This is a genomic window from Clostridium estertheticum, from assembly GCF_018861295.1.
GTDB lineage: Bacteria > Bacillota > Clostridia > Clostridiales > Clostridiaceae > Clostridium_AD > Clostridium_AD estertheticum_D.
Window position 1 is genome coordinate 115,343 of sequence record NZ_JAHLDM010000008.1, and the last position, 57,325, is coordinate 172,667.

General features: G+C 31.6%; 51 protein-coding genes, 1 tRNA gene and 2 pseudogenes (1 of these 54 only partly in view). 23 read left to right on the plus strand and 31 right to left on the minus strand.

Annotated elements, in window-relative coordinates:
• The 3 genes from KPL54_RS10260 to KPL54_RS10270 form a co-directional block, all read right to left on the minus strand.
• Positions 1-1,305 carry the 5' portion of a glycoside hydrolase family 32 protein gene (locus KPL54_RS10260; protein ID WP_216106486.1) on the minus strand. It extends 234 nt beyond the left edge of the window, so the window shows 1,305 of its 1,539 coding nt (coding positions 1-1,305); its start codon is at positions 1,303-1,305; its stop codon lies beyond the left edge, outside the window.
• A gap of 177 nt (positions 1,306-1,482) precedes the next feature.
• Complete coding sequence (locus KPL54_RS10265) at positions 1,483-2,949, minus strand: glycoside hydrolase family 68 protein (RefSeq protein ID WP_216106487.1); 1,467 nt, start codon at positions 2,947-2,949, stop codon at positions 1,483-1,485.
• 595 nt (positions 2,950-3,544) lie between these two features.
• Entirely contained in the window at positions 3,545-3,994 is a 450-nt protein-coding gene (locus KPL54_RS10270; protein ID WP_216106488.1) for a hypothetical protein, read from the minus strand.
• Positions 3,995-4,548: 554 nt separating this feature from the next.
• Between KPL54_RS10270 and KPL54_RS10275 the strand changes: the two genes are divergently transcribed.
• Positions 4,549-4,911, plus strand: a complete 363-nt coding sequence (locus KPL54_RS10275; RefSeq protein ID WP_216106489.1) for a hypothetical protein — start codon at positions 4,549-4,551, stop codon at positions 4,909-4,911.
• 263 nt (positions 4,912-5,174) lie between these two features.
• On the opposite strand, the gene KPL54_RS10280 is transcribed toward KPL54_RS10275, so the two are convergent.
• On the minus strand, positions 5,175-7,235 hold the full coding sequence (locus KPL54_RS10280; protein WP_216106490.1) for a methyl-accepting chemotaxis protein: 2,061 nt from the start codon (positions 7,233-7,235) through the stop codon (positions 5,175-5,177).
• 331 nt (positions 7,236-7,566) lie between these two features.
• On the opposite strand from KPL54_RS10280, the gene KPL54_RS10285 reads away from it, so the two are divergent.
• From KPL54_RS10285 to KPL54_RS10305, 5 genes are all read left to right on the plus strand, one after another.
• Positions 7,567-8,268, plus strand: coding sequence for a response regulator transcription factor (locus KPL54_RS10285; protein ID WP_216106491.1), 702 nt, complete (start codon positions 7,567-7,569; stop codon positions 8,266-8,268).
• Position 8,269: 1 nt separating this feature from the next.
• Positions 8,270-9,250, plus strand: coding sequence for a sensor histidine kinase (locus KPL54_RS10290; RefSeq protein ID WP_216106492.1), 981 nt, complete (start codon positions 8,270-8,272; stop codon positions 9,248-9,250).
• Between the two features lie 167 nt (positions 9,251-9,417).
• A complete protein-coding gene (locus KPL54_RS10295; protein ID WP_216106533.1) occupies positions 9,418-10,266 on the plus strand; it encodes an undecaprenyl-diphosphate phosphatase in 849 nt (282 codons plus the stop codon).
• A 17-nt stretch (positions 10,267-10,283) separates the two neighbouring features.
• Positions 10,284-11,030 (plus strand): ABC transporter ATP-binding protein, encoded by a 747-nt coding sequence (locus tag KPL54_RS10300; protein ID WP_216106493.1) that lies wholly within the window; start codon positions 10,284-10,286, stop codon positions 11,028-11,030.
• Positions 11,030-12,895, plus strand: a complete 1,866-nt coding sequence (locus KPL54_RS10305) for an FtsX-like permease family protein (protein ID WP_216106494.1) — start codon at positions 11,030-11,032, stop codon at positions 12,893-12,895. Before KPL54_RS10300 ends, KPL54_RS10305 begins: the two co-directional genes overlap by 1 nt.
• Before the next feature lie 273 nt (positions 12,896-13,168).
• On the opposite strand, the gene KPL54_RS10310 is transcribed toward KPL54_RS10305, so the two are convergent.
• Positions 13,169-13,260, minus strand: a tRNA-Ser gene (locus KPL54_RS10310).
• 328 nt (positions 13,261-13,588) lie between these two features.
• On the opposite strand from KPL54_RS10310, the gene KPL54_RS10315 reads away from it, so the two are divergent.
• From KPL54_RS10315 to KPL54_RS10330, 4 genes are read left to right on the plus strand one after another with little or no spacing between them, the layout of a single operon-like run.
• A complete protein-coding gene (locus tag KPL54_RS10315; RefSeq protein ID WP_216106495.1) occupies positions 13,589-14,527 on the plus strand; it encodes an ABC transporter substrate-binding protein in 939 nt (312 codons plus the stop codon).
• A 21-nt stretch (positions 14,528-14,548) separates the two neighbouring features.
• On the plus strand, positions 14,549-15,580 hold the full coding sequence (locus tag KPL54_RS10320; protein WP_253203423.1) for a FecCD family ABC transporter permease: 1,032 nt from the start codon (positions 14,549-14,551) through the stop codon (positions 15,578-15,580).
• Between the two features lie 32 nt (positions 15,581-15,612).
• Positions 15,613-16,596: a FecCD family ABC transporter permease gene (locus tag KPL54_RS10325; RefSeq protein ID WP_253203424.1), complete on the plus strand. Its 984-nt coding sequence runs from the start codon at positions 15,613-15,615 to the stop codon at positions 16,594-16,596.
• A gap of 29 nt (positions 16,597-16,625) precedes the next feature.
• Positions 16,626-17,408, plus strand: coding sequence for an ABC transporter ATP-binding protein (locus KPL54_RS10330; RefSeq protein ID WP_216106496.1), 783 nt, complete (start codon positions 16,626-16,628; stop codon positions 17,406-17,408).
• Positions 17,409-17,463: 55 nt separating this feature from the next.
• Here KPL54_RS10330 and KPL54_RS10335 read toward each other — a convergent pair whose 3' ends face one another.
• The 5 genes from KPL54_RS10335 to KPL54_RS10355 all read right to left on the minus strand — a co-directional run bounded on the left by KPL54_RS10335 (position 17,464) and on the right by KPL54_RS10355 (position 22,339).
• Positions 17,464-17,667: a hypothetical protein gene (locus KPL54_RS10335; RefSeq protein ID WP_071611932.1), complete on the minus strand. Its 204-nt coding sequence runs from the start codon at positions 17,665-17,667 to the stop codon at positions 17,464-17,466.
• A 76-nt stretch (positions 17,668-17,743) separates the two neighbouring features.
• Positions 17,744-18,514: a dimethylarginine dimethylaminohydrolase family protein gene (locus KPL54_RS10340; RefSeq protein ID WP_216106497.1), complete on the minus strand. Its 771-nt coding sequence runs from the start codon at positions 18,512-18,514 to the stop codon at positions 17,744-17,746.
• A 169-nt stretch (positions 18,515-18,683) separates the two neighbouring features.
• Positions 18,684-20,045 carry a sigma-54 interaction domain-containing protein gene (locus KPL54_RS10345; RefSeq protein WP_216106498.1) on the minus strand — a complete coding sequence of 454 codons (1,362 nt, stop codon included), beginning with the start codon at positions 20,043-20,045 and terminating at the stop codon, positions 18,684-18,686.
• A 33-nt stretch (positions 20,046-20,078) separates the two neighbouring features.
• Positions 20,079-21,641 carry a putative ABC exporter domain-containing protein gene (locus KPL54_RS10350; protein WP_216106499.1) on the minus strand — a complete coding sequence of 521 codons (1,563 nt, stop codon included), beginning with the start codon at positions 21,639-21,641 and terminating at the stop codon, positions 20,079-20,081.
• Positions 21,638-22,339 (minus strand): ABC transporter ATP-binding protein, encoded by a 702-nt coding sequence (locus tag KPL54_RS10355; protein WP_216106500.1) that lies wholly within the window; start codon positions 22,337-22,339, stop codon positions 21,638-21,640. The genes KPL54_RS10350 and KPL54_RS10355 overlap by 4 nt, the downstream gene beginning before the upstream one ends.
• 163 nt (positions 22,340-22,502) lie before the next feature.
• Between KPL54_RS10355 and KPL54_RS10360 the strand changes: the two genes are divergently transcribed.
• The gene (locus tag KPL54_RS10360; RefSeq protein ID WP_216106501.1) at positions 22,503-24,218 is read left to right on the plus strand and encodes a methyl-accepting chemotaxis protein; all 1,716 of its coding nucleotides are present in this window, start codon (positions 22,503-22,505) and stop codon (positions 24,216-24,218) included.
• Positions 24,219-24,329: 111 nt separating this feature from the next.
• Here KPL54_RS10360 and KPL54_RS10365 read toward each other — a convergent pair whose 3' ends face one another.
• From KPL54_RS10365 to KPL54_RS10380, 4 genes are read right to left on the minus strand one after another with little or no spacing between them, the layout of a single operon-like run.
• Positions 24,330-24,764 carry an MOSC domain-containing protein gene (locus KPL54_RS10365; protein WP_216106502.1) on the minus strand — a complete coding sequence of 145 codons (435 nt, stop codon included), beginning with the start codon at positions 24,762-24,764 and terminating at the stop codon, positions 24,330-24,332.
• The gene (gene moaC / locus KPL54_RS10370) at positions 24,764-25,243 is read right to left on the minus strand and encodes a cyclic pyranopterin monophosphate synthase MoaC (RefSeq protein ID WP_216106503.1); all 480 of its coding nucleotides are present in this window, start codon (positions 25,241-25,243) and stop codon (positions 24,764-24,766) included. The genes KPL54_RS10365 and moaC overlap by 1 nt, the downstream gene beginning before the upstream one ends.
• Positions 25,244-25,247: 4 nt before the next feature.
• The gene (moaA, locus tag KPL54_RS10375; protein WP_216106504.1) at positions 25,248-26,207 is read right to left on the minus strand and encodes a GTP 3',8-cyclase MoaA; all 960 of its coding nucleotides are present in this window, start codon (positions 26,205-26,207) and stop codon (positions 25,248-25,250) included.
• 31 nt (positions 26,208-26,238) lie between these two features.
• Positions 26,239-26,730 carry a MogA/MoaB family molybdenum cofactor biosynthesis protein gene (locus KPL54_RS10380; protein WP_071614883.1) on the minus strand — a complete coding sequence of 164 codons (492 nt, stop codon included), beginning with the start codon at positions 26,728-26,730 and terminating at the stop codon, positions 26,239-26,241.
• A gap of 340 nt (positions 26,731-27,070) precedes the next feature.
• Between KPL54_RS10380 and KPL54_RS10385 the strand changes: the two genes are divergently transcribed.
• Complete coding sequence (locus tag KPL54_RS10385) at positions 27,071-28,150, plus strand: XdhC/CoxI family protein (protein WP_216106505.1); 1,080 nt, start codon at positions 27,071-27,073, stop codon at positions 28,148-28,150.
• 43 nt (positions 28,151-28,193) lie between these two features.
• On the opposite strand, the gene KPL54_RS10390 is transcribed toward KPL54_RS10385, so the two are convergent.
• The 17 genes and pseudogenes from KPL54_RS10390 to KPL54_RS10470 all read right to left on the minus strand — a co-directional run.
• Positions 28,194-29,519: a DVU_1553 family AMP-dependent CoA ligase gene (locus KPL54_RS10390; protein ID WP_216106506.1), complete on the minus strand. Its 1,326-nt coding sequence runs from the start codon at positions 29,517-29,519 to the stop codon at positions 28,194-28,196.
• 23 nt (positions 29,520-29,542) lie between these two features.
• Positions 29,543-30,169, minus strand: coding sequence for a histidine phosphatase family protein (locus KPL54_RS10395; protein ID WP_216106507.1), 627 nt, complete (start codon positions 30,167-30,169; stop codon positions 29,543-29,545).
• Positions 30,166-31,290, minus strand: coding sequence for a DVU_1551 family NTP transferase (locus tag KPL54_RS10400; RefSeq protein WP_216106508.1), 1,125 nt, complete (start codon positions 31,288-31,290; stop codon positions 30,166-30,168). Before KPL54_RS10400 ends, KPL54_RS10395 begins: the two co-directional genes overlap by 4 nt.
• 16 nt (positions 31,291-31,306) lie before the next feature.
• Positions 31,307-32,587, minus strand: coding sequence for a radical SAM (seleno)protein TrsS (gene trsS, locus KPL54_RS10405; protein ID WP_216106509.1), 1,281 nt, complete (start codon positions 32,585-32,587; stop codon positions 31,307-31,309).
• Positions 32,588-32,600: 13 nt separating this feature from the next.
• Positions 32,601-33,041 (minus strand): DVU_1555 family C-GCAxxG-C-C protein, encoded by a 441-nt coding sequence (locus tag KPL54_RS10410; RefSeq protein ID WP_216106510.1) that lies wholly within the window; start codon positions 33,039-33,041, stop codon positions 32,601-32,603.
• A 13-nt stretch (positions 33,042-33,054) separates the two neighbouring features.
• Positions 33,055-33,768 carry a DVU_1556 family methyltransferase gene (trsM, locus tag KPL54_RS10415; protein ID WP_216106511.1) on the minus strand — a complete coding sequence of 238 codons (714 nt, stop codon included), beginning with the start codon at positions 33,766-33,768 and terminating at the stop codon, positions 33,055-33,057.
• On the minus strand, positions 33,765-33,974 hold the full coding sequence (locus KPL54_RS10420; protein ID WP_071611916.1) for a DVU_1557 family redox protein: 210 nt from the start codon (positions 33,972-33,974) through the stop codon (positions 33,765-33,767). Before KPL54_RS10420 ends, trsM begins: the two co-directional genes overlap by 4 nt.
• 2 nt (positions 33,975-33,976) lie before the next feature.
• Positions 33,977-36,250, minus strand: coding sequence for a pyridine nucleotide-disulfide oxidoreductase/dicluster-binding protein (locus tag KPL54_RS10425; RefSeq protein WP_216106512.1), 2,274 nt, complete (start codon positions 36,248-36,250; stop codon positions 33,977-33,979).
• An 82-nt stretch (positions 36,251-36,332) separates the two neighbouring features.
• Entirely contained in the window at positions 36,333-39,062 is a 2,730-nt protein-coding gene (locus KPL54_RS10430; protein WP_216106513.1) for a molybdopterin-dependent aldehyde oxidoreductase, read from the minus strand.
• Between the two features lie 68 nt (positions 39,063-39,130).
• A complete protein-coding gene (locus tag KPL54_RS10435; RefSeq protein ID WP_216106514.1) occupies positions 39,131-40,153 on the minus strand; it encodes a molybdopterin-binding protein in 1,023 nt (340 codons plus the stop codon).
• A 288-nt stretch (positions 40,154-40,441) separates the two neighbouring features.
• A complete protein-coding gene (larA, locus tag KPL54_RS10440) occupies positions 40,442-41,716 on the minus strand; it encodes a nickel-dependent lactate racemase (RefSeq protein WP_216106515.1) in 1,275 nt (424 codons plus the stop codon).
• A 12-nt stretch (positions 41,717-41,728) separates the two neighbouring features.
• Positions 41,729-43,252, minus strand: coding sequence for an L-lactate permease (locus KPL54_RS10445; protein ID WP_216106516.1), 1,524 nt, complete (start codon positions 43,250-43,252; stop codon positions 41,729-41,731).
• A 160-nt stretch (positions 43,253-43,412) separates the two neighbouring features.
• Entirely contained in the window at positions 43,413-44,555 is a 1,143-nt protein-coding gene (locus tag KPL54_RS10450; RefSeq protein WP_216106517.1) for an acyl-CoA dehydrogenase, read from the minus strand.
• 51 nt (positions 44,556-44,606) lie between these two features.
• Positions 44,607-46,040 carry an FAD-binding oxidoreductase gene (locus KPL54_RS10455; protein ID WP_216106518.1) on the minus strand — a complete coding sequence of 478 codons (1,434 nt, stop codon included), beginning with the start codon at positions 46,038-46,040 and terminating at the stop codon, positions 44,607-44,609.
• Positions 46,041-46,270: 230 nt separating this feature from the next.
• A complete protein-coding gene (locus KPL54_RS10460) occupies positions 46,271-47,209 on the minus strand; it encodes an electron transfer flavoprotein subunit alpha/FixB family protein (protein ID WP_216106519.1) in 939 nt (312 codons plus the stop codon).
• 20 nt (positions 47,210-47,229) lie between these two features.
• A complete protein-coding gene (locus KPL54_RS10465; RefSeq protein ID WP_216106520.1) occupies positions 47,230-48,015 on the minus strand; it encodes an electron transfer flavoprotein subunit beta/FixA family protein in 786 nt (261 codons plus the stop codon).
• A 365-nt stretch (positions 48,016-48,380) separates the two neighbouring features.
• Positions 48,381-48,575: pseudogene (locus KPL54_RS10470) on the minus strand (FAD-linked oxidase C-terminal domain-containing protein); the annotation flags it as partial.
• Positions 48,576-49,265: 690 nt separating this feature from the next.
• Here KPL54_RS10470 and KPL54_RS10475 point away from each other — a divergent pair.
• The 11 genes and pseudogenes from KPL54_RS10475 (at position 49,266) to KPL54_RS10515 (ending at position 57,036) form a co-directional block, all read left to right on the plus strand.
• Positions 49,266-49,910, plus strand: a complete 645-nt coding sequence (locus KPL54_RS10475; protein WP_375372986.1) for a transposase — start codon at positions 49,266-49,268, stop codon at positions 49,908-49,910.
• Positions 49,911-50,492: 582 nt separating this feature from the next.
• Positions 50,493-50,924: a hypothetical protein gene (locus KPL54_RS10480; protein ID WP_216106521.1), complete on the plus strand. Its 432-nt coding sequence runs from the start codon at positions 50,493-50,495 to the stop codon at positions 50,922-50,924.
• A 526-nt stretch (positions 50,925-51,450) separates the two neighbouring features.
• Positions 51,451-51,534, plus strand: coding sequence for a hypothetical protein (locus KPL54_RS26485; RefSeq protein ID WP_441294309.1), 84 nt, complete (start codon positions 51,451-51,453; stop codon positions 51,532-51,534).
• Positions 51,506-52,114 (plus strand): annotated as a pseudogene (locus KPL54_RS10485) (class I SAM-dependent methyltransferase); the annotation flags it as partial. The gene KPL54_RS26485 and the pseudogene KPL54_RS10485, both read left to right, overlap by 29 nt.
• A 27-nt stretch (positions 52,115-52,141) precedes the next feature.
• The gene (locus tag KPL54_RS10490) at positions 52,142-52,486 is read left to right on the plus strand and encodes a CidA/LrgA family protein (RefSeq protein ID WP_216106522.1); all 345 of its coding nucleotides are present in this window, start codon (positions 52,142-52,144) and stop codon (positions 52,484-52,486) included.
• A gap of 1 nt (position 52,487) precedes the next feature.
• Complete coding sequence (locus KPL54_RS10495; RefSeq protein ID WP_216106523.1) at positions 52,488-53,192, plus strand: LrgB family protein; 705 nt, start codon at positions 52,488-52,490, stop codon at positions 53,190-53,192.
• A gap of 83 nt (positions 53,193-53,275) precedes the next feature.
• Entirely contained in the window at positions 53,276-53,845 is a 570-nt protein-coding gene (locus tag KPL54_RS10500; RefSeq protein ID WP_216106524.1) for a hypothetical protein, read from the plus strand.
• Between the two features lie 566 nt (positions 53,846-54,411).
• Positions 54,412-55,053: a transposase gene (locus tag KPL54_RS26060; protein WP_309245380.1), complete on the plus strand. Its 642-nt coding sequence runs from the start codon at positions 54,412-54,414 to the stop codon at positions 55,051-55,053.
• A 280-nt stretch (positions 55,054-55,333) separates the two neighbouring features.
• On the plus strand, positions 55,334-55,465 hold the full coding sequence (locus KPL54_RS26490; RefSeq protein ID WP_268038148.1) for a hypothetical protein: 132 nt from the start codon (positions 55,334-55,336) through the stop codon (positions 55,463-55,465).
• 23 nt (positions 55,466-55,488) lie between these two features.
• Positions 55,489-55,833, plus strand: coding sequence for a transposase (locus KPL54_RS10510; RefSeq protein ID WP_268038706.1), 345 nt, complete (start codon positions 55,489-55,491; stop codon positions 55,831-55,833).
• 63 nt (positions 55,834-55,896) lie between these two features.
• Positions 55,897-57,036: a sugar diacid recognition domain-containing protein gene (locus tag KPL54_RS10515; protein WP_216106525.1), complete on the plus strand. Its 1,140-nt coding sequence runs from the start codon at positions 55,897-55,899 to the stop codon at positions 57,034-57,036.
• Positions 57,037-57,325 lie beyond the last annotated feature (289 nt).

The window sequence follows — 57,325 nt, forward strand, 5'->3', positions numbered from 1 at the left end:
TTTATCGGGCTGTTCTGTAAAAGTTCTATTGACATAAGAGTATTGGCCTTCAATGAAAACCCCTATGTCAATATGACGCTTTTTATCCGCTGATTCTCGAAGCTTAAATCCTACATTTTTGGCATCCGACCAGCTTATATCCGCATCAAGTTGATACGCTTCGCCTTGGACCTTCAGTGTTTTTGATCCACTCACTTGGATTTGATCAAAATGGTCGGTTGACGTTATCAGACGATCCAATGTTTCAACTGGCTGTGAGATCAGGCTATACGTATTATCCACTTGTTTCTTCAAGCTTATCTGGCGCACAATCGAATCCGTTCCATTGAAGCCATCCTTCATTGTTGGAGTATTGTCTGGATAATCCCAGTTATTCATCCAGGCTAAAGCATAACGTTTCGTGAATTTATAACTGCTGTTGCCATTTTCAAACGTCACGCCTGCATACCAATCAAAACCATAATCAAGCCAATACGGCTCACTTTTATCTGGGACAAATTCTTTCCCATTGTAATTGCCGATCCAATATGCATAAGTATTGGGTTTGCCTATAGATTTGCCATTGGCACTGGCACCTAGAACCCACTTGTACGTCCCGTCATTTGCCCGCATCATAAAGAGATCCGGACATTCTAGAATACCTATATTTTGTGTAGAGAAGCCACTTGCATAGTGCCAATTTTTCAGATTATCAGACTCATAAAAACCAATTTTTGTACCTTCTGCCAAGAGCATTATCCATTTGTCAGTCTGAGAGTTCCAGATGATCTTCGGATCTCTAAAATCTTTTGAACCTAAATTCGGTATAATGGGTTGGTCACTATAAGCTTTAAATGTTTTTCCTTTGTCCGTACTATACCAAAGAAATTGTTCCTGATGACCACCATTTGCGGAGGACTGTGTTACTATGGCCACAATGGCTTTTGTTCCAAAACCTGCCGTATTCCCGCTGTCAATAACGACAGATCCCGACCATATATCTCCATTTTTATTTGTATATTTAGGAATAGCTACACCCTCATCTTTCCATTGAACCAAATTCTCTGATGTCGCCTGCCGCCATTCCGTACCATTGCCATTTGGGTAATCGCCATTATACAGATAATAGTAGTGGTACTTTCCATCAAAAAATATAGGTTTTTGTGGATCATTCATCCATTTGTCAGGCGTTGTGAAATGGTATATTGCACGATAAGTTGACTTTTGATGATTGGAAAGTAAGAAAATAATTAATAATATCCCCAAACAGATTATTAAAGTAGCTAATATTTTATATACTTTTTTATTGATTTCTATTTTTTTCAAATAACTACCTCCACTTTGTTCGTTGATGTTCTGACTGCTGTGGTAATTATACTTTTTTGTTTTTAAAATACTCTTAATCCATAAGAAAGTAAAAATTTACCTGTAAAAAAAGTGCCGATATTTAATCGGCACTCTTAAAAAAATTTTTTGATGTTATTTTAATCCAAGTGTTTAATATTATTTTTTACTTTTTGAGGAATCAATCGTCATCTGTCCTTGTGAGAGGATGCTATTTGGTACAACTGATGTTTTTGATCCTTTTATGTTCAGTAAGAAGCTAGGCGCAAAGGTAGCGTGTTGATCTGCAAACAAACCTCTATTTGTTATGTAACTTGTTATTACCACGTTATTATCTTTAGGTTGTGGTATCGCAAAGTGAGAGTATGAAAATGTGAGGTCAGAAGGGTCAAGATTCATGTTTAATACAAGTCCACTTCCGTTTAATGGTTTGTATGAGCCGGTTAATGAATTTGACACATATCCTAACATGTATACATCTTTATCGCCTAATCCATCAATAGTCATTTTAGATCCTCTTGAATCTGTAAATAAATACCAGTTATCTTTTATTTTAAATATATTAGCACGTTCGATCTCATCTGTTATGGTATTAGATGTAATCAATGGTTTCATTACTTTTTTCAAAGTATAATCATTGTTCAATTCAATAATACCTAGTGCACCATTTGCTAAAGACGCAAGTTGTTTTTTAGGGCTTTGTAATAGTTTATCTTTTTCTGTTTGGAAGAAAGTTTCATTTCCGCCATAGTAAACTTTATTTAATAGAGATTCATCGCCTTGATAACCATATTTTGTTCCTGTATTGGCTTCAAAGACAAGATATTTATGACCTTTGTCTTCAACATAATGAGGATCTCTTAATGTATGATTATCATTCTGCGTTATACCTTGTAGAACATTTTGATAGATTGTACCGTCTCCACCATCAAAAATAGATTTTAAATCTTCTACGCCATCAATCTTAAGCGTGTTAACATCTGGCTCAGATAAATTGACTTGAGCCGTTGTTAAGGTTTGTTTACCATAATGACCAGAATCTGATGCCCAGCTATCTCTATCTGTATAAAACAAGCGAACTTTTCCATCCGGTGTTAATGTCGCAGAACCTGACCACTCTTCTGCTTGATTTTTTAGGAAAGGATCGTTTGGAACGAATTTATCACTATCATTAAATACTCTCCCCGCACTTTTCCAGCTATCAAGAGATGTATCGCCTATTTTTTGATAAAACAAGTGAACAAACGTGTCACTTCCATTTTTAGGGTCTCCAGCCAAAGCAAAAAGTATATGGTATCCATGATAATTTGCTACTGTTCCGTCCCCATTTTGAAGTGGCCAGCTATCCCATACATCTAAATCTACTAAATTACCATTCTTATCGTAACCTTTTGCCGAAGGAACATTTTTTATTGTAGATGCATCGAATTGAGGCACCTTAAATTTTGTACCGCTTTGTTGCTTTGGTATTTCCAGCATGTCAGAACGAGTCATATGGGAAACGTCATAAGTTTCCTTGTAATCCAGGCTAACGTTCTTCGCAAAAGTCACCGTTTCACTTCCTAAAAGTAATGCTCCAATAAGAGAAGCACTCAAAACAAATTTTCTAATTTTTAACATTTCCATTGCTTAAACCCCCTAAATAAGTTTTCACCTATATTTGTCGAGTAAGTCGGGAACCTCTCGGCTCCTTTCTCCTCTAAGAACCGTACTTGTGTGTTTCCACACATACGACTCAAGCCCCCATTTACATCAAACACCTGGCTATTTAATTCCAACTTGTCTGGCACGAAAAATCCATTGGTGAAATTTCTTCACATATTTTCACATTAGCAGATAAGCAGCCGACTGATATCAATACCAGTTTTCATAACTGAACTTCTCTTTTACGAAGAAATTGCTTTCCGTTTTCTTTCATGTTAGGGATCATGTGGAAGTCTGCCTTCTTTCGAGCGAGGATACGTTTAGTAACTAACGCAGCTTCTCGCGAAACACTACTAATTAGCAACTTCTTGTCGCACCAACATTATTTTACAATGCTGTTTAAGATTATCATATATAATAAATACTAGTCAACTAGTACAAATCACATTAATTACCTTTACATTGACAAAAACTAACTATTAATACCGATTTCTCATAATTACATAACTATTACCAAAGTTTCATTTTTGTTCTTTAAAATATAAATAAATACATTAAATTTTTACAAAAAATCCTTTTATAAACATTCATTGGTTTTATTGACAAACATATAGTGTGTTCTATAATATGTACTATAAAATAGTATCAGTGTATCCTTGAATCTTAAATTACTTCTTTTATAATCATTAAACTTAATGCATTTCAAAGTGGTATTGAAAATTTCCGTATATTTCGCATTAAGCAGTGCTGCAATTTTTTTGCACTCTACTGTGGTATTTACTCTTTGACATGATCGTATTAAAATATCTTCACACTCTAATAAATTTCCGGAATCGTCTATGAAATTAAAAACATTTTCACCTCTCCCTACATTAGTACTGATAAACTCAATTAAGTCTGTAGAAATTTTATTATATTTTATAATAAATGCTGGAAACACACTTATGTATATCTTTTGACCGGAGGCTGTTTCCCATAACAATGTTTGTATCTTAATTATTGCATAGTTTAAATCACTTCCTGCCATATAATATAGTCCTCGTTTGAAGGTACCATTTTTCTTGAGTTTATCTGATTCTGGTATGTTTAATTCCTTTCGGATTGAACCCTTCGGAAAACCTTTAAAATACTTTTTTCATAATTTTCACATAAACTATTAAAATTAATATTTAATTGTATTATGATGTTCTTAGGTTTGTTCTTCGTAGTTAAAACCTAAACAAAAAGCACAAGTTGTATTCAATACATCTTGTGCTTTGTTTTTTTATATAAAACTACAGTTGCTGATATTCCTGTCTAAAAGAGAAGCTTTACTGCAAATTAAAGTGTCCTCTAACAGTACTTAATATAAAAGATACATTTTATGAAATCCTTTTTTCACCTTCATATTCTACTGACAACATAATATATGCAACATCACCTAAAGGATTAATTGCAACAAACAATAATGGAAATACGTTGCGAACCATTTTCGCAACTAACTCTTATATTTTTAATATACGCATTAATAAGCAGAAGATTTCAGTAGCTGCTGAGGACGGATTATATATATCAATAAATAAAGGAGTTACATGAAGCAAGTTGAATCCTTCATCGAAAGTTATACTTGCCAATTTTGATTTTGTTGGGAATGTATACATTTATTCTAATAATAAGATTTTAAAAGAATCTAATAAGCTATGGACAGATATAAAGATTCCGTTATCAACTGATATTATAGGATTTAAATTATATAAGCAGCATTTAATTGCTTACTCACCTAATAGCGTAAAAATACTAGATATGAAAACTTATACGTGGAAAGAACTTGGAAAATTCAGTTCTATAAAAAATTTATTTATTACTTCAAATAATCAGATATATTGTTTACTAGAAGATAGGTCCTTAGTAAAATTGATAGAAAACGAACAACTTAATACATGGCACACACAAGGTAGATATTAATAAAGAAGGTAATCTTGTAGATTTAAAAACAGATACTTATGGGAAATTATACTTTTGTATGAGCTCAGAAGTAGTATAGGAATCAATATAAATGAAAAAATATAATTAAAATGTTATTATTTCTTAAATATATACATCATAAACCAACAAGAGGGTTCCACAGAATATCTGTGGAACCCTTATTTTTGGCAGAGAAATGTGGATTTGATTGCTGCTACTCAGCCATTACGTCGGCGCCCCCGTGGGTTCAAATCTCCTTATAATTAAATTTTGAATTCTGAAACAATAGTCTTTAATTCTTCAGATACTTTCTTAGTATCACTTGTTACCTTTGATACATCATTTGATTTTTGTAAACTAATAGATGCTTTATTAGCAATATTTCCAGTTCCTATAGCCATTTCATTATTTGCAGTTGATATTTCATTTATGACATTAATCATAATTTGAAGAGAAGAGCTTACCTCCTGAGCTTTACTACTAAAATCATTTACAAGATTTCCAACATAGTTTGCATCTTTATAATACTGTTCTCCAATTTCAACCATAGCAATATAATCTTTTATTACTGTTGAATCTATGAAATCTAATACATTCTCCGAATTGTATTTTAAACTTTCTACTGAAGATACTACTATTTTAGTTACTTGTTGGATTTCATTAGTAATATTTTTTGAATCCTCAGCCAGCTTTCTAACCTCTTCAGCTACTACTGCAAAACCTTTCCCTGCTTCTCCTGCCCGTGCAGCTTCTATTGCAGCATTTAAAGCTAATAAATTTGTTTGAGATGAAATCTGCAAAATAGACTCCGTTAATTCATTAATTTGAGTGACTGCTTTTGACTGCTCTATTGATTGCTTTAAACTATTATATATGTTATTCCTAATATCTTCAGCTACCTTTTTAGAAACAACTGCACTTTCTTTCAATTCCTGTGCCCTTTTTCTTATCTCACCTGAATTTTCAGCACCCTCTTGAGCTTTTTCGGATATAGTAGTCACCGCTTTTCCTAATTCATCGGAAGAAGCACTCAATTCTTCTGATGAAGCTGCTGTTTCCTCCATGCTAGCGGACAACTCTTCAGTTGTTGATGATATTTCCTCAATCTGATACTCTAAATCATACATGTTCTTATTAGTTACAATAACTGAACTCTCTATTTTTTCAGATTGTTTAACTACAGTTTTAAGCATAGTCCTAATAGATTTTTGCATTGTATTTAAAGAAATCATTAGATCACCAGTTTCATCACTTACCCTCATTGCTTTATCTGGTACCTCCTTTGAAAAATCTCCTAAAGCAAATGTTCTTATATATTCCACAGCTAATTTTAATGGTTTAGTAATACTTCGTGAAAATAATAGTATTAACAAGCTAGATATAATAAGACTTATAATAATTACAATAATTATTCCGTTTCTAACACTATTGATTTTTGACATATACTGTTCCACAGGTATAAAGGATACAATATATAACTTTGTAATATCACTTTTGGTATATGAAGCTATGTTTTTTACACCATTAATAGTAAAATAACCTATACCAGAATTGTTAGCCTTCATTGTACTATAGAAATTTGGCATATCTCCTTTTTCTTTGCTTAAGTTAAGTTTTAATATTTGCGAAGAATTTTCCGATGAAACTACAAGACCTGTTGGATCTATTAAAAAAGTTTTAATAGATTCATTAGCGTTTGATTTAACAATATTTTGAGTTAATGTATTTAAATCTATTGAATTTAAGAATGATGCTGTTAGCAGTTTGGTATCAGTATCTAAAATCGGTGCGTTTATTGTAATAACAGGCCTCCCTGTTATAGGAGAAGCCATAATACTCCCAATCTTAGCTTTGCCTTCTTTCTCCAAGGCTTTTAATGAATCTTGGGTAGTTGGTCTTTTATCCCCAACAGACTTTCCACCAATACCATCAGCTACTGTTACTTTATTTAAATCAGAAGAAATTACTTGCAAAATCATATTCTCATATAACCCATTTGAATTTTTGAATTTAGTCTCCAAATTACTTGACATATGGGTTAATACTGCTTGGTTAGGTTTGTTAGTTTTTTTAAATTCTTTAAAGTAGTTTACAACTTCACTTTCGTTTGAAATAGATGTTGCTAAATCCATTTGATCCTTAAAAGCTACGTCTATATAATTTTTATTTGAAATAGCTGCACTGCTCAATGATTTTTTTGCTTCACTTTCCAAAGAATTTGAAAATGAGTTAACTGAATAATAACCACTAATGAGTAAAGGTATACTAATGCATATCATGGCTACTACTAAAAATTTTACGAACAAACTAGATTTTCTTTTCATGAAAACATCTCCTTATATGATATTTAAAATAAACAAGGCTATTTAAAGTGTTAAGTAAGAAATAATCTCTTAATGCCTTTTTTTATTTATCGATTATATATAAGATTACTTTAATAATTTTCGACCTTTTGTGACCTTTTCTTCTAGGTTACGATTTACATAATAAATTTTATAAAATCAATGGTCTAATTGTATATTTAAACCATTAAAGGTATAAAGATGTTAATATGAATTACGATAATAATATTAAAGACTAATGCATTTTAGTATATAATTACTAAATTTAATTAACAAATGTGTTTACAATATACTAAATTAGGGAGAAATAAATATGAAATACAAAATATATATTGTAGAAGATGATTTATCAATAAGTAATTTATTACAAGACTACATAGCTAAGTATGGATTTGAGGTGACGATAGTTGAAAACTTTGAAGAAATAATGTTAGGCTTCAATAAGTTCAGTCCAGACTTAGTATTGTTAGATGTTAATTTACCTGAATTTGATGGATTTTATTGGTGTAGGAAAATAAGACAACAATCAAAGATTCCTATAATATTCCTATCTGCAAGAGATAGCGGAATGGACCAAGTTATGGCTTTAGAGAGTGGGGCAGATGATTATATAACTAAACCATTTTATTTTGATGTTGTTATTGCAAAGATTAAAAGTCATATAAGAAGAGCTTTTGGGGATTATGCACATACTGTAGAAGAACGAATAGTAGAAGTTGATAGTCTTAAGTTCTACCCAGAAAGGTCAGAAATACAGTTTTATGATAAAAAATTAGTTATTACTAAAAGGGAAGGCATACTCCTCGAATGTCTTATGGAAAAGTATCCCAAGGTAGTTAGTAGAGATTTTCTTTTAGAAAAAATATGGGATGATATTGAGTTTGTTGAGGAAAACACCTTAAGTGTTAATATTAGTCGGATAAGAAAAAGGTTGCAGGGACTAGGAATAAGTATGGGCATAGATACTATAAGAGGAACAGGTTATAGATTAAACAAGCCTGATAGGTTGGAATAATATGAATTTATTTTTAAAGTATAATAGAGGTTATATTATTATATATTTATTAAGTTTAACCATTACAATTATATATTGTAACATCATGGACTTTATAGGATTTGGTGAAGTTATATATATATTGATTTTTAATACATTTATTCTTGTGTGTTTTCTAGCTTTTAGATATTATAAAAATAGACAACTATATAAATTGCTGAAAAATGGATTGATTTGTTTAAATGATGTTTTTTTGGAACTTGGTAGTTCGGATCTTAGTGAAAATATTTCTGAGTTGTTAAAGGAGCAACATAATTTGTATGAAGCAGAAATACAAAAATGTAACAAAGTTCATAATGAACATTTAATTTTTATCAATCAGTGGGTACATCAAATGAAGACACCTCTTTCTGTAATACAACTACAACTTCAAGAATACGCAGGAGAAGAAAAGGCACGAAGTATAGAAGAAGAAGTTAATAAATTAAATAAAGGTCTAAATATGGCAATGCATTTTGCAAGAATAGATTCTTTTCAAAATGATTTTATAGTAGAACGAATTTTTTTAAAGAAGTTAGTTATAGGTACAGTAAATGAAGAAAAGAAGCTTTTCATAAAAAATAAAATAATTCCTAGAGTAGAAATAGATGATGGTATAGAAGTATATAGTGATGTAAAGTGGATAAAGTTTGTGCTAGATCAACTTATTATTAATGGTGTAAAGTACTCAAAAGGCACGGGAAAGGAATTAATTATAAAAGCCTGCGAAAAAGAAAAAGAAATCTTACTAAGCGTTATTGATGAGGGAATTGGAATCCCAAGGAAAGATATTAAAAGGGTATTCGATCTATTCTTTACTGGAGATAATGGGCGCAAATATGGAGAATCTACAGGCATGGGTTTATATATTTCTAAAGAGGTCTGTGTAAATTTAGGTCATAAAATAGAGATAACATCTACTGCTGATAAAGGAACGATGGTTACAATAAGATTTAAAATATAAGCTTAATTTATAGCGAATGGATAGTTTAACTATTTATTTGCTATTTTTATTTTAAATCGCAAAGCTTACATCCATGTCACATTCCTGTAAGCTTTGCAGATAGTAATTTATACCTTATTATTATAAGCTATATATAGTAATAATTAGTCTGTAAGGGGTGATAAATCATCAATATAATATTTATATTAAAATCAATCATAATCGCAATAGTAGAAGGGATAACTGAATTTATACCTGTATCTTCTACAGGACACATGATATTAATTGGGTGGGCAATTAGCTTTCAAGGCGAATTTGCAAAAATGTTTGAAGTTGTAATTCAACTTGGAGCAATAATGGCCGTTGTTGTTTTGTATTGGCATAAGATTAAAGAAAGCGTAATAGAATTTTTTAAGTTTATATTCACTAGAGGAAAAGAAGGAAAGAAAGGTTTCAAATTTGGTGTAAATGTTATTACAGCATCTATTCCAATGGGAATTGTAGGTGTAGTATTATATAAAAATATAAAAACATTATTTACTCCAGAGGCTGTTATAGTAGGATTTATAGTTGGTGGACTATTGTTACTAATAGTTGAAAAAAAATTCGACGCTAGAAACCATAAGGTAGATAGTTTAGATAACATAACCACTATGCAATCATTCAAAGTTGGATTATTGCAACTTCTTTGTGTGTGGCCAGGAATGTCAAGAAGTGCGTCTACAATTATGGGTGGATGGATTGCTGGATTATCAACCCCAATAGCAGCAGAGTTTTCCTTTTTTATAGCGATTCCAGCTATGATAGGAGCAACAGGCAAGGACTTATTTGAATATGATTATTCTACAATGACGTTATCATTATGGATTGCATTAATAGTTGGATTTGTTGTGGCTTTCATAGTAGCTTTAATAGTTATGAGGAAATTTGTTGAATATCTTAAAAAGAAACCTATGAAAGTATTCGCAGTATATAGAATCGTAGTAGGAATTTTACTTGGTGTTCTAGTATTAACTAAGATTATCACTTTAACATAATAGGAGGAATAAGTAATATGGAAATTATGAAAGTAAAGAATTTAAGCAAGATATATGGTCAAAAAGTAACATTCAGTGCAGTGGATAATATAAGTTTCACAATTGACGAAGGTGAATTTGTAGGAGTAATGGGGCCATCAGGAAGTGGTAAGACAACCCTGTTAAATATGATTTCAACAGTAGATAAGCCTACATCTGGAGAAATTAGAATAAAAGATATAGATCCTTTAAAGCTTAAGGGTGATGATCTGGCCTTATTTAGAAGGAGAGAATTAGGATTTGTATTTCAAGATTTCAACCTGTTAGATACTTTAACTGTTGGTGAAAATATAGTACTTCCACTTACATTAGATGGAGTGCCAGTTAAAAAACAGGATGATGAACTTAATAGAATATTAAAGATACTTAGAATAGGGAAACTAATTAATAAGAGAACTTTTGAAATATCAGGAGGAGAAGCCCAAAGGACAGCTATTGCAAGAGCTTTAATACATAACCCTACGTTGCTGCTGGCTGATGAGCCAACAGGTAATTTGGATTCAAGAGCTGCTAAAAATGTAATGGAATTATTTGAAAAAATAAATAAAGATGAAAAAGTAACTATGATGATGGTTACTCACGATGCATTTTCAGCAAGTTATTGTAATAGAATTCTCTTTATAAAAGATGGAACTATATATAATGAAATTTATAAGGGAGATAGTAGAAAACAATTTTACCAGGAAATTATTGATGTGCTTGCGTTAATGGGAGGAGAGAACTAATGAATTTTAGAGAGTTTGCCACTAAAAATGTGTATAGAAATATAAAAGGGTATTTCGCTTATTTTTTAAGCAGCAGCATATCTGCAACACTATTATTTTCTTTTACTATGATTATATTCCATCCTGACTTCGTAGTGCTTAAATTACCTACTAGTATAAGAAATACACTTTATGTTACGACTGTAATTGCATACTTATTTTTATGTTTCTTTGTATTTTATTCAGTAAGTGTTTTTCTCAAAAGTAGATATAAAGAATTTGGAATACTTTATATAATAGGTTCATCAAAAAAACAAATACAGAAAATGATAAATATTGAAAATATAATAATTAGTTCAGTATCGGGAGTAGTAGGGATTATAGTAGGAATAGTATTTTCAAAAATACTTTTAGCAGCTAGCGGAAAGTTATTAGGCCTTAATGCACTAGGATTTTATATTCCAGTAAAAGCTATGATTATTACTTTAATTGCATTTATATTAATAGGGATAGTAATTTCAATATTTTGTTCATTGGTTATAAAAGAAGATATGGTTCTAAAATTACTTAAAGGAACTAAAAAACCAAAACTAGAACCAAAATCATCAGCTATTTTTTCTATTATATGTATAGTATTGCTTACTGTAGGATATTATCTATCAATTACATCAACTGAAAAGACACTACCCTATAGAATAATACCTGTAACACTAATGGTTGTTATAGCAACATATTTATTATTTTCTCAATTAAGTGTATTTGTACTTAAGGTACTTAAGAGAAACAGAGATTTTTATATGAAGAAAACTACAGTATTATGGGTTTCAAATTTGTTATATAGAATAAAGGATAATACAAGAATGTTTTTCTTAATTACAATAACTTCAACAGTTGCTCTTTCATCAATAGGGTCAGTATATGCTTATTGGAGAGATAAAGAGACCGAGGTAAATAAAATTTCTCCACAAGCATTTTTCTGTGTTGATACTTATAATAATAAAACCAAAGTTGATTACAAAGTTGATTTTATAGAAAATTCATTGAAAAAGGAAGAAATATCTTATACTAAAGTTAATGGTGAAATGAAGTTTATTATACCTAATAGTGATAAGGATGAAGTGAGTATACTTAGAAAAGATACTTATAATAAATTAGCATTAACATTATCTCTAAACACTATTAATTTAAAAGAAAATGAGACCATGTTAGTCTCACATTTAGATAAAAATGAAAGAAAAAATATTATTCTAGATGAAACAAAATTACAAATTGTTATGAAGAGTGATAGTGGAGTAATTCCAGCATTGTATGATAATGTATATGTGGTTAATGATGATGTATATGAAAAAATGAAGGTACCTAAGTTCCACTTTGGGGCACTTAATGTAAATAATTATAAGGATACATTAAGCATAGGTAATAATTTTTATAATAATTTTGGAAATGATAAAGGTGATAAATATTATAATAATTTTCTAAAAGCTTATAAATTAGAAAGTATTAAAATAGCCTATGGGGTACTTTTGTTTAGTGCAATATTTATAGGACTTATATTCTTTGTAACAACAGCAAGTTTCTTATATAACAAGTGTTACATGGATCTTATAGAGGATAAAAAGAAATATAAACAATTGAATAAAATAGGATTAACATATAAAGAAATAAAGAAGGTGTTAAATATTGAAATAGGGGTATTATTTTTACTCCCATATATAATTGCTGTTGTACATTTTTTCTTTGCTATTAGTTCATTAAAATGTGCTTTTGGAATTGAGATAACTGTACCCGCATTACAGATCATAGGAATTATGTTGATTGTTCAAATTATATATTTTCTTATTATAAGAAAAAACTATTTATTTGAGATTAGAAAAAGTTTATTATAAACACTCTTAAATAAATATTTAATATAACAGCTTCATGTAAACAGTGGTTTGCAAGGAGCTGTTATATTTTATTTTAGAAAAGAGATAAGTTCATAAGAAATTTAAACATAGAGTAACTGAAATGTCACGTTTCCACCCGGTCCGGGTCCTGTCTCCTTATGCATAGATAAAAATGTGATAACCTCGCATTGTCTTAATGCTTTGCGCTCTCACGAGTTCAAATCCCCATATAATTAACATAAAAGAACTCACCTTCCAGCGAGTTCTTTGATTTGGCGGAGAGAGGGAGATTTGAACTCCCGGAACGGAATAACCCGTTCGCCTGTTTTCGAGGCAGGTACCATAGGCCACTCGGACATCTCTCCATATATTAAGTTGCCTTTAACATTATACCATATAATTAAACTATTTAAAATATTTTTTTATTTATAAGTTCCTTACCTATTTTTTTATTTATAAGTTCCTTACCCTTTTTTAGATATATCCTAGGTTCAAAACAAATATATTCTAGGTTCAAACAAAATATATTCTAGGTTCAAACAAATTATTGACATACTTAATAGTTCTGCTATAATAGATATTGTATTTGGCTGATAATGATTCTTAATTTCATTCTCATTTAAAACGATAATTTGTAATTTGCTAAATCATTATTTTTATACATATTAACTTAAACAATTTAGGAGGATTTTCATGAAGAAAAAAAGATTATTCGTAGTATTAACATCCGCTTTAATTTCTGTTGCTGTTTTTGCAGGTTGTTCAAAAGGTGCTGAACCTGTTAAGAAAGTAAGTGCAACTAAAGTGGTTAGTACAATGAAAGGCAATGTAACTATACCCACAAGTCCTAAACGTATAGTTGATATATCTGGATCAACAGAGGAATTATTAATTTTAAAACACACACCAATAGGTACGGCCAATGCTGATTCTTATAAAACTACCGAAAAGCCAAGTTACCTAAAAGATAAATTGAGTTCTTCTAAACTTGTAGGTTTTTCAATGATGGAAACTATGGATATGGAAGCTATCCTAAAACTTGATCCAGATTTAATTATAATGAGTGAGAGGCAAACAAAAATATATGAACAATTAAAAGCTATTGCACCTGTTGTAATGCTTAAAGATTATGGTAATGATTGGAGATCAAAACTAACAAATATATCCAAACTATTTGGGCAAGAAAAAGATGCTCAGAAATGGTTAGTGGCTTACGATAAAAAAGCTATAACAATAGGTAATGAAATAAAGAAAACTAATGGCACGCAAACTTACCTTACCGTACTCGCTAGTGCAGGCAAATATTATATTTTTAGTGATGCAGCTATAGGTTCAATGTTATTATCAGATATGAAATTACCCCAACCGGCAAACATGCCAAAACAAAAGGGAATAAGTTTACCAGTAGTAACTATGGAGGGTTTATCATCAATTGATGCAGATCATATTGTAGTTATAGCAACTGATGTGGATAAAAAAGATTTATTAAGTAGTTCTGTTTGGAAAAGCATGAGAGCTGTAAAAGCTGGAAATGTTACAATGCTTCCTAGTTCTCCATATTTTGCACAAGGTTATTCTCCAATAGGAAGAGAATTACTACTTGATTCAATAAAGAAAGAATTTGTGAAATAATCTGTGAGGTGCATCACTTTAATGAAAAATATAATACTTAATCAAAAGAAGAAAAAGATGAATAGACTTATTATGAGTACATTTATAATTGTAATTGGACTTATTATATTGTTTTTCGGAATTGCATTGTCAGTGTCCCTTGGTGCAAAACATATAAATTTTAATACAGTCTTGAGTATCATGCTTTCACCTAGCAATGATATAAACTCAAAGATTATCCATGATATAAGATTTCCTAGGGTAATTGCAGCTGCTCTAGTTGGAGCATTTTTAGCGGTATCAGGTGCTATAATGCAAGGAATAACAAGAAATCCAATAGCCGACCCTTCAATAATGGGAATTACCCAAGGTGCAACTTTTACAATAGCTATAGCCTTTGCAATGAAGGCTAATATCGGTTCTTCAGGTTTAATGCTTTTTGCTTTTATTGGAGCTAGTTTAAGTGGGATAATAGTATTTCTTTTAAGTTCAAGATCTATTAAAGGAGTTAGCCCCATTAAACTTGTTTTAGCAGGCACAGCTTTAGGTACCCTTTTGATATCTCTTGCAACTGCTATTGCAATGTACTCTAACTTATCTCAGGAACTTAGTTTTTGGATTGCAGGAGGACTTGTTACTGCGAAATGGGAAGGTGTAAAATTATTAGCCACGGTTGGTACATTCGGCGTCATTGCAGCTATAATTCTTTCTCCTAAAATAACCATTTTGAGCCTAGGAGAAGAAATTGCCATAGGTCTTGGTCAAAAAACTAACATTATAAGATTTATTGGAATATTAATCGTAATATTACTTAGTGGTGGTTCCGTTGCAGTTGCCGGAAATATTTCTTTTCTGGGTCTTATTGTCCCCCAAATTGTAAGGATTTTAGTTGGACCAGATTATAGATTTATAATCCCATGTTCTCTAGTTCTTGGCGCAAATTTACTAGTTTTTAGCGATATAGCCGCTAGAATGATAAATCAGCCTTATGAAACTCCTATTGGCGCATTAACTGCACTTCTTGGAGTACCTTTCTTCATATATATCGTAAGGAAGGAGGCAAAATCATTATAAAACATACACATAAAGGAAAGAAAAAACTAATTTTGATTATAAGCATTTTATCTATTTTACTCCTTTCAATATTTATAATTAGCTTTAATATAGGAACCTTTTCTATAGGGCCTATTGATGTAATTAAAACACTATTTGGGCAAGGAGATAAAAAACAAGAACTAGTACTTTTCACTATGAGACTTCCACGAATAATTATAGCTCTACTTGTAGCAAGTGCTTTAGCAGTATCCGGAACAGTACTTCAAGGAATAACTAAAAATGATCTCGCAGACCCTGGTATATTAGGTATAAGTTCTGGTGCAGCACTAGCTGTAGTTATTTATATATATTTTATGAATGGAAAAGCATATTCCGATGTAAGTTTACTTACTATATTTACTATGCCTATTATAGCTCTCTTTGGAGCAGGTTTTGCGGCCTTCCTTATTTATACTTTAGCATGGAAAAAAGGTATAAATCCTACTAGATTGATCCTGATGGGTATAGGTATCAATTCTGCTTTTTCTGCTATATTGGTTCTATTTCAATTTAGATTTTCAACGCAGGATTTTAACAAAATAATGATTTGGACCTCAGGAAGCATTTGGGGAACTAATTGGAGTTATGTTATAGCAACGCTCCCTTTTGTATTCATTTTTACAGGACTTATAATTTATAAGGCTAGATACCTTGATGTTTTAAGTTTCGGCGACGAGTTATCAGTTGGACTTGGCGTGAATATAGAAAAAGAGAGAAGGACACTACTAATATATACCGTAGCCCTAGCAGGTGCAGCTACAGCAGTTGCTGGTACCATAGCATTTTTAGGGTTGATTTCTCCACATATAGCTAGAAAACTTGTTGGACCAAAACACAAATTATTATTACCGACTTCAGCCTTAGTTAGTTCAATAATTTTATTGTTGTCTGACACTATAGCTAAAAACGTTTTAGCTCCTATTGAAATGCCCGTTGGAATAGTTGTTTCAATTATTGGAGTACCCTATTTCATTTATTTGATTATGAAAGAATAATTATGAATGCTTAGCTTAGGAGGCTCTATATGAATAGCATAAAAACCGAGAATCTTTCTATTTCTTATGGAGATTCTGACATTGTAAAAGATTTAAATTTAAATATACCTAAAGGAAAAATTACAACTATTATAGGCTCTAATGGTTGTGGAAAATCAACCATTTTAAAAACTATCGCAAGAATATTAAAACCCAAAAACGGAATCATATACATAAATGGTAATGATATTCAAGGTTTAAGTTCGAAATCAATAGCAAAAAAAATGGCGGTTTTACCTCAAAGTCCCGAGGCCCCAAATGGATTAACTGTAGGTGAACTTGTAGCCTATGGAAGATTTCCTCATCAAAGTGGATTTGGTAAATTAATGGCAAAGGATAGAGAAAAAATAGATTGGGCACTAAAGATAATTAACATGGAAGAATTTAAAGATAGGCCTATAGAGTCATTATCCGGTGGACAAAGACAAAGGGTATGGATAGCTATGGCGCTCGCACAAGAAACAGAAATTTTATTATTAGATGAACCTACAACTTATTTAGATTTAGCACATCAGTTAGAAATTCTACAATTATTGGATGATTTAAATAAATTACATGGACAAACCATTGTCATGGTAATTCATGATTTAAATAACGCAGCAAGGTTCGCAGATTATATGGTTGGAATTAAAGATGGTAACATAGTTTGTAGTGGCACCCCTAGAGAAATAATGACTAATGATAATTTAAAAAAGATATTTAACATAGATGCCGTAGTTGTTGATGAACCTATAAATCATAAACCAGTCTGTATTACCTATAACTTAATATAGATTTAGTTTAATCTCAAAAATAACATTAAGGCAGGATAATCATCCTGCCTTAATGTTATTTTCTATTAATACCTTTGTTTGCAATTGAGCGCCCATATAATTTTTCTTTTTCTTCTTCCGTAGCATCACTAGGACCGCTCGTCATGTTAGGCATGTTATACATTTGAGTTACCTTAGCGTTTGAAGCCCCACTAACATCCTCATTATCTCCTGATTGTTCATCAGATTGTTTTGTTTCCTTTAAATTATATTTATTCATAGGTATGCTCCCTTCTAATATAAAATTACACTGCATATAACCAGTGCATTTCATAGTTTACCCAATTATATTAACATTAATCCTTTGGTAATCTAAGTGAAAGACAAGTAAGTCCTCCGTCCATTTTTTCAAATTCAGACATATCTACCTCAATGATTTTAAACCCTGCATCTAATAATGCTTTTTTTGAATTTTTAAAGCCTGTTGGAATGATAAGATACCCATTTATTAAAATACAATTTGCTGAATATGCCTCGTTATCATCTACTTTAATCACTTTAAATTCTTTAAACAACTTGTGTTCTTTAAATTCTCCAGTAGCAACAAAAATATTATTTTCTAAGTAAACTACTCCTGTTTTAAGATGAAGTATATGAAGTACATCTGCGGTAGATGATGTATATCCATATTTGCTAAGTATCTCTGTGAGCTGTCTTGCACCTTCTGCATTAGTTCTCTTAGATTGACCTATATAAAAATGATTTTCTACCCTTAATATATCTCCCCCATCCAAACAAGCCTCTCCACTTAAATATTCTATGTTGACATAAAACTTTTTCAAAACATCAATAATTCCTTTTTCTTCTCCCTTTCTTGACTCTGCACCCGGCTTTGTAATAATGGCACATTTCTCTGTTACAATAGCTACATCCTCAACAAAAGTTGAATCTGGATATCTCTCATCAGCTTCCAATACCAACACATTGCATCCACATTTTTTTAAAGCTTCTATATAATCCTCATGTTGTTTTATAGCCTTTTTATAATCTGGCTTACCCATATCTGAAGTAGTAATCCCCTCAGCGAAATTTTTGCTTAACTTTCTTACAATTACATTTTTTATCATAGTAAAATCCCCTTTCGTTTTATCTTATACATCTTACACAGCAAAATTTATGCCAATATGCTATCAACCTACTTATTCTATAAACAGGTTAGTCTAAGGGAATATAAAAAATTTTCAAGTTAATAAAGCGAAAAAAATTTTGCCTTTACGCAAAATTTTTTTCGCTATACTATATATTATATTTTGACAATTTATAATTTAATGCTTGCCTTGATATTTTTAACATCTTTGCTGCCTCTGTTACATTTCCCGTGTTTTTTATAGCATATACTATAATGTCTTTCTCATAACTTTTTACAAGTTCGCTTAACGATTTATCAGACGCCACAAGACCTGCCGCACAATTCTTCTCACTTTTCACAGAAAACATATAGTCTGGAAGATCCTCCACTGCAATTTCATTACTATATGTTATATTAAAAGCAGATTCTATCACATTTTTTAATTCTCTTATATTTCCTGGCCATAAATAATTTTTAAATACTCTTAGAACCGATTCATCAAGCCCCTTAATCTCTTTCTTCATTTTTCGATTATATTCTTTTATAAAATAACTAGACAAAAATTCAATGTCATTTTTTCTATCCTTAAGCTCTGGAAGACTAATTTGAAGTACTCCAATTCTATAAAACAAATCTTGTCGCAGTTTATTTTCCCTAATAGATTTTAATGGAGATTCGTTTACCGCGGACAAAATTCTAACATTTACCCTTATACATTCAGTTGAACCCACTCTTCTAATTTCCAAACTTTCTATCGCTTTCAATAGTTTCGCTTGCATAGATATTTCCATAGAATTAATCTCATCTAAAAAAAGAGTACCACCATCTGCCGCTTCAAATAAACCCTTTCTATTTTCAGCGCCTGTATAACTACCCTTTACCGTACCAAACAAAATACTCTCAAGTAATGTAGCCGGTATAGCTGCACAATTTTGAGATATAAACGGCTTTGAAACTCTGCTACTATTTTTATGTATAGCTTGAACCACCATTTCTTTTCCCGTGCCCGTTTGTCCATAAATTAGAACTGGAGAATCAGATTTCGCTACTTTTATTATCTTTTTCTTAATATCTAACATATTTTCATCATTAGTTATAATTTGATCTATATCATATAGTTGCCTTTTTTCTTCCTCTCTTTCTTTCAATCTTAATGTTATATCTTTCCTTTGTTTTTCAGGTTCAATATATATTGAAACCTCTGCTACTCCTATAATCTTTTCACCTGATTTTACTGGAAATGTTGAATTAATTGCATCTATGGCTACGCCTTTATAATTCACAAGATGTTGTTGTTCATTTAAAATAGCTTTACCACTTTTTAACACCCTTAACAATGTACTGTTTTCATCATTTAGATTAGGATATATGTCCCAAAGATATCTTCCAACCAGTTCCTCATCATAAAGATTATTAATATCTTTTCTAAAATTATCAGAATATTCGATAATCCCCTTTTCATTAACCATTACAATAGCATCTATATAATTATGTAAACTTAGAATTTGTTTAATATAATTCTGTAGCATAAAACCACCTCAATTTAAAATTTATCCAGCGATCTACAATTCAATATTTTCAAATATTCCCTTACCTAAGAATAGTATTATGCCACTAAATATAAGGTTATAGGATATAAATGAGGCATACGCTATAGCAACTCCTGCAAAACTAGTAGAGAAACTATATAATACAGCCAAAAGAACTATAGCAGGTGCTATTATTATACCTAATATTAGAATCCTTATAAAGCCCGTAGATACTATGTTATCACCACCACCTAAAATCCTTCTAGTGAGTATTCCCCCATAGATGAAAAGACAGCCTATTGATGCAAACGCTACTATGTTAAGTAGAATAAAGACAACACTACTTTTAAATAATATTCCCGTTATTACAAACACTATAGCCCCATCAATAATATTTTTAAAATTATCAACTGCAGTTACATATATAACCTTTTTAAATGTATGGTCAGGTAACATGTAGATATATTGGTTTGATAAATCCTTTCTCCATTTGTTTGCAAAATTAAAAATTAATTGCAGATATATCATTCCGCCTAAGATTATTGCTAAATCCTTAACGGGACTATATAAACCGGCAGTTATTGCTAAAACTGCATAAATAACAGAACCTACATTAATAAAGCCAAATCCAGTTTTTTTATATTCTAATATTTGTCTCCCAAATATAGCAGAAGCGAATTTTCCTTTTTTAGTATACTGAACTTTTCTTATTCTAGGTTTTTTACCCGTTTGCATATAACTTTGCTCACCATGCCTTGAGGCAGAGATAGCCGTTTCCTTTAGCTCCGTTGAAGCTAAAACATCTTCATAATAGTCAAGTTTCATAGAATAAATTATGTAACAACAAATAGCACCCAATGCTATAATCAAAATCGTATAAATAAAAAATATTGTACTAATACCCTTCATTGAAGCCATTATAATTTCTCTTGTCCAGCCGTATACAGGAATATAAGGGATAGCAGGACTATTGAGCATTGACATAATAGCCTTACCTGGTGACTTAGTTACATATAATTCTATAAAGTACGCTATTATTATAAACATTCCTAAAATTTTAAAGATATTTCTTAACATTAATTTATTTTTTATACTTTTAGAAGCTATAGAGTATACTAATATTTTTAGTATTGATGTAAAAATAAGCATAATGAATAATCCAAAAACGATTACTAACACCCCATATGACTTGATATTACTATAATGACTAAGGGTATACCCTTGAAACAGAACAAAAAAAACTGCTATAAAGGAAGCATATATTTGTTTTATGAAGCCATATATTAAAACTTTTTGCGGACTAGTTGGAGATGTAAATATTAAATTTATATCTGCACCTCTAAAAAAAGTCGCTCCCTTATTAGTTGAGGAATAGATATCTGGAGCTGTAAATATTAAAATAACTACGCCGATAATAGTACTGTATAACCTTGGATCTAAAATACTCTTTTCACTACTATTATCTTTATTAACAAAAAATGCAAGACATAAAACTATTAAACATACTATGTATAAAATAAGCTTTACTGGTTTCTTCTTTAACTCAAGTATCCAATTTTTTATAGATTTTCTTAGTATATAAAATAACGGCTTCATACATTACCCTCCGTTACATCGAAAAAGAGTTCTTCTAAGGTTTCATTTCTACCCATAAGCTCTTGCCTAGTGCCAGCTAGAACTATATTTCCATTCTTCATAATTAATACCTTATCCCAGAAATCATCAACACTATCTATTATGTGGGTACTTATCAAAATAGAAGAACCTTTTTCTTTGAGCTCCACAATAGCTTTCTTAAGTTCTTTTATTGCTTTAGGATCCAGTCCCATTAAAGGCTCATCAAATAATATTACCTTTGGCCTTATTATTAGAGCGCAGCAAATACTTACCTTTTGCATCATACCCTTTGATAGCTGCTTCCCGAGTTTCTCTCTCTTATCACTTAAATCAAACCTTTCAAGTAATTCTTCAGCTTCATCCTTATAGTCTTCTATTCCATAAGCCGCAGCTATATATTCTATATGCTCATAAACCGTCAGCAAATCAAACATAGCTGAAACTTCCGGAACATAAGAAAATATTTTTTTTGCGGCAATGCTCTTATTTGGGTGCCCACAAATTTCAATGTACCCATTATATTTTAATAATCCAGCAATAGATTTTATAGTAGTGCTTTTTCCAGCTCCATTGGGACCTAAAAGAATGGCAATTTCACCTTCGTTAACTTGAAAACTAATATTGTTTACAGCTATTTCTTTAGAGTATTTTTTAGTAAGATTTTGTACAATAAGCATGTTACTCATCTCCTTAAATAAATATATATATTTTAATTATACCAAATACTCCTATTATTGTACAAATGCACGGTTTAACGCTTCCATATTAATGAAATTACTAGCATAATAGTTAAGATACTCTATAATTAGACGATAATATATATAAAAGGTGGGATAATACATGAAAATGAATTTAAAAAGAATAAAAAATACAAAAATTACAACAAACATAATAATAATTTGGATTATATCATTACTTGCAACACTCTCAGTAGGTGCCATTGGTTATACTAATACTAGTAAAATGTATGCTATTAGTAATGATGTTAACAGTAACGTTATTCCAAAACTTAAGGATTGGGGTGATGTTAATGGATATATGGGTGTCCTTCGAAATACTTTAACTAAAATAATTGATAGACCCTTTGACAAAAAAAATGAAACTGGGATGTTAGATTTAAACAGTAAAATCACTACAATTATTAATAGACAAGTCATAACATCGAAAGGTGATTCAACAGAAGCTGCTTTAGTAAAATCAGCAAAAGATGCTTATGAACATTATTACTCATTCATTCCAAGTATAATTGATCAAAGAAGACGAAATCTTGTTCCTGATAAACAAATAACAAATGTTGATATGGGTGTGTTTGGTACAATTCTTGCCAAAAACATTACAGATCTTGTAGATTATCAAAAACATATTGCCGGTCTTCAAAATGATAAGTCTAGAAACTTATATCATAGTAGTAGTATTACATTCGGAATTATATTTTTATTATCTATTTTAATTTTGTCTGCTATATCTCTACTTATTATTTTGGTATTAAAGAATTCTATTAAAGAATTTACGGATAAACTACATATATTATCTAATGGCGATTTTACAGTAAAAATTGATACAGAACTAACTAACGAATTTGGTACTATGAATACTGCATTAATAAAAACTATAACTTCAATTTCAAATATTTTAACTAACATTAATCATGATTCGGTATATATTTCAGAGCAAGCACTATCATTATCTTCACTATCTGAAGAAATGAATGCATCAACTAAAGAAATATCAAGTTCAATTAATGAAGTTGCACAAGGTTCCTCTAGCCAGGCCCAAGAGCTTATGGATATGAGTAGTTCACTAAATTCTTTTGGTAAAACGCTAGAAGATATTACTTTATCTATAACTGGGGTTGATAAGAATACAAATGCTATAAACTTTAAAGCACAAAATAGCAATAATGAATTAACTCATCTTGCCACTTCAATTAATGATATAGCAGTTTCTTTTAAAGATGTTAGCATCAAAATATCAAACTTAACTAATAGTGTTAATGAGATAACAAAAATAACAAATTTAATAAATGCTATTGCAAGTCAAACAAACTTACTTGCACTAAATGCAGCAATCGAAGCAGCAAGGGCCGGTGAGTCTGGAAAAGGCTTTGCAGTTGTAGCTGATGAGATTGGGAGGCTAGCTGAGCAATCTAAAAATTCTTCAGATGATATAAATAATTTATTAAAATCCATACAACAAGAAACTAAAATTGTTACTGAAACTACGGATACTGCGAATGGAGAACTTACAAAACAAATCTCTGTTGTAGATACATCTATATCTTCCTTTAAGGAAATAATAACTTCTATTGAAAATATATTACCTGAAATAGCAGGTATAAACAATTCAATACTCGGTATAAATAACAGTAAAAATACCATAATAGCATCTGCTGAGAGTACATCTTCAGTATCAGAAGAAAATTCTGCAGCTGCTGAGCAAATATCTGCCGCTACCGAGGAAATGACAACTTCATCAAATGAAGTCGCAAGATCGGCTCAGTTACTAAATGATAAAACTGCTTCTATGATAAAGCAGATTGAAAAATTCACTCTTTAGTAATTTTGTCATTAAATTTACTGTTAACAAAAAACTATATAAAGTAGCAGAAAAACTAGGGTTAACGCTCTAGTTTTTCTGCTACTTTATTATTTTATATTTTAAAAAAACTTATTTTTGTACTAATATATCATCTCCGGCCTGAATATAACCAGCCTCTAGCACCTTAGCAAATATACCTTCTCTTGGCATTATGCAATCACCAACAAGTTTCATTATTTCACAACCAGCATGACATTCCTTTCCTATCTGTGTTACCTCTAAAACTACCTCTCCAATTTTAAGCTTAGTTCCAATAGGAAGTTCATACAAGATTATTCCCTCTGTAGTAATATTTTCAGCAAATTTTCCTGCACTTAATCCTTGAGTTCCCTTTGCTTTCATTTTATCAATGCTCTCAACCCCAAGAAAACTAACTTGTCTATGCCAATCACCTGCATGTGCATCTCCCTCTAATCCATAATTGAATTTGAAGAAACCTTTTTCGATAGGATGTTTTACTACACCTTTTTTCTCGCTTATATTTACTGCAATAACCTTTGCCATTACAATCCCTCCCTTTCAAATATTCCTGATTTTCCACCACTTTTTTTTACAAGCATAATATTATTTATAACCATGCCTCTATCAATTGCCTTACACATGTCATATATAGTTAGTGCTGCAACAGATACCGCCGTAAGTGCTTCCATTTCAATGCCAGTCTTTCCTACAGTCTTCGTCGTTGCAGTTATTTCAATTTTACTGTTTTCGAAATCGATTTTAAAACTAATATTACAGCCTGATATCATTATGGCATGACACATTGGTATTATTTGCGAAGTGCTTTTAGCCCCCATAATTCCGCCTACCTGCGCTACCGCCAGTACATCTCCTTTTAAAATAGATCCATTCTCTATTTTTTCTAAAGTTTCTGTCTTCATTGAAATTGACCCAACCGCTATGGCTTCCCGAACAGTATCAATTTTTTCAGATACATCTACCATTTTAGCTCTTCCTTCTTCATTTATATGTGTAAATTCCATTCTTTTATCCCCCTATCTGGTACATCATCTTTTCACTTCTACTGATTTTTTCTTCCTCAAGATGATGTTCAAGTGGCTTATCAAAAATTGCTTGTTTTAAAACATTTGTAAGCATTTCTTCATTATTTAGATATTGCTTAAGGTTTATCTCTTCTTTTGAATGAAGACACGGCTTAATTGTTCCCGTGGATGTAAGTCTTATTTTATTACAATCTGCGCAAAATTTGCAACTCACTGGACTAATGAAGCCAATCTTTCCCTTTGCCCCTTTAATCTTGTACATTTGAGCAGTGCTACTTTTTTCATTCTCAATTTGAGTTAACTCAGGATGATTTTTTAGTATTTCCATAAAACTGATTTTGCTTTTATCATAAATCTTTATACCTTCACCTATAGGCATTAGTTCAATAAACCTTATTTCTATTGGCATTTCGCGAGTTAAATTTAAAAAGTCTTCAAATTCTGTATCATTAAACCCTCGCATCAATACAGTATTAATTTTTACAGGTTTTAACCCAAGTGTTAAACATCTATCTATACTTTTCATTACCTTATCAAGATTTCCTATTCTTGTTATACTTTTAAACTTCACATCATCCAATGTATCAAGGCTAATATTAACTCTTTTAAGTCCAGCTTTTTTTAGGTCACTTGCCATGTCACCAAGTAAAATACCATTTGTAGTTATGGAAATATCCTCTATCCCTTGTAGTTTTGAAGTTTCATATATTAGTTTATCTATATCTTTCATCACCAGTGGTTCACCACCAGTATACCTTACTTTGTTAATACCTAATTTTTCTGATACTTTTACTATTTTTAAAATTTCTTCAAACCGAAGTATATCCACATGTTCTAATTTTTTCATGCCCTCTTCTGGCATGCAATATATACATCTTAAATTACACCTATCAGTTACTGATATTCTTAAATAATTGATATTTCTCCCATGACTATCTCTCACAAAACCATCTCCTAAAATTCAATTATTTCCGCTAGATTCTAGCGCACTCATTAGCTTCCCCTTTAAGTATATCAATACCATGTGGAATTGCTTCAATTATAAATTGAAGATTTTCTACAGCACCTTTGGGACTACCAGGAAGATTTATAATCAAGGTTTTTTTACGTATTCCTGCAATACTTCTTGAAAGCATAGCCTTTGAAGTAATTTGGAGTGATTTCATTCTCATAACCTCACCAAATCCAGGTACATATTTTTCAATAACATTTTGAGTTGCCTCAGGGGTGACATCTCTTTGTGAAAATCCTGTGCCTCCATTAGTTAGAATTAAATCCACTTTAAGATCATCACATAAATAAATCAATTCTTTTTCTATTTCATCTTTTTCATCAGAAATCATTTTATAGAAACTTATAACATATCCCTTGCCTTCTAATTCACTTCTTATTGCAGGACCTGTCCCATCAATTCTTTCTCCACGAGAACCTTTATCACTCATAGTTAATATTGCAGTTTTAATCATTTTCATCGCCCCATTTTTAAAATTTGCCGAATTTAATTGTATGTATAATACTACATTTTCTTTATATTCTTTATTAGAACCCATCACTTTTATATCTTGTATAAAAAATCACTAATCGTTTACAATTTTGAGCAAAAGATTAAATTTTCTTTAATTATTACTAAATTTAACTTTATTATATCATTATTTTATCACATTTTTAATCAACTTACCTTGTAATCTTATTATTTTTATTTGTTTTTTGTTTAAAACTTCTATAATTATTGATACAATTAGAATTATAGAACTAATTGAACAAAGATAGTGTTTACACTATCGATAAAGTAGGAGGAATAAAAATATGAATGTAGCTACCTATAAAAATTTGCTAGTCGAAGTTGAAAAAGGTAACAATTGCGTTATGATTACAATGTTAAATAACAAAAATTATGAGAATAAACCGTCCCGTAATAAATTTTTTTTTACTGAAGAGAATCTGAGCAATCATAATCACATATCTGATCTAGATAAACTACTTTACGAAAAATCAAAGTATGCTTTAGAAACCGGCAATCTTCAATTTGTTAAAACATCTGAAAATGAAACTTATTTAATTGAACCATATTTTCCTGAGCCACGATTAATAATTTTAGGTGGTGGACATATTGCCAAACCCTTAGCTGAATTTGCCTCAAAGACAGGGTTTTCAGTTACAGTTGTTGATGATAGACCCTCATTTGCAAATAGCGAACGATTTCCTACTGCGCAGAAAGTAATTTGTGAAAGTTTTGATAACTGTTTCGACTTAATTAATTTAAATAAGTCCGCCTATGTTGTTATTGTAACTCGAGGTCATCGACATGATATGGACTGTTTAAGGCAAGTTTTAAAACATAATACTGCATATGTTGGAATGATTGGTTCAAAACGACGCGTTAAAATTGTTATGCAGCAAATGCTAGACGATGGATATTCAAAGGATAAATTAAACAAAGTCAATGCACCTATAGGTCTTAAGATAGGCGCAGTTACACCTGACGAAATAGCGATTTCTATTATATCACAGGTAATTAGTTACAGAAGACTTGGCGATACAACTGCTATTACTAATCCTATAAAGACCAATTGGCCGGAATTTGATCATGATGTATTAAATGAATTATGCCAAGAAGCAAATTCTCCTGGAGCAATGATTACAATTATTTCTACTAAAGGATCAGTTCCAAGAAATGCTGGAGCTAAAATGCTTGTGTGGCCCTTTGGAAAGATCTTAGGGAGCATCGGCGGAGGATGTAGTGAAGGCGAAATAATTAAAACCGCCCGTGATTTAATTAAGGATGGTGGATATAAACTTCAAAGCATAGACATGACAGGTACCATCGCAGAAGATGAAGGTATGGTATGTGGCGGAATTATGGACGTAATAATAGAGACTTTTTAAAAATAGAATCCATGGTAATTCGTTAATTGCCATGGGTCCTATTTTAATTTAAACGATATAATTTTCGTTTAGTCATTCCATTACTAATTTCAATATTGTTAAGTAAGCCACCAAATTCTATGGATATGTTGTTATTTTCCATTAATAAACCTAAGTACTTATCTTGCCTAATGCAATTTTTAATGTTATTAAATTTTATAGGTATTTGCGGGTTTACTGGCTTTACGCTTATACTAAGCACTCTATTTTCTCCATCATTAATGCTAACTGTGTAATCAAGCACATTATCAATTCCAAACATAACTTCATCAATCATTCCTATAGAAAGAAGCTTCCCATCTTTTAACTTTAAATATTCGTTAACTCTTCCTTTTACATAATCCATTCTTTTAAATATATTACTACAAGAACAATTTTTAGGCAATAACCTAGCAATATCTCCAGTTCTGTACCTTATAAGTGGCATTGCTTCTCTCCTAAACGTTGTAATTACCACTTCACCATAACTACCCTCTTTAACATTTCGCCCAGTTACTGGATCAATGATTTCAGTGTATAAATCCACATCTCGCATATGGTATCCATTTATAGCACTACATTCCACTCCGCCTCCATACCCCATCTCAGTCATTCCATAATGAGTAAATACTTGACAACTAAAGGCACTACTCACAGCAATACATAATGTTCTTGGCACATAGTCTCCACTTAAAAGGACGCTTTTTAGTTTCAAATTTTTATACCTAACATCAGTGAGTTTAATTTTTGCGAGATAAAATACTTGAATTGGTAACCCTACAATACAATCAATGTTTTTTGATTTTATTGTTTCTAAAGCATCCCAAACATTAAACACAGGTCCATATATAATTCCCTCACAGCCTGCTTCATTAAGTCCTTCCTTTAAAAGTTGACCTATACTATGGGAACTTTTTCCTGGCATAAATATAAGTACTCTTTGACCTGGAGTTACAATATTAAGCATACCGTATTTAAAAAAATCGGATGTAGCTTTAAGATCATTTTCAGTAAAAAAAATTCTTTTAGGATTTCCCGTAGTTCCCGAAGAAGTCATTGTTACAATCCTTGAAATTTGGTCAAGTGTTGTACATAAAAAACTTTTTGGATTTTCCGCTAAATCATCTGAAGTAGTAAAAGGTACTTTTTTAAAATCTTCAAACGATTTAATCTCATCACTAAATATATTTTTTAATTTTTTCCCATAAAACTTGCTTTCTTTTGAGAGATTAATAACCTTCCTAATTTCCCCTAATTGATATAATTTTAAGCTTTCCTCAGAAAGTTTTTTATCACCAGTTTCCATAAGGATTCTATCTTCCATCCATTTTTCATATAGTGTTTTAAGCATATTACACACTCCATATTACTTATCTATTCAAGCTTTCCTCTGCCCTCAATAGACAAAGTTTTGAGATTGATCCCTTCTACAAAAAAATTAGATTCATCAAAATTTATAATATTAATACATCCATAATCTTGCTTTATATTAAAAAGATCCTTTAAATCTAAGTTTAAAAGGTTACAAAGCAATGCTCTAATAAAACCTGCATGACTACAAATAACAACATTCCCTTTTGTAGAATAAATTATATAATTAAGAATCTTTATTGCCCTTTGCTGACAAGATCTAAATGATTCACCATTAAGAGGTGTAAAGTCCGCTATGTTTTCTCCTCTTTTTTTATAAACTTCTGGATCTTTATTTTTTACTTCATCAAAAGTTAATCCATCTAAATTCCCCATATTTATTTCTCTAAGTTCTTCTAAAAAAGTCACTTCTCGATCTGGAAAGGCAATATTTACAGTACTCTTGCACCTAATTAGATCACTACTGAAAATATTGTTAATAATTACTCCACTCTCCATAAAAATGCAGGCTAATTGCTTTGCATCATTTATCCCCTTAACAGAAAGCCCGCAATCTGTATGTCCCAAATACCTTTTTTCTCTTCCATATTCAGTTTCTCCATGTCTTAAGATATAAATATTTCTTTTCAAAACTTATCACTAATGTTTTCTAGTTTTGCCCCTAATATACTTTCAACTTTTTCCTTAAGTATTTTTGCATTAATATATTTTTCATTTACTTTTTCAAAAATATCTGGCACATCCTTATATCTACTAAATGAGTCTTCAAATCTTTCCTTTAATGTGACTAGTGTTTCCCCATTAAATAGTTTATCGCAAAGATAAACTATTTCTTTTTCACCTATTTCATATTTAGTCTTTAGCGACATATGTTCATTAATAATTTCCATTGGGCACTTATATCCAAAACCTTCAACAATTTTTGCTCCTCGCAAAGCATGGTTTTTCGATCCCTTAGCTACATCATGAAGTAGTGCACCAGCATAAATACAATTTATGTTTAACTTATATCCATTAGCATTAAGTAAAAGTGACACTCCCTTTGCAAATTCAGCTACTCTCTTCATATGATTTATTGTTTCTAGTTTTACATTACATAATCTTAATATCTCCATACATTCTTTATAATCAGGACAGGGATATACCGAAAGATGCTCTAAAAGAACTTTAAAATCTTCTTTAGTATCCATATCAAGTAAAACACCCCTATCAGCAACTGTCTCATAATACCACTGTTTTTTATGCTTATTGAATAATTCTCTTAATCCTCCTTTAGGATTACTATTTATTATTTCTTGCGTTAGTGAGTATGGAACTAATGTGGGATGACCTGTTTCCTTTTCGAATATAGGAAATAATATGCCACCTTTAATTTTATCATAACTTTCCATCATTTTCTTAACAGTGTGATCTCTCACGGAAGGGATATCTACAGGTAATATAAAAAACGCATCTGTTTCCTTTGTAAGTGATTCTACTCCAGCTATTATTGATGAGTACATACCTTCACTATATTTATCATTGATTACAACCTTAATATCGTTTAATCCAATTTTAATATCACACAATTCCTTTTCTATACGATCATTCAAATAGCCTGTAACTACAATAATATCATTTATTCCGCAGTTTTTGAAAAGTTCTATACATCTTTGAAGTGGAGTTTTACCAGCCAAATTAATTATTGGTTTAAAGCTCCCCATCCTTGTCGAATATCCTGCTGCAAGTATTATAGCAGCATAGTTTTTCATGTAATCCTCTCTCTTCCTATCTATATAATTTTTTTTGGTCTAAGGTAGTAATATTGTATGCACAAAATGGAATTAAATTGCCCTCTTTACTAACAATATGAATACAACAATCCTTTAACCTCTGCGTATCTACATTCCAAGCATCTTGAAATGCCATACCTGATATACTGAAAAAGCCATTTTTTATCTTCTGATTCAATTCTTCAAATGAATTTTTCTTTGGTATGTATTTGTTTATTTTCACTCCGGACCAATTTCTCTCAACGAATCTTTTTGATTTTTTTGACCCTTCTTTGCCATTTTCTTCACCACAGCATTCACTTTTTTTACTTACGGTAATCAGTTTTCCATCTACTGATATGTAATTAGCATGAAAAGAACAATATGCATTTTCACAACCAGAAGGAGCAAAATCTAAAAGCTTAATTTTATAATCACTCTGCTGGACTATTTTAGATATAACTTCTGGAAGAGTAATTCTATCTTTATCTTCCGGCAACTTAGGTATTCTACCAAAATAGCTTACTGGTTGAAAATGCACCCCTCTTACAGTTGGCGAATTTTTTAATCCAAACTCAATAATATCCCAGAGAATATTATCATTTTTATTAGGCACCACTGTGCATACAAGAATTACACCAATCCCTAATTTTGCACTATATTCTATAACTTTTAGTTTATCCTGTATTGTATCTTTAGAATTAAACTGTAGAAAAATTGATTTGAGCCCTGCCTTTTTTAGTTTTTCATAATAACTATAATCTTTGAGGTTAATACCATTTGTGTTTAACTGGATAAATTTAAAACCCATGTTTGTTGCTTTAGATATAATCTCATGAAGATCTTCCCGCATCGTAGGTTCTCCTCCAGAAATCTGAAGATTATAAGGGCCACCGGCTTCAATAATTCTCGAGTACCACATTTCTATAGTTCCCATATCTGGGTCAGTTCCATTTCCATGTGCATCGGCAAAACAAAATTCGCAGCTCAAATTACACCTTGAGGTTACTTCAATAAGTACCGTGCAAGTATGTTGACGATGCTCACTACATAGCCCGCAGTCATGGGGACACCCCTTTTCTACCTTAGTATATGGCACCATTGGATAAGCTGGGCTCTTGTTTCTTTTCCAAGAGTCATAACTTGGCTTACCCCTCCAAATAACAGTCTTAAAAAAGCCATGCTCTTCACAATTTTTAGTTAAATATAAGTCGTCGCATTCTTTAACTACGGTAGCCTTGACTATTTTTAAACACACCGGACAAATACTTTGTGTTTCTTTTATTATTTCATTCACTTTACATACCCTCTCATCCTATATAACTATATTCTTTTAAGATCTCAGCGATTTTATTGTAAGATTTTTGAATCGCATTACCACATTTTATTGGATAAGCCTCATTATGATTCATATCATTAAGGACGTCTACTGTTATCATATCAACACACTGAGTGCTTTCAAACTCCTCTTCAAACCATTCTACATATTTTTGAATCATCCCTTTTAAATTACCATCACGAGTTTGAGTATCTATACCTTTCCCTGCGTAAATTCCAAATAGACATGCTCCTCCAGTAACAATGCCACAAGTCTTTCCAGTATTCCCTACTCCTGCGCAAAGCCCAGACATAGCCTTTACTAGTGGAACATTTTCAATTCCATTACTCTCAAGATACATAATTATAAGTATTTGACTACAACAATATCCAGAATTCGCTAATTTAAACATTCTAAATGCATCTGCCCCCATTATAATCCCTCCACTATTTTTTCTTAGCAATAAGCAAAAAATATCCTGGTTTGCATAACGTAAGTTTTTCTTGAAAATCACCACAGCTATTACAAGTTGCTACTTCCCAGAATTTTGCCATTGAACCATATTTAAATATTATTTCCACCATAAGTTGCCTAAGCAAATCCGTCCAATCCTCAAAACATATTATTTCAAAACCAACACTTACAATAACATCTTTTAATATATCTACATTAAAAAGGCCCCTCATACAACTATTGATATCATGTTTTTGCACTTCTTCAAGGTATTCTGGTCTTCTTGCATAGACATCTGATACAATAAAATATCCATCATTTTCAAGGACTCTATAGCTTTCCCTTATTGTCTCCTCAAAATCATCCATAAGGGACATAGTACACTCAGCCATAACCCCCTTAAAAAATTCATTTTTATGAGGCAATTTTTCTCCTCTCCCAAAATCTATTTGATGATTACCATACTTACCTTTGCCAAGCTCCAATAACTTTAATGAAGGATCAACCCCAAAAGCATTTAGCTTGTATAGTCTTTTAAGCCTTTCCACTGTTACTCCCATTCCACAACCAACGTCTAAAATTTTATCATTAAATTTAAAGTAACATATTTTAACAGCTCTATCAGTAAGAAAAACTCCACCTGGCCTTAGAGTATCTCCTGTTGCTCTTATCATATCTTCATTCTCAAAAACTGAGCAGCCTTTCATTTGTCCTCCAAACTCTTTTCTACTTCAAGCATTTGACCAGCTGCCAGCTCCTGCGTTATTAGAACATTTTTACATTTAGGGCACTCAAGTAATTCAATCTCAAAATTTCCTCCAAGGTACTCTGCTTTCACAGGTCCCTCCTCAAGATTGCCCCCACACTTAGAACAAACCCATACACTTTTTTTATTTTTGTTATCTTGTTTCATAGTCATACCCCCTTTACTTCCATTCTATGGCTGTAAGCATTAATAATATTAAAGCTATCATTTACCTTTTGGTACTCTACCCAGAAGGTTATATTTACAAACCTTTTCCATGCAAGAATGTGACCATTTTCCGGATTATAGAAACTATCATTAGATTTCTCTGCATAACCTATTACTCTCTTAATATCTCCCTCAAGAATAAGCTCATCTTCAATCTTATCTCTTAATTCCTGTCCAATAACTATTTTTAAGTCGTTGTATTCATCCTTTATTTCCATTTTCTCACCCCATAAATTATCTAGTAATTCTTTCTTAAGCTTAAATCTATTTGCTCTCCTATCAGATAATGTTGGAACTTTCATGTCTGAAATTTCCTCTTTACCACTTCCATATATAAGATCTAATATATGATAAGTCTTTTTCCCTTTTAATACAAATAGATCTCTACACATAGCACAATAAGCAAGAAAATCATTCTCTGAATCCTTTATTCTGTCCTGAGTTACTTCCCTGCTAAACTCCTTATTTGTATAATATACAAGCCCTCCATAACCACAACATTTAGTCCTTTCCTTTGTAAACTCTGGCTCTTTAATTTCATAATGGAGCCTTTTAGCAATATTTCTTATACTCTCTTGAATCCCCTTCTCATTTCTAGTGGTACATGCATCATGTACAGCTAATGTTTTACCATTTCCCGATTTAGCACCAAGTGGAATACCTTTTTCATCGAATACCTCCCAAAGAGACTTAATTCTTATATTCTTTAAACTTTCTCCAAAATTACTAAAACATGTAGAACATGCTGTTATGACAATAGGGTTACCTAACTTTTCTAAATTTGATTTAATTTTTTCTATACTACTATCATATTGTTCTTGCCTACCTGCCCACTTAGCCGGTGCCCCACAACACCCTAAATATAATCCAACACCACCATCAAGTTTTTCCATTAAATAATTATATGATTTAATAACATACTCTGAATAACTGGCACTTAGTTGACACCCAGGGTAAAACACGTACTTACTATTATTCATGCCAGGTTGATGTTTTATTAATTCAAAATATTTACTATTAGTAAATTCCATGTCTTTTAAAGCAAAATCATGAGTTGAAAGTGGCATTTTATTTCTAGAAACCATGCTTATCCTTGTTTCTTTGATTATATCTGCCATATTTATGGAAGTAGGGCATACAGCTCCACATAGACCACACTCTGTGCAAGAATTTATTGTTTTATTTGCATAATGATCTCCAAGAATAATACGTTCATTTTGGTTTATGGTTCTTATATACGCTTTAGGATCCAATTTCACCTTTTGGAGATGAACACAAGCTTTAACACATTTATGGCATTCACATTGAACACATCTTAGAGCTTCATTAATTGCTTCCTGCTTTGTAAAAGCAACATTTTCAGGCTTTATTCTCGGTGATATTTCCTCGTTTTCCATATCTACCTTAAGAATACTTTTGTAAGCCCCTTCTTTTGCTCTAAGTGCTGTAAGAGATTTTTTATATACAAATCTATCTATAGACACTGCTGCGCATCTTCCTGTTTGTACTGACTGTATAACAGATTCACATCCGCTAACTATTCGTCCACCAGCAAAAACTTTTTCTATTTCTGTTTGCATAGTCACTTCATTTACGGAGAATTTCTCATTCCATTCTCCGCTGCCAATAAAAACTGCATCATAATCCAGAGTGAGGCCTTTTAATTTTTCAGGAGTAATTTCTTGGTTTAATTTTATTTCAATGCCTTGCTTTTCTAATTTAATAACTTCTTCTTTAATTAGTTTTGGATTAAGTATTATTTCAGGCATTTTTAAAAGTGATCCACCTATTTCATTTTCTTTTTCATATATATCAACACTATACCCTTTTTTATTAAGGTCATAAGCACAAGTAATTCCACTTATACCGCCACCAATAACCGCAATTTTTTTATCAATCTTAGGTATAGGGAGTGTTTTGATTTTTGCACCACCACCATAAATTATAACTGCCTTTTCAAGCTCATGAATTGAGATAGCATTTCCATTAATATTAGTTACGCAGAGATTTTCGCAAGGATGATCACAAACCAATCCTATTATATTAATAAATGGCATTCTTTTACTCAGTATCCTATATGCCTCTTCAAAATTTTCTTTTCTTACCTCGCATATAAATGCTTTCACATCAACGTGAATTGGGCACTCAGTAACACATGTAGCAGGATTATCATTTATGCATAACTTCTGCATGGAAAGAAGTTTCTCTAAATCCATATGTTATTCCTCCAATATTGTTTTAAATGGAACCTAAAATGAATTTTTATATTTCACTTTAGGTTCCACTAATAAACAATAATTATTTATTTAATTTTTTAATTCCAGCAAGAACTTTTTCTGGATAAGCTGGAAGGTGTGTTATTCTAACTCCACAAGCATTATATATTGCACTTATGATTGCTGAATGAGGAGATGATAACGGCATTTCACCGGCACCTGCTGCTCCATAAGGTCCAAGTGGTCTTGGAGTCTCAAGATATAATAATGTTATATCATCAGTTACATCTTTAATCTGAGGAATTCCACAACCAGTAAGTGTTGTATGCTTTTTAAGATCTTCGAAATCCTCATATAATGCAAGACCAATACCTTGAACAAGTCCTCCAAGTATCTGACCATCAACTACAAGTTTATTTATAATAGTTCCTACATCTGAAATACATGTTAATTTATCAACATGAGTTTTCCCAGTAGTCATATCTACTTCTACTTCTGCGAGTAAAACTCCATACATATAAACTGGGAATGGGTCGCCTTGTCCTGTTTCAACATCACATGCAGTACATGGTGCAGTCCATTTTCCATCATATCTTGTTGGTTTTCCCTCTGCAATCTGTTCATCATAATCTCTGTATGTTCCATCATCTTTCTTAAGTCCTTCAAGTAAATTTTCACAAGCAACTCTAGTAGCATTTCCAGTAAGAACATTAGAACGACTTCCACCTGCCGGACCACTATTAGGTGTAAAGTTCATATCATTTAATATAAGTTTGATATCTTCTGGTTCATAACCAGCTTTTCTTAATGTTTCATGTGCCATGGTAAGTGTACCCATATCTGCTCCTTGACCATGATCTTCCCATGAGTTAGCAACAGTTACACCCTTTTTAGTTATCTCCACCCATGCCTCTGATGAATCTGCTCCATCAAGCCCACAACTATACATAAGAACTGATATAGCAGAACCATATTTCTTATCTACACTATTTTTATTTTTTTCTTTATCATTTTCCTTGGCTTTAACGTAATATGGTCTGATTTTATCTAACAATTGTGGAATCACATATACATCAAGTTTACAACCGTTTGGAGTTACCTCCCCTTCTCTTAGTGCATTATCATATCTAAGTTCAAGTGGATCTACATCCATCTTGATTGCGAGCTCATCCATCATTTGTTCTGATGCAAATAAAGCTTGTGGTGAACCAAACCCTCTAAAAGCTGCACCCCAACCATGATTTGTAGCAACAGTTCGACCTTCTCCACGAATATTGTCTATTTTGTAACCGGCACCGATAAATTGAGATCCTCTTGTTGTAACAAGGTCACCAAATTCACAATAAGGACCGTGATCACAAGACCAATCTGTTTCTAGCGCTTGTAGTTTTCCAAATTTATCTGCACCTAATTTTACATGCATCCAGAATGGTGATCTCTTTCCAGTATAAGTTATTTGTTGATACATATTAAATTCTAAATATACTGGCTTTCCTGTATCCATTGCAGCAACAGCAAGTAAAGCTTCAATTGTAGGACTAAATTTATAACCAAAAGTTCCACCTGTTGGATTTTGTACAATCATTACCTTATCTAATGGAAGTCCAATACCCTCAGCAATCATAAGAGCATGGAAATGTAATGCAATACTCTTTGAATGAATTATTAACTTGCCTTCTTCATCGAAATAAGCAAATCCTACATCTGGCTCTATTGGAAGATGTGGTTGTCTTCCTACATATAAATCATCTTCGACAACATATGGTAGACTTTCCATAAGTGGTGCAGTTTCTTCGCCCTTAACAACCTTTGTTTCAAAATATATATTTGGTGTCCCTGGATGAATTTCTATAGCATCTTCTGCCATAGCAGCTGGTGCACTCATATATGCTGGTAATTCTTCGATTTCAACAATAACTTTTTTAGCGGCGTCTTCTGCATGAGTAGGTGTATCTGCTAGTACCATTGCAATTGCATCACCAAATTGAAAAATTTTCTTGTCATTTAAAATTGGTCTTTCAAGTCCATCACCTTTATTTGATGGGAAGGCTAAACCATTAATTCTGTTTGTTCCCTTTACATCCTTATAAGTTAAAACTCTATATACTCCAGGCATAGTTTCAGCCTCAGTAGTATCAATAGATATAATATTTGCATGAGAAACCGTAGCTTGAACAAGTTTTATATGGAGAGTATCCTCTGGAAGCGTTAATCCAAGATCAGCTCCAAATTCCCAAGTTCCTGTTACTTTTGCACAAGCAGAAGGTCTTACTGTCTCAGTACCTACTAAACTTGCACCTTCTGGAAGTTTTAGCCACAATTGTTTCCTTGTGACCTCTCCACGCATAAGCTTTGCAGCTTCCATTACTGCATCTACGAGTGGAATATATCCTGTACATCTACAAACATTTCTACTTTTCTGAAACCAAGCTCTTACTTCTTCTCTTGTAGGATTATTATTTTGATCTAAAAGTGCCTTTGCACTTACAATAAAACCAGGAGTACAAAATCCGCATTGTGCCGCACCATGTATCATCCATGCAAATTGAATATCATGCAAATCATCCTGTGATCCGATTCCTTCAATTGTTGTTATTTCAGCTTCATCTGGTACCCTTTTCATTCTAACTATACATGATCTTACAACTTTACCATCTAATATTACATTACATGCGCCACACTCACCTTTTCCACAACCTACTTTGGTACCTGTAAGAAATAACTGTTTTCTTAAAACATCAGCGAGTGAAATTTCTGGACTAACTATGACTGTTCTTTTAAGACCATTAATATTCAGTATTTTTTTTAACATTTTAACTCCCCTTTTCTTTCTTTATTTAAAAAGGTGCAACCTTCATTTATAAAGGCTCATCCCATTTATTAACATTTACCAAAACTGCAAGTTGGAAAATCACACACTTCACAATTAACACATAACCCACCATGACCTAGTTTTGTAATATCTCCCCTTTTTATTATTTCACCAGCTAAAATCTTAGGAAGTATAAGATCAAATACAGTTTGTTTATTGTACATAACACATCCTGGAAGTCCAAGAACAGGTATATCACCCATGTATGCCATTAAAAACATGGCTCCCGGAAGTACAGGTGCTCCATAAGATATAACCTTTGCTCCAGCTTTCCTTATTCCTGCAGGCGTAACATCATCAGGATCTACTGACATACCTCCAGTAACAACAACCATGTCAACACCTAGTGTAAGTAATTCATTTATAGCATCGGCAATCATACTCTCACTGTCTGTTACAATGATTTGTTTGATAACTTGACTTCCAATGTCATTAATTTTATTTTTAATGACAGGTCCAAATTTATCTGATATTCTACCACTATAAACTTCACTACCTGTGGTCACAATGCCCACCTTCATATTTTTTAATGGCACTACCCAAATAATAGGTCCTTCTTCTTTACAAATATTCTCGATTTGTTCAATTTTAGAATCTTCAATAAAAAGAGGTATTATTCTTGTACCTGCAATCACACTCCCTTCATCTACCACAATATCAGTATGTAAAGTTGCTACCATTGCCTCATCTATCATATTAATTTTTTCTAAAGCTTCAATATTTATTTTAAGTAAGCCTTTACACTCGGCCACCAATTTGACTTTACCTTCTGATGGCTTCGTGAAAACTATTCCCTTCCCAGCTGCCGCTCTTGCCATTCTTTCTCCAGCTTCATTTTCATGAATCATTCCTTCTTGCATTTCCCAAACATAAATATTCTTTTTCCCAATATCTAGCATTTTAGGTATGTCTTCCTCAGATATTACATGTCCTTTTTTAAATGCCACACCATGAAACTCTCCTGGGACAATTTTTGTTAAATCATGGCATAATACCATTCCTAATGCTTCTTCAACCGGAACAATTTTCATTTAAATCCCTCCCTCATCTCTAACACTTTTGTTAATATCTCTTAAGTTAAATTTTAAGCATAAAATTGTAAAATTGCAAGGATATTTTAAAATTTTATTCGAATTTTGTCGTTATTAATTTCACATTGTTCTTCCTTTAATTTATACCTATGGAATATTAATACATATACTATTATAACAACAAAAAAATAATAAAACTAGATACTAGTCACTTTTTTTTAGTGTCTAATATCTAGTTTACAGTTCATAATACAAGAATCATCTCTTCTTTTGCTACTATTTTTATATTTATCTTACTATTACTGAAACACCATCTGGTATTACAGATATGCTAGCATCTTCACCCTTTATCTTAAGGGCTCTTTCAAGTGCTTCTTCAAATGTAAACGCATGCTGCATATGCATTTTTTTTATCATCTGTGGGTCACACATATCTGAAACTAGGATTACGGTGAATTTATCTAATATCCGTGCAAGAATTTGGAATTCCCATTGATCTGGCGCAGTATCATTTCTTCCAACTTTAATCACCCTATCAAGAACTTCACGTGGGCAACTAGCATTTGCTATATTGTCATAAAAAGACTGGCCACCATGTCCATCATTACAAGCAGATACCATAATTATAACTCCGTTTTCCTTGCAAGTTGCTTCAGCTGCTGTCATACCTTTTACAGATTGATATATATTTTGATCTAGTGGGTATCCTCCATTAGTTGATATTGCAATATCTGCTTTAACAGCTTTCACAGATGCAAGTTCCATTACAAATTTACATCCAGCTGTATGTGCAAGTTCACTATCTCCTGCAAATGCATTTATAACATTTTTCTCGCTGTCAATAACAACATTTAATATAAATGCTAGCTTAGCTTTTTTAGCAGCGTATAACATATCCTTATGAATTGGATTATTTAAAAGAACTCCAGAACGTGCATACTCACTTGCTATAAATTCAGAGCAATGATTTGCCATAACTGTCTTTGCTGATGCCACTCCAGGAAGAACGCTTTTTCGTCCCCCTGAAAAACCTGCAAAAAAGTGTGGTTCTATAAATCCTTCTGAAATTAAAAGTTCAGCTTCCATTGCTAATTTATTAAGCAATAGCTCTCCACCTGAGGGGAGAATTCCAACGCTAACCATATTGCTATAATCCTCAGATACATGATTTATTATAACTTCATTATCTACAATTTCCTGTCCAAATTTATTAATCATTTCATCCCTTGTTGTAGGTCTATGAAAACCAGTAGCAATTAATATTGTTATATCAATTTTAGGGTTAGCTGATCTTATTCTCCTAAGTAATATTGGAAGTGTTACTTTACTAGGAACTGGTCTTGTATGATCACTAGTTATTAATACTAAGTTTTTTTTACCTTTAACTAATTCTTCTAATTTTACACTTCCAATAGGATTATCTAATGCCTTATTTACAATGTCCTCCTGAGTGCTTTCTACTTTGTAATCATGTGCTTTTGATTCTAGTATTGCCACCAAATTTTTGTCTGGTATTTCAACTTCCAAAAAACGTTTTGAATATGGTATTTTCACTTTAGTCATTTTTATTCCTCCCTACATTGTAAAGAATTTTGATCCAAAGTACACAATCAACCCTAAAATTAATACATATACTAAACAGAATTTTAAAGTTGCCTTTAATATCTTACCTTCCGCTCCTACAATCCCAGTAGCGGCCGTTGCAACTGCAATACTTTGAGGCGAAATCATTTTACCTGCTGTCGCGCCACCAGTATTCGCTGCTGCTAACCAATAAGGACTCATATGAAGATTTCTTGCAACCTCAACTTGAAGTGGCCCAAATAGTACGTTAGCCGAGGTATCACTACCAGTTACAAATGTTCCAAGAGCTCCTATTACCGGTGCAAATAATGGATAAAATCCTCCGGTTGCTGCAACTAGTACCACAGCAATAGATGTTATCATTCCACTATAACTCATTACCTTTGCTAGAGAAACTATAGCAAGTATTGTAATTGCAGTTTTAGACATTTGCTTGCAAGTATCCGTGAATACCTTTACTATTTCCTTAGACTTAGCTCCCTGAATAAGTCCCCCTATAAATGTTGCAATAATTATAAGTGTCCCAGGATTTGCAATCCATGTAAAAGTACTGATTTTTGCATGTGGACCAGTATATATTTGTATTGAAGTTTTTATAGCTGATAATGGTTTATTTATTGCTGGAACTAAAGTACTTGTTATTAATATAAAAGCTAATATTAATATAAATGGCACCCAAGCTAATAAAGCCCTTTTTACAGGTATATTAACTGCATCTTTAGCTGCAGTTTTTTTATAGAATATTTTAGCTATCGTAACTGTTACAATAATACATATTATTGATCCAATTAGTGCTGGAAGTTCAGCTCCAAGATATTTTGCTACTAAAAGTTCTGGCACTGCAAAAGCTAGACCTGATGCAATAGAAATAACCACGACTCCTTTTATCGCCTTCACACTCTTACCTGTAAGCATTACGAGTATCAATGGTAAAATTACAATTAACGCAAATAATTGAATTCCAACGGCATAACTTAAAGTAACTGGATCAATTGATGCAACCTTTGCAAGAGTTGTTACAGGTAGTCCTATTGCTCCAAAAGCTGTTGGCGTTGTATTTGCAATAAGACATATTATCGCTGCAAATATCGGATCAAACCCAAGTGCGGCTAAGATACTTGCAGGTATTGCAACTGCTGTACCAAAACCTGCAATTGCCTCGAGAAATCCACCAAAACCCCAAGCAACAATTAAAACTAGTATTCTTCTATCAGTTGTTATTCCTGTCATCATGTCCTTTATTACATCCATACTTTTGGTATGAATAGAAAGATTATAGGTAAACACCGCTGCTATTATTACGACAATTATTGGCCAAATTGCCATTGATGCACCCTCAACTGTTGCTGTAAGTGCCTGACCTATTGGCATTTTCCAAACGATAATCGCAAGTGCTATTGTAATTGCAAGCGTAATTGAACAAGTTTTATGTCCTGGCATTTTTAAAACACCAAGAGATACCATTAGCCATACAATAGGAATAAGTGCTATAAAAAATAATAAATACATATTCATTTTTTATTATCTCCTCTACTTAGTAAGATTAGATACAGTAGTGAAATCGACTACATCTTGATATTATATATCGCCAACATCTACAAAAGACATTGACGATATTATTCACTTTATTCACAAACTTTTTTTCATCTGTTTTTTATTTAATTTTAGTTATATATTATTTAACACCCATCCATCCAGAAATGACCATCATTTGAACTTCTGATGTTCCTTCATAAATTTCTGTTATTTTTGCATCACGCATCATTCTTTCAATTGGATAATCACTTGAATATCCATATCCACCAAATAACTGTAAACAACGTCTTGTTACATCACTTGCATTTCTAGAAGCAACTAATTTTGCCATAGCAGCGAAATGTGTAAATCTTTCATGATTATCCTTTGCACATGCAGCTTGATATACTAAAAGTTTTGAAGCTTCTGTATTTGCACGCATTTGAGCAAGTTCAAATTGTGTATTTTGGAATTTTGAAATAGTACGTCCAAATTGAACACGTTCATTAACATATTTTATAGTTTCTTCTATTGCACCTTCTGCAATACCAAGAGCTTGCGCTGCAACACCAATACGGCCTCCATCAAGAGTTGCCATTGCAAGACTAAATCCCTTACCCTCTACTCCTAAAAGATTTTCCTTTGGAACTATGCAATTATCAAAGAATAATTCACATGTAGAAGACCCTCTAATTCCCATCTTTAATTCATGAGTTCCAACAGTAAAACCAGGGAAATCTTTTTCAACTATAAATGCTGTAATACCCTTTGTTCCCTTACTCTTATCTGTCATAGCTAAAATAATATATATATCTGCAAATCCTGCATTAGTAATAAAGATCTTGCTGCCATTTAATACATAATGGTCTCCTTCGAGTACTGCTGTTGTCTTTTGGAGTGATGCATCAGTTCCGGCAGAAGGTTCTGTTAATCCGAATGCACCTAATTTTTCACCTGAGGCAAGCGGTTTTAAATATTTCTGTTTTTGCTCCTCTGTACCATATGTGTAAATCGGTGTTGCACAAAGACTTGTATGTGCTGAAACAATAACACCTGTTGTTGCACAAACTTTAGATAATTCTTCTACACATTGTACATAACTTAATGTATCCATTCCAGCTCCACCGTATTCTTCAGGAAATGGAATTCCTAGTAGACCCATTTCAGCCATTTTGGGTATATTTTCTGCTGGGAAGCGCATATTTTCATCAATTTCTTTTGCGATTGGTTTTACCTCTTTCTCTGCAAATTCGCGATACATTTCTTGTAATTGTTGGTTATTTTCATCTTGTATAAAATTCATATCAATTACCTACCTTTCTTTTTTTTATTTGTGTTTGTCAATTATGTTTTATTAGTTGACACCGTCTATTGGAGAGCATACTTTACCTGGATTCATAATAGAATTCGGATCAAAAGTCTTTTTAATACCTTTCATTAATTCCATATTTACTTTTCCAACGCACTCTTCTAAATAGGTGATCTTTCCACTACCTATTCCATGTTCTCCTGAAACAAGTCCGCCACAATCTATTGCTTCTTTATAAATAATATCAAAGAATTTCTCAACTCTTATTTTAAATTCTGCTTCATCTAAATCATTACTACATTGGTATATGTGAAGATTTCCATCGCCTGCATGTCCAAAACTCTTAATAGTTAATCCACACTCTTCGCCAACCTTATTTGCAAAAGCAAGATAAGAAGCAATTTTGTTTATTGGAACTACCACATCACATTCATCTAATAATTTTGTTTCTGCAAGAATTGCATCTAAGAAACTAGAACGTGCAGCCCATGCATCTTTAATTTTTGAAGGTGTATCAGCTACAAGAACATCAATTGCTCCTGCTTCTAATACTATTTCACTTGCTTGTTCAATAAGATCATTTAATTCATCTTCACTACTTGCATCTAAAGTAACAAGTAAATAAGCATTTGCAGTTACCCCATTAATTACTTGAGGGAATACACTCTTTCCAATATATCTTTCACTACATAAAACAATTTCTCTTTCCATAAATTCCAATGCTTGTGGATTCATGTGTTCCATTTTAAATTTAGGAACAGCAGAAATACAATCATCTAGATTTTCAAAAGGAATAATTAAACTTGCAACTTCCTTTGGTGCTACAATTGTTTTCAAAGTAAGTTCTGTAATAATTCCAAGAGTACCTTCTGAACCAATCATTAAATTCAAAAGGCTGTAACCTGAACTTGTTTTTGATACTGTAGCTCCAAACTTAGTAATTTCTCCTGTTGGTAGAACAACTGTCATTGCGCGTACGTAATCACGTGTTGCGCCATATTTAACAGCTCTCATTCCACCAGCATTTGTTGCAACGTTTCCGCCTAAACAAGCGAGTTTTTCACCGGGATCTGGAGCATAAAGTAATCCTTGTTTTGCACAATCCTCTGCAAGATCCTTGAGAAGTACTCCTGCCTCTACATGAACAACAAAATTTTCTAAGTCATAAGAAAGTATTTTATTCATCTTTGTAAGATCAATCAAAACTCCTCCGAGTAGTGGAACTGCTCCTCCTGCAAGTCCTGTTCCTGCTCCTCTTGGAGTTACTGGTATCTTATTTTCATTACATATTTTCACTACTGCAGCAACTTCCTCTGTAGAGTGCGCAATAAATACAACTTGCGGAGCTTTTTTCCCATATATAGGCATTTCATCATGGGAATAATCTTCATTTATATCGTCACCAGTTAAAATATGTCCTGGAGCTGCCTCCTGTAATTGTAAGATTAATTCTTCTGTCAATTGATTATACTTAGCCATAATAATCCTTCCTTTCTAAACTTTTTCTTACTAGCTATTATTTATTGGTACTATGGTATGACCACTTTATTTAAGTTTATCACAATGTCTAAGACAATTCAATCATTTATACAAATTTTAAGTAAACATTTACATCGTAGATGTCAAAATAAAGATACACCATGCTTACACAGCTTTACCAAATGATAAAGCTGTTTCTTCTTTCATTGATAACATAAGCAATAAACTCCTTATTTTGCTTTTACTTTTTTCATTTCTTCAATCATAATTGGAAGAATTTCATTTACATTTCCAATAATACTTATATCTGCTATTTCAAAAATTGGAGCTTCCTCATCTTTATTAATTGCCACAATATACTTAGCACCTGTCATTCCAGATGTATGTTGTGTTGCTCCAGAAAGACCGCATGCAATATAAAGTTTTGGTGCTACAATCTTTCCCGATTGTCCAACTTGGTGTGTACGACAAATCCATCCATCTTCTATTGCTGGTCTTGTTGCACCTACTTCACCACCAAGCACACGTGCTAATTCTTCAACAAGTTTAAAATTTTCTACATTTCCCAATCCACGCCCACCAGAAACAATAACCTCTGCTTCTTCTAAATTAACAGTTTCACAAACGTCTTTTACTGTATCAACGATTTTTGCCTTAACAGCACTCGCTGGAATTTCTATTTCCTTCTCTGTAACCCCTGCATTTGAAACAGTCTCTGGCTTTGAAAAAGTTCCATTTCTAACTATAACTACAGCTGTGCCATCTACTTCAATGTGTTCTAAAATTGTACCACCATAAGCCGGCCTTGTGTATATAACTTTACCATCAGTTTTATCCATTCCTATTACATCACTTACAAATCCTAAGTCCATACGTCCTGCAATGCGTGGTGCAATATCTTTAGCAATTGCTGTATTTGCAAGTAGAAGAATATCTGGGTTTTGCTGCTTAACAATTTGTGATAATACTTCTGTCAAAGTATCACAGTCTGTAGCCGTTTCTGCAAAAATAACTGGAATTCCAAAAGTTGCTACTGTATCTGCCGCAGCCTTGTTACCTACTATAATAACTGTTCCTTCTGCATCTAATGCTTTTACTGCACTAATCAATTCAAGACTTCCGCCTAATACTTTTTCTCCATCTGTTTCAATAAACAATAATGCTTTCATAATTTCGTTTTCCCCCTTAATTAGATTGTTTTATCTTTTTTCATTTGCTCAATAGCAGCACTTACTGCTAGCGACGCATCTTTCTCTTGGATCTTGATACCAGCCTCTTTCTTAGGAGGCTGCACATATTCAATACAACGTACTTTGGCTTGTTTTACCTCTCCAATTTCTGCTGCGCAATAAATTGGAATGATTGCCTTACGACTTGCCATCTTAGTTCTAATACTAGGATAACGTGGATCATAATTGGGTTTGCTTACTGTTACTACAGCTGGAGATCCTACAGAAACTATATTATATCCTTCTTCAGTTTCTTGATGAACTTCCAAGCCACCCTCTTTCAAATTGATTTCAATTGCGCTACTAACAAAGCTTGTGTCCAATTTTTCAGCAAGTATGGCTCCTACCTGACCAGTAATTTCATCTGTGGATTCCTTTCCACAAAGAATTAAATCAAATTTTTCACCTTTGTCTTTTTCAATTTTATGAATAGCATCTGCCAAAACATGAGCTGTGGAATTAGCGTCTAAATCTGCATATAAATCATCTTTTACAGAAAATGCTTCCTTAGCTCCTACAGAAAGACAATTTTTTAATGTATTTAAAGAATCATCTGCTCCAACAGTTAATACACTAACATTTCCTCCATTAGCTTCTGTAAAACGAACCGCTAACTCTAATGCATATGTGTCAAATGCATTTGCTACCAAACTGACTCCATTTAAATTAGGTTTTTTCGTCTTATTATCCAAATGGATTTCAATAGAATCATCTGGAACTTGTTTTACACATAAAATAATATTCATACTTTCCCTCTCCTTTACACTTTTACTTTATTAAATCGTTTTCTTGATAGAACAATTGTATATTTAAATTTTTTATAAAGAACCATTTTATGAAAATTGTTTTGATTAATTTTTATAGAAATATTGTTTGGTGGTAGTATGGTACTACCACTTTATTTAATTTTATCACAATATTTAAAACAACTCAATGATTTATACAATTTTCTTTATTTCATAATTGGAGCATAACGATCTAACCCTGCTATACTAACCACGATTGGTTCAATTGATTTTCTTACTTCTTCGGAGCAGCCAGCATACAAGTGAATAAATTCAATATAAGATATCGCCAATATCTACAAAAGACATTGACGATATGCCATACTTTATTCACAAACTTTTCCTGGGTTTAATATATTTTTAGGATCAAATGCCAATTTTATATTTTTCATAAGTCCTACATACACAGGTCCTAATTGTTCTAACATATATGCTTTTTTTGCAAATCCAATACCAGGTTCTCCGGATACTAACCCTTTGAGTTCTCTTGATTTACTATACATCGCTTCAAATGCTTCTTTTCTCTCATCTGTATCCGTTATAAATACATCAAGAGCACCTTGCTCTAGGCAAATATTAGCTACACCTTCATAGGCTTTTTCTATTTCTTCTATTAATTGTTAAGTAGTTAACGATCTTTATCTTTTTTAAGTTAAAGTTGAAGGTAACAATGCTTATTTCACTCACCTCTGCTTTAAATAAACGTAAATATTTTTAACTAACTACTAAATTTTTGATAATAATTTCGCACTGTCATCGTTATTATTTATTCCTAACACAAAAATATTTTCATACTCATCTTATATAAAAAATATCAGTATAATCAAACCTTACTTCACCCATTATGTGCACATACACAAAATCAGCATTTTATATTTGTGCAATTGGATATTGATTATCATCTGCAAAAATATAATAATAGACTTATATTATTAAACGATCTTCTTATTTTTACTGAGTAACTATAATTAATGATATAGTGATTTGATTGTAATGATTAATAACATGTATCTCTTTTATATTTAAGAAAATAGGTAAAATAAAAGATATTACTTAGTGATCGCTCTTATAATGTTTGAGGAGCATTCCTGTTATTAATTAAAATGAACTTTTAAAAAAAGAGTACCTACTGATAAAATACAGCAGCGGGCTTTAAAACATTTCAGGAATGGTTAAAATTAGTTGCAAAAGAAAATAAAAAAAACAACATAATTGTAGGATTACAACCTACAGGTCATTACTGGTTCACATTTGGAAACTTTCTAAAGGAACTGGGGATTAAACTTGTTCTTGTTAACCCATTTCATGTTAAAAGAAGTAAAGAGTTAGATGATAACTCTCAGACAAAAAATGACCTTAAAGATCCAAAAACAATTGCAAAGCTTGTTATTGAAGGTCGGTATTCTCTGCCTTGCATTCCGGAAGAAATATATAGCGCGTTAAGAATAGCAATGGGAATGAGAGAAAGTCTTACTAAAAATTTAAGTATAATTAAAAATAAAGTAGATCACTGGTTAGACAAATACTTTCCTGAATTTGAGGTATTAGCTTTTCAGGTGCCTGGCGTCAAGGAGATGGTATCAATGAAAGGGGTAGGAATCATGACCGCCGCTGGATTCATTGCTGAAGTTAGTGACATAAAGAGATTTACACATCCAAGCCAAATTCCGAAACTTGCAGGTTTAAACCTAATTGAGAATAGTTCGGGTAAACATAAAGATAAAACAAGTATAAGTAACCGAGTTAGAGCTAGGCTTAGAGCACTTTTATTCCGTGTAATAATGCCATTAGTATCTAAAAATAAAGAGTTTAAAATGTTACATGAATATTATACAAATAGAAAAGTAATCCATTAAAGAAAAAGCAGTCATTAATTTTGCTATGTTGCAAGCTTATAAGAATATTTTTCACTATAATAACTAAAAGAGTTGAATATGATCCACAAAAATTAATGAAGGATACAGGATTTAACCTACAACTCAAAGTAGCCTAAGTTAGTTATCCACAAGACATTTCTATTTAGCAATATTTAAAATAATCCACAGCATGTCTACAGCTGATTTTTAAGCCAATAATTGTGGAAAACTTATAAAAGGTTCTCATTTTTAAATAGATCTTTGAAAAAAGAAACTGGGATTAGTCAGGTTTAAATTACACCATAAGGGCATAGACCCGGTCGAGGAGCACATACTGACATCTGCCTCTTGGATAGACTGAACAAAGGAATTTAGGACATAGATCCTTTGAGACATGGAAGGGTAGTTACCAGAGATAATGCGGAGATCCATCGTATCCATAATTTAACAAAAATTATAGTTCTCTTTAAGTCACCTATCTCTGCCCATATAAATGCAAAAATTCAATATATACCAAGAAGGTTTGTTTTTGAAATGATGAAATTCTAAGAATGAGTGAGATATAGAGAGGAAGGTTTTATTTTGATATTAAGTAAATCTAGTGTCACAAATATAAGAAATGAAATTGAGGTAGTTACTTTTCAAAGCAAATTATATTATCGGTATGAAATTGTTAAATACTTTGAATATTATTTAACAAAAAAATACAAACAAAATTATGTTACCAATGTCTGTCTTAAAAACGTAAATCAATACATTGATTGGTATTCTTTAAACAATATAAATAACTATTTCATATTAAGTAAAGATAATTATAATAAATATGGACTTTATCTCCAGAATTCAAAAGGGTATAAAAAAAGTACTATATTAAGTAAAATAGTATCCTTACGTAAATTAAATGAATTTTTAATAAAGTTCAATCAACAAAATGGTAATAAAGACTTTCCTAATCATCTAAAAAGAAATAATAATCAGTATAATTATTTAACGGAGTCATATATAAGGCTATGATAAATGAAAAATCGTTAATTTTGTATATATGCACATTAGTGTTTTTTTACAGCATATTTCTTTATAATTTTAAAGGAAGTGCAATTAATGTTAAAGGTATAAATATTTGAAAATACTATCATTAATATATTTATTTTGATCAATATTATTGCAACATCGTCTATATGTAACATTCAATACTGCCCTTCTCTCATGATGTTATAATAATTCTTAATGTGTTGGTTATAAAAATAGATATCCTATATAAATAAAATTATCGGTGTGCATATATACAAATTTAGTGATTAATGTTTGTGCAATTAGATATTGATTGTAATATAAAAAAACATGATAATAGATTTATATTGTTAATCAATTTTCTTGTTTTTACTGTGAAAATCAACATATACCAATTTGTATAAATACATAAATTACTACATATAAAATTTCAACAACAGTAAATAACTTAGATTACTGTTTAATATTAATTAAGGAGTGATAAATTTTGGTTTGTGATAAATTATTTTATAAGACTATATTTAAAAGCATGTTTACCGATCCATTTGAAATTAAGTTTTGGGACGGAATTGTAGATAAGTTCGGTGAAGGCTACTGGAATTACCATAAGTGAAGAGCAGTTTGAAAAGGCTACTGAAAGAATAAAATTAGAGGGATTAGAAAATTTGGTTGAAGTTAAGCTTCAGGATTACAGAGAAATAAAGAATGTAAGTTTTGATAGAATTGTTAGTGTAGGAATGCTCGAACACGTAGGACTAGAAAGTTTATCTGAATATTTTCATATAGTAAATGACTTATTAAATGATAAAGGCCTTTCTTTACTTCATTGCATAACAGCAGTAAATGAAGGTGGTAATAATACATGGATATATAAATATATTTTTCCAGGTGGACATGTGCCTGCAATTAAAAATATTATCACCGATATAGCAGGTCTAGAACTTGAATTAATTGACGTAGAAAGCCTTAGGAGACATTATGGAAAAACATTAGAACACTGGGCTGAAAATTTTGAAAGTGCCCTACCTATAGTAGAAAAGACTAAAGATGAAACATTTATAAGAATGTGGAGGTTATACTTAAATTCCTGTGCTGCATCATTCAATTGCGGTAATATCAATCTTCATCAGATATTATTTGCTAAAGGAGTAAATAATGATTTGCCTTTGACAAGAGACTACATGACTAAATAGGCAAAATTTTAACGAGTAGGTGAAAAAATGAAATACTTACGGCAATTAATGATTATTTTAATTCCATATATTGTTGGAACGGTATTACAGATAACATTACATTTGCCAATTCCAGGAGCGGTTATAGGACTTATTTTACTGTTTTTAGGGCTACAAATAGGAATAGTTAAATTCGAAATGATAGAAGAGCTTTGCGAGTTTCTTTTATCAAATATGTCCTTTTTCTTTATTCCTGCTGGAGTAGGTTTAATGACAGCCTTCGGTGTATTAAAAGGGAAATGGATATCATTTATTATTATAGTTGTTTTATCCACATGTTTGGTTTGGATTGTAACAGCTTTTGTAGTTAAAACTTTAAGGAAGGGACGTTAAAATGAATGATTTAATTACTTCACCGGTTTTTGGTGTAATAACATCTCTCATTGCTTATGAAATTGGAATTTACATAAAGAGCAAGGGAAGACTTTCAATATTTAATCCATTATTAATAGCAATTATAATATTAATATTTTTTCTTGAAAAATTCCATATCCCATATGCAGACTATAATAATGGTGGTCAAATAATTTCATTTTTCCTATTTCCTGCCACGATAGCATTAGCTTTGCCAATGTATAAGAAATTTGCTTTATTTAAAGAAAATGCTGTTTCTATACTTATAGGAATTTTTAGTGGAGCCATTTCGGGTTTTATATGTGTAGTATTTCTTTCAAAATTATTTGGATTAACTAATGTGCTTACAGAATCTTTAATACCAAAATCAATAACAACACCTATAGGGATCGCACTGTCTAAGCAGTTAGGTGGACTTTCGTCAATTACAGTTGTAGCTATTATAATGACAGGGATTATAGGATCTGTTGTTGGACCATTTTTGCATAAAATCTTCAAAATTAAAGATAAAGTTGCTTTAGGCATTGCTATGGGAGCATCCGCTCACGCATTAGGAACAGCGAGGTCTATGGAAATAGGGGAAATTGAAGGTGCAATGAGTGGCCTAACTATGGCTATTTCAGGAGTTGTCGCTGTTCTTTTATATCCCCTTTTATGGAAGATAGTTCTTGAAATATTTAAATAGTTTCTTGAAATATACTATGAATATTACAACGTTAAATCAATTCTATAAATGTAATGTATGTTGATTTAGGAGGTATTATAATTATGAAAAAAGATGAGCGTAAAGGGCCACTAAACAAATTATTTAATTCAATAGACAATTTTTTGTCTGATGAGAAAGAGCAGACATTAAGAAGTAAGTTGGGAAAAGAAATACGTGAATGCATTTTTACAGAAGATATAGTTGAAAAACTTTATAAAAATGATTTTACAGGTTTAGTTGATGATGAAGAAGAAATAGTAGTGCTTTATTCTATGATATTTCCAGTTTTCGTAGAGAAAGATAATGTTATATTTAGGTTGTATAAGCATAAAATTGAAGTTGATTTGTCGGATGAAATGAGCGATAGATACATTTACATATTTTCAGACGGGAGACTTACATCAGGATTGTTTCAGTGCTTTAAGCTTTATGATGATGAATATATTTATGGAGTAAAAAAAATAATAAATATGATTCCGGGTTTTAAGAACACTGTGACGGAGGCTCTAGTGAATTTAAATAATAATGGAGATTTCAATAAAGAAGAAATAGGAAATTTAAATGGTAAAGAAATAACAGCAAAAAATAATTACAATGAATTAATAGACTGCTTAAATAGATTTAAGCACTGACAATAATTTACAGGAGGTTGTTTTAGGAACTCTTAATTATTTTGTAGTAGCTGATGGATATAAAAATTTATATCCATCAGCTATGTTTTTTTGCTAGTGAATATAAAATTTTTGTTTAACGACTTCAGATCTGCGAGAGATGATTTAATCAGTAAAGAAACATAATATGCAATTAACCAGACAAGATAGATAACTACAAAATAAGATTATGTTTGTGAAATAAAACTAATTAGCTATATCCGTCTTAAAAAGATTAAGTTATAATAAATCCTATGTAACGCCATTTTAAAATAGTATACGCTGTATGTTATTTCATTTATATATAGTATGATTATCCCACAAAAGCTTGTAATTACTTCCAAACATAGCGCTTATGATATAATAATACCAAAATGACCACTTTAAGGAGGATTACTATGTTTTGCAAAAATAACACGCAACAAACTACATTTTTAGATCCCGTAGCCCAAATGCCCAAATATCTTTAAAATATTTTAAAGAATTGCTGGGCGCAGTCCTTTAGAGATTATGTTTTTCCTCAAATAAATGAGGAGCGTTTTTCTGTAATTTATAGTACTAATAATGCATCAAGACCCAACACACCTATAAATATCATTATTGCTTTACTTATGATAAAAGAAATATTTCAGCAGACTGATGAAGAACTTATTGGTTCTCTTCACTTTGATATAAGGTATCAATATGCTCTTTATACTACAGCTTATGAGAAACAGCCCGTTTCTATAAATACCTTAACAAATTTTAGAAATAGGGTTATTGAATATGAACAATCTTCATGGATTGATTTAATTAAACTTGAAGTAGAAGCGCTAGCTTCCGCTGCTGCAAAATATCTTTGCATTAATAACAAAAAAGTTAGGGTAGATTCTTTAATGGTTAGTTCTTCATGTAAAAAACTTAGCAGGATTGAATTAGTTTATTCTGTAAACTATAGGCTTATTAAAGACCTTAATGAATATAATAGTTCCCTTATTCCGGAGGAATGTTTAACATATCTTGAGAAAGGCAATAAAAATGAAACTATATACAGAACTCAAGATTTAAAAGCTACTTCTAAGTTATTAATTTTACTAAGGCATTCAAAACTGCTTTATGATGCTTGTTCAAAGTTAGATTCAATTATAACCGATAGCGAAAATTATCAACTTTTAGTTATAATGCTTAAGGATCAAACAACTATGGATTGAAATAATAAATTAACACCTAAGGGTGGTAAAGAGATATCTTCAACAAGCCTTCAAAATCCTACGGATCCAGATGATGCATATAGATTTAAGTATGCTGGAAATACTGGTTATGTTGCAAATATTGTTGAAACTTTTAATGATGATACAAGCATTATAACTAATTATGATCTTAAGCCTAATATATACAGCGATTCTAAATTTTCAGATGATGTTATAAAAGCTATTTCTGAAAAGAAAAAATCTGATGAAAAGATTCAGATGATTACAGCTGGTGCTTACTATGAACAAGCAAAATATTGAGTTAATACCCGGTGAACTAGTTGGAAGAAAACCATCCACAGATAAACTAGATTACAGTAAATTTGCTGTAGATAAAGGGAAAAATGTCCTCTTAAGAATGAATGCCCAATAAAGTCACAAAAGAAATTTAATACTATCAGCGTTAGCGAGAAAAGACGTAACAATGGTCTTCAAAGAGAAAAAATGTCTCAATCAGAATATATCGAGCTTATTAATAAAAGAGCGGGTGTTGAGGGTATACCATCAGTACTAAGGCGAAGATATAAAATTGACAATATTCCTATCCGTGGGCTACTTCGCTCAAAATTATGGGTAGGATTTAAAATTGCAGCATATAATTTTAAAAGGTTGCTAGTTAACATTCTCAAAAACACGGCTGACGCCTTAATTAAATTTTTTATTGCTATTTTTCTACTATTTTACAATATATTCAAGTGTAACAAGTTAAAATTTGGAATAATTCAGTATCCTAACGGATAAAACATAAGTTTTTGTGGTCCAATCATAGTATCTATTTTTATAACTTAATAGGAGATGTAATTAATGGAATTCTTAAGTACAGAATTAGCTAGAATTATTATTGAACGGACTATGAATGTTGTTAATTATAATATTATTATAACCAACACATTAGGAATTATTATAGCTTCAGGAGATAAGGAACGAATTGGAGATATACACGAGGGAGCAAAAATAGCGCTTAAAACAAAATTAGAATTTAAGGTTAGTGAACATCTAAGTAAAAAATTAAATGGTGTATATTCAGGAACCAACTTAATTATTGAGTTTCAAAATAACGTTATTGGGGTAATCGGTATTGCAGGGAAACCTAAAGATGTTTTAGGTTATAGTAAATTAATTAAAATGACGGCAGAAATGATGATAGAGCAAGAACATGCACTGAGGGAATTAGAAAGTAACAAGAAAATGAAGCAAGAGGTTATGCTAGCACTTATATCTAATAAACAAGATACGCTTCTCTTATTAGATAAATATATTAAAAGATTTGAAATCCCATACAATGATCCTATGCTTATTTTTATAATTGAAGTTAATTTTAAAGATAATCCAGACAACATTGATTCAAATGTATTAAATACAATAATAAACCTATTAGAAGTAACATTTATGGAATCACTAGCAGCCATAATTAATTCGGAAACCATTGTAGTATTACATAAATGCGTGCATATTAATAATGAAATTGAAGATTATAGTGAAAAACTAAAAGAAATTAATGAGAAAATATGTAACCAATTAGGCATTGTTGTAAAAATATCCACTGGAAAAACATATGAAAAGTTAACTGACATGTATAAATCTTTTAATATAGCTAAAGACACACTTATATTTGGAAAAAAGATATATCCTAATGATAATATTTATACTTTTAATTCACTAAAGTGTGAGATGTTGTTTTCTCAAAATAGTGAAGAATGGAAAATTAACGAATTAGAAGACACGTACAAACTAATATCATTAAATGATAAAGATGGGGTGTTAAGAGAAACCTTAAAAGTTTTAATAGAAGAAAATGGGGAGCTTAATAATGTATCCAGTAGGCTATTTATTCATAGAAACACTATTAGATACCGATTAAATAATATTTATAATATAACAAATAGAAATCCTAGAAACTACATTGACCTATTTTGGCTTTATAGTTCAATGCTTAACTTTTAACGACATTTCAGAAGGAAATGATTTAACTGAAACAAATTTGAATTTAAATAAAAAAGAATGTTTCTTCAAATGATTTTTTAATAATCTAAAGGGAGCATATCAGTTGATATGCTCCCCTTAGTTTATTTTAAATACTATTTTTCACTAGCAAGTTTTTTGTATCCTGCTAATCTTTCTTTAGCATCATTTTCTGTTTTGACAAATAATTCTTCTGCAACTTCTGGGAAACTTTTTGCAAGTGAAGAATATCTTACTTCGCCCATTAGGTAATCTCTAAATGAAGTAGTTG

Bases quoted from the DNA above. Each gene is read 5' to 3' on its own strand.
- KPL54_RS10500 (WP_216106524.1), top strand. From the start codon at position 53,276: ATGAAAAAAGATGAGCGTAAAGGGCCACTAAACAAATTATTTAATTCA.
- KPL54_RS26490 (WP_268038148.1), top strand. From the start codon at position 55,334: ATGAACAAGCAAAATATTGAGTTAATACCCGGTGAACTAGTTGGAAGA.
- KPL54_RS10365 (WP_216106502.1), bottom strand. From the start codon at position 24,764: ATGGCAAAGGTTATTGCAGTAAATATAAGCGAGAAAAAAGGTGTAGTA.
- KPL54_RS10390 (WP_216106506.1), bottom strand. From the start codon at position 29,519: ATGCTTAAAACACTATATGAAAAATGGATGGAAGATAGAATCCTTATG.
- KPL54_RS10340 (WP_216106497.1), bottom strand. From the start codon at position 18,514: ATGATAAAAAATGTAATTGTAAGAAAGTTAAGCAAAAATTTCGCTGAG.
- KPL54_RS10315 (WP_216106495.1), top strand. From the start codon at position 13,589: ATGAAGAAAAAAAGATTATTCGTAGTATTAACATCCGCTTTAATTTCT.
- KPL54_RS10455 (WP_216106518.1), bottom strand. From the start codon at position 46,040: ATGGCTAAGTATAATCAATTGACAGAAGAATTAATCTTACAATTACAG.
- KPL54_RS10400 (WP_216106508.1), bottom strand. From the start codon at position 31,290: ATGAAAAACTATGCTGCTATAATACTTGCAGCAGGATATTCGACAAGG.
- KPL54_RS10285 (WP_216106491.1), top strand. From the start codon at position 7,567: ATGAAATACAAAATATATATTGTAGAAGATGATTTATCAATAAGTAAT.
- KPL54_RS10490 (WP_216106522.1), top strand. From the start codon at position 52,142: ATGAAATACTTACGGCAATTAATGATTATTTTAATTCCATATATTGTT.
- moaC (WP_216106503.1), bottom strand. From the start codon at position 25,243: ATGGAATTTACACATATAAATGAAGAAGGAAGAGCTAAAATGGTAGAT.
- KPL54_RS26485 (WP_441294309.1), top strand. From the start codon at position 51,451: ATGTTTACCGATCCATTTGAAATTAAGTTTTGGGACGGAATTGTAGAT.
- KPL54_RS10330 (WP_216106496.1), top strand. From the start codon at position 16,626: ATGAATAGCATAAAAACCGAGAATCTTTCTATTTCTTATGGAGATTCT.
- KPL54_RS10445 (WP_216106516.1), bottom strand. From the start codon at position 43,252: ATGAATATGTATTTATTATTTTTTATAGCACTTATTCCTATTGTATGG.
- KPL54_RS10305 (WP_216106494.1), top strand. From the start codon at position 11,030: ATGAATTTTAGAGAGTTTGCCACTAAAAATGTGTATAGAAATATAAAA.
- KPL54_RS10380 (WP_071614883.1), bottom strand. From the start codon at position 26,730: ATGATTAAAACTGCAATATTAACTATGAGTGATAAAGGTTCTCGTGGA.
- KPL54_RS10420 (WP_071611916.1), bottom strand. From the start codon at position 33,974: ATGAAACAAGATAACAAAAATAAAAAAAGTGTATGGGTTTGTTCTAAG.
- KPL54_RS10265 (WP_216106487.1), bottom strand. From the start codon at position 2,949: ATGGAAATGTTAAAAATTAGAAAATTTGTTTTGAGTGCTTCTCTTATT.
- trsM (WP_216106511.1), bottom strand. From the start codon at position 33,768: ATGAAAGGCTGCTCAGTTTTTGAGAATGAAGATATGATAAGAGCAACA.
- KPL54_RS10425 (WP_216106512.1), bottom strand. From the start codon at position 36,250: ATGGATTTAGAGAAACTTCTTTCCATGCAGAAGTTATGCATAAATGAT.
- KPL54_RS10495 (WP_216106523.1), top strand. From the start codon at position 52,488: ATGAATGATTTAATTACTTCACCGGTTTTTGGTGTAATAACATCTCTC.
- KPL54_RS10460 (WP_216106519.1), bottom strand. From the start codon at position 47,209: ATGAAAGCATTATTGTTTATTGAAACAGATGGAGAAAAAGTATTAGGC.
- KPL54_RS10465 (WP_216106520.1), bottom strand. From the start codon at position 48,015: ATGAATATTATTTTATGTGTAAAACAAGTTCCAGATGATTCTATTGAA.
- KPL54_RS10435 (WP_216106514.1), bottom strand. From the start codon at position 40,153: ATGAAAATTGTTCCGGTTGAAGAAGCATTAGGAATGGTATTATGCCAT.
- KPL54_RS10300 (WP_216106493.1), top strand. From the start codon at position 10,284: ATGGAAATTATGAAAGTAAAGAATTTAAGCAAGATATATGGTCAAAAA.
- KPL54_RS10430 (WP_216106513.1), bottom strand. From the start codon at position 39,062: ATGTTAAAAAAAATACTGAATATTAATGGTCTTAAAAGAACAGTCATA.
- KPL54_RS10290 (WP_216106492.1), top strand. From the start codon at position 8,270: ATGAATTTATTTTTAAAGTATAATAGAGGTTATATTATTATATATTTA.
- KPL54_RS10320 (WP_253203423.1), top strand. From the start codon at position 14,549: ATGAAAAATATAATACTTAATCAAAAGAAGAAAAAGATGAATAGACTT.
- KPL54_RS10515 (WP_216106525.1), top strand. From the start codon at position 55,897: ATGGAATTCTTAAGTACAGAATTAGCTAGAATTATTATTGAACGGACT.
- KPL54_RS10350 (WP_216106499.1), bottom strand. From the start codon at position 21,641: ATGAAGCCGTTATTTTATATACTAAGAAAATCTATAAAAAATTGGATA.
- KPL54_RS10355 (WP_216106500.1), bottom strand. From the start codon at position 22,339: ATGCTTATTGTACAAAATCTTACTAAAAAATACTCTAAAGAAATAGCT.
- KPL54_RS10280 (WP_216106490.1), bottom strand. From the start codon at position 7,235: ATGAAAAGAAAATCTAGTTTGTTCGTAAAATTTTTAGTAGTAGCCATG.
- KPL54_RS10385 (WP_216106505.1), top strand. From the start codon at position 27,071: ATGAATGTAGCTACCTATAAAAATTTGCTAGTCGAAGTTGAAAAAGGT.
- KPL54_RS10450 (WP_216106517.1), bottom strand. From the start codon at position 44,555: ATGAATTTTATACAAGATGAAAATAACCAACAATTACAAGAAATGTAT.
- KPL54_RS10335 (WP_071611932.1), bottom strand. From the start codon at position 17,667: ATGAATAAATATAATTTAAAGGAAACAAAACAATCTGATGAACAATCA.
- KPL54_RS10345 (WP_216106498.1), bottom strand. From the start codon at position 20,045: ATGCTACAGAATTATATTAAACAAATTCTAAGTTTACATAATTATATA.
- KPL54_RS10410 (WP_216106510.1), bottom strand. From the start codon at position 33,041: ATGGGGGCAGATGCATTTAGAATGTTTAAATTAGCGAATTCTGGATAT.
- KPL54_RS10270 (WP_216106488.1), bottom strand. From the start codon at position 3,994: ATGGCAGGAAGTGATTTAAACTATGCAATAATTAAGATACAAACATTG.
- KPL54_RS10360 (WP_216106501.1), top strand. From the start codon at position 22,503: ATGAAAATGAATTTAAAAAGAATAAAAAATACAAAAATTACAACAAAC.
- larA (WP_216106515.1), bottom strand. From the start codon at position 41,716: ATGACTAAAGTGAAAATACCATATTCAAAACGTTTTTTGGAAGTTGAA.